Genomic DNA, 56780 nt, shown 5'->3' on the forward strand with positions numbered 1-56780 from the left:
TTCGGCGGCCGACATCGAGCCGGGCGGCAGCTTCTCGCGCGCGTGGCGGTTGGCCTCGCGCTGGAGCACCTCGTTGGCCGGGGTCGGGATCCCGTACTCGCGGCCGAGCAGCACGATCTCGCCGTTGAGGTAGTCGGCCTCGATCGAGCCGCTGGACCTGGCCAGGCTCTGCCAGGAGGATCCGCCGCCGCGTTCGATGCCCTCGATCGGCCGCACGTCCACCTTGTTGCCGCGGACCTCCGCCTGCTCGCTCGGCGTGGCGTAGGGGATGCCCGCCTCCTCCAGCACGGCCATGCCCTCGGCCCTGGCCTGCTCGGTCAGCGCCTCGCCGCCGGAACCGCTCCGGCAGACCGCGTCGACGGCGTTGTTCAGGTTGCCGAGCAGCTTGGCGTACTTCCAGCGCATGACGTCGGGCGCGTCGAGCCCGTACATGCCGCTCTTGTTGAGGTCGGTGACGAGCTGCCGGGAGATTTCATCCACACCCTGTGGATAACGTCCGACATGCAGCATGCCAGAGTACGGGTGGCCGAAGGCCGCGACCGTTCCGGGCTCCAGGTGCGAGGCGGGCAGCCACACGCACATGCCGTAAACCTTCTCGAACCTCCGCAGGACGGTCCGCTCGTTGTCGACGCCGTTCTGGGCGCACACCACCGGCAGGTGCCTGGGCCACGGGTCGAGCGCGCTGATCGTGTCCTGCGACTTGGTCGCCACGATCAGCACGTCGTCGTCGCGCGTCGGCACAGGGCCGTCGGCGGCGGGCACGTCCAGGGTCTCGGTGGAGTCGGGCGTGATCAGGCGCAGCCCGCCGCTCTTCAGCGCCTCATAGTGGGCGCCGCGCGCGATCAGCACGACATCGTGCCCGCCCTGGAACAACCGTGCCCCGATAGTGCCGCCAACTGCTCCTGCTCCGATGACTATGTAGCGCATCGTCCGAGAATGTCACCGTTCACTCGGCGAGCGCCACCTGGGCCTGCGGAGTCATCGCTCCCCTGGTGCGCTCCCGGAGGATCGTCTTGAGTACGCGCCAGCCGTCGCGTACGGCGTGCAGGTTGCTCTCGCCGTGGATGCGGGAGTGCTCGTGGCTGGGCACCTCGCTGATGCGGAGTCCGGCCTGGGCGGCTCGGACGTTCATCAGCGTCTCGATCTCGAAGCCGTCGCAGTCCAGTGCCATCGCGTCCAGGTGGCGGGCCCAGAACGCGTTGTAGCCGTAGCACAGGTCGGTGTAGTGGGTGCCGTACAGCAGGTTCGTCAGGCCCGTGAGGACCTTGTTGCCGAGCGAGCGCAGCGGGCTGATGTCGTCGGAGCCACCGCCTGGGGCGTACCTGGAGCCCTTGGCGAAATCGGCGCCTTGAACCAGGGTGCTGACGAAGGAGAAAATCTCTCCACCGTCGGTCGACCCATCGGCGTCGATCATGACGATGATGTCGCCACGTGCCGCCGCGAATCCCTCAATGAGGGCGTTGCCCTTGCCGCGTCCCGACTGCGCCACCACGCGCAGGTCGGGCCGGAGCCGCCGGGCCACGGCTACCGTGTTGTCGGTCGAGTTGCCGTCGACGAGGACCACCTCGTCGATCCAGGTGGGCAGCGTCGCGAAGACGTGAGGGAGATTGCCGGCCTCGTTCATCGCAGGAACGACTACAGTGACGCTCACGGCGAAGGGCTTGTTCATGCCCCGAAGGTGCGCTGGCCCGCATGCAAGCCGCTTGACAGCTTCTTGCATCGATCGCGGATATATGCATATGTCCGCTTATATAGTCCCGGGTTTTCGCGTAACTGAGGCACCCGGATATTTAGCGGAGCAAAGGAAGTCGTCCGGTGTGGCGCTCCACCACCGCGCGCGGGCCGAGCAGGCTGACCGCGTAGTAGGGCGGGTCCTCGGTGCGGGCGAGTTCGGCCAAGTAGTCGTCGTAGACGTTCGTTCGCTGGGCGATGGCCGCCATGTCGGTGACGACCAGGTCGGGCTCGGCGGCGGCCTCGGCCCGCACCCGGCTGACGATCGCGGCGGGCGCGGCCAGCACCGTGCAGCCGATCCACGGCAGCCCGGCATGCGCGTGGCCGCCGGCGTCGGTGCCGCCCGAGCCGAGGATCGCGGGCACCGTACGGCCCACGGAGGCGGCGAGGCAGGCGGCGGCGTTCGCCTGGAGGCCGCGGGGCAGGTCGCGGTCCACCACCATCACCCACTTCACCGGGAGCTCCCGGGTGGGCAGGTCGCTACGGTGGTCAAGGCTGTCGATCCAGTCTGCGAGCGCGGTCATCCTTCTCTCCTTCTCCGAACTTATGAGGGGAGATTGCACTTTTCTCTGCTGAATCAACAACTCGTGGTGGCGGATTCCGAAGAAAGTTCGGAGATTCGTGGCAGGATGCGGGTGTGGACGAACTTGATACGGCCATCGTCGTCGAGTTGCAGCGCGACGGCCGCCAGACCAACCGTGAGCTCGCCGAGCGGATCGGCATCGCGCCCTCGACCTGCCTCGAACGGGTGCGGTCCCTGCGCGGCAACGGGGTGATCGAAGGCTTCCACGCCGAGATCAACCTGGCCGCCATCGGGCGCCCAGTGCAGGCGCTCATCCACGTACGGCTGCACCCCAAGATCCGCGAGGCGGTCGAGGGGTTCCGCGACTATGTGGCCACGCTGCCGGAGACGCTGGCGATCTTCGTGGTGTCGGGCGGCGACGACTTCATCATCCAGGTGGCGGTGCGCGACACGGGCCACCTGCGTGACTTCGTGCTCGACCACGTCTCACGGCACCGCAACATCGCCGACGTGCGTACGTCGCTCGTCTACGACCACATCCGCAAGACCTCGGTCGAGGTCCTCCCACCCGAACGCCCCAGCCCACCCCGCACCGGCCGCAAGTAACCGCACGACAGGCGACCGTCAGACGGTCGACTCCCGGGCCTGGCCACTTCTCATGCGCCGACCAGCTTCCGGACCTGGTCGGCGCCGACGGCCAGGAGGAGGGTGGGGAGGCGCGGGCCGGTGTCGCGGTCGACCAGGAGCCGGTACAGCAGGGCGAAGAAGGCTCGCTGCGCCGTCTTCAGCTCGGGCGTGGCCTTGGCGTCGGGCGCCAGCCCGGCTCGTACCTTCGGCACGCCGTAGACCAGCGTGGTCAGCCCGTCGAGCGACCAGTGCTCGTCGAGTCCGTCGACCAGCAGCCGGAGCGAGTCGCGCTCGTCCTCGTCGAGCGCGGCGAGCAACTCGGCGTCGGGCGATTCGCGCACGCGGGTGCGCTGGTCGGCGGGCACCTGGGTGTCGACCCAGCGCTGCGCGCGGTCGAGCCGGGGCCGGGCCTCGTCGAGCGAGGCGAGCTCGCCGTCGAGGTCGCGCAGGATCCGCAGCGTCTGGTCGTCGTCGCCCGTGGTGATGTCGACGATGGAGGCCAGCGTCCGGTACGGCACAGGCCGCGGCGTGGCGGCCAGCGGGCCCTCGGCCGTGCGTACGGCCCGCTCGTAGGCGGCCAGCTCCGCGGGTTGGGCGGTTTCGGTGGCGACCTTGCGGCCCAGGCTGTCCCACTCGTCGTAGAGCCGCTGGATCTCCTGGTCGAAAGCGATCTTGAAGGACTGGGAGGGCTTGCGCCGCGCGTACAGCCAGCGCAGCACCGGCGCCTCCATGATCTCCAGCGCGTCGGCCGGAGTCGGCACGTCACCCTTGGAGCTGCTCATCTTGGCCATGCCGGTGATGCCGACGAAGGCGTACATCGGGCCGATCGGCCGCTCGCCGCCGAACACCTCGCCGACGATCTGCCCGCCGACCACCCAGGCCGAGCCGGGGGAGTGATGGTCGACGCCCGAGGGCTCGAACACCACGCCCTCGTACGCCCACCGCATCGGCCAGTCGACCTTCCACACCAGCTTGCCGCGGTCGTGCTCGGCCAGGCGCACGGTCTCCCCGAACCCGCACTCGCACACGTACGCCAGCTCGGTGCTGTCGTCGTCATAGGCGGTGACCGTCGTGAGATCCCGCTGGCACAGCTCGCAATAGGGTCTGTAAGGGTAGTAATCCACCGCCTCGGTGCGGGCCGACTCCTTGGTTCGGTAGCGGGCCAGGACCGCGTTGATCCGTTCCCGCTCGCGCATGGCGAGCAGGATCTGCTCGCGGTAGGTGCCGGCGGAGTATTGCTCGGTCTGGCTGATGCCGGTGTAGGTGATGCCGAGGTCGGCCAGCGCCTCGATCATCGGCGCCTTGAAGTGCTCGGCCCAGCTCGCGTACGGGCTGCCCGGCGGGGCGGGCACCGAGGTCAGGGGCTTGCCGATGTGGTCGGCCCAGGATGGGTCGATGCCCGCGGGCACCCTGCGGAAGCGGTCGTAGTCGTCCCACGACAGCAGGTGCACGCAGTCGAGGCCGCGGCGGCGGATCTCGTCGGCGACCAGGTGCGGAGTCGTGACCTCCCGCAGGTTGCCCAGGTGGATCGGCCCGGACGGGCTCAATCCCGAGGCGCAGACGATCGGTTTCCCCGGGGCACGACGCTCCGCCTCGGAGATCACCTCATCCGCGAACCTGGAGACCCAGTCGGTCTCCGTAGTGTCAGCCATCGCGCCATTCTTGCGGCTAGCCCGCGATCAAGCCAACGGAATGCGCGGCTAGGCCAGGGTCACGGGGCCGAGCGGGGTGTCGAGCACGGCCCGCAACAAGATCTCCGGGCCCTCTGTGACGTCCAGCTCGACGCCCAGCGCGGCCAGGTCGCGGCGGAGCGCGGCGGGCTCCGGGTGGACCGCGCCGAAGGCGGACAGCCCCAGCCGGGGCAGCCCTGCGGGACGGGTGGTGTCGCCCCAGTCGATGAGGAACGGCACCGGCCGGACCGGCTCGGAATCGTCTCGCCTGGTGAGCCGCCACTCCAGCAGGGTGCCGTCGGGGGTGCGCCGGGACAGCGGCTCGATGTCGCCGGGGTCGTAGCCCTGCTCGCGGGCCTCCCGTACGGACTTGTCGAGGTCCGCGGAGCGCACGGCCCAGGTGATGAGCCGCGGTTCGGTGACGGTCTCCAGGTCGAAGAAGGAGCGCCGGGGTCCGGGGTCCGCTTCCGGATCGGGGCCGACGATCTCCAGGTAGGAGGTCTCGCCGAAGCCGACCAGGTAGTTGGCGGTGCCGCCGGGGTGGCGGCCCCCGACCGCCGGGGTGACCCCGGTGCGCTCGGCGAAGTCGGCGACGCCGCCTAGAAGGTCGGGCACGGCGTAGACGAGGTGGTCGAGGCCAGGATCGGTCACTGGACTGCCTCCGGTCGGCGATGGGCTCTCGGATCGGTCACTAGTATGCCTTCCGGTCGTCGGTGGGCTCTCCTAGCGAGAGCATGAGCCGGTTCGCCCAGTTGAAGAAGGCCGCCGCGTGAATCGTGTCGCTGATCGCCAGATCATCCAGCCCGGCCGCGCGCAGCGCCTCGATGTGCTCGGCGCCGAACTCGGACGGCGTGGCCGCCAGCGCCACCGAGGCGTCGATGACGGCCCGCCACCGCCCGTCCTGCGGTGCCGCCACGCCCTCGTCGAGCAGCCGTCCCACGTCGTCGGGCCGTTTGGAGTAGTGGGCCGCGAACCGCGCGTGCACGGAGGCGCAGAAGACGCACCCGTTGCGGCGCGAGGTGGCGGTGGCGGCCAGCTCGCGCTCCGGGCGCGGCAGGCCGCCCTTGGTGTTGTAGAAGATGTCGTTGTCGGTCTTGGTCCGCGCGTGCAGGATCTCCGGGTCGCGGGCGAGCAGCCTGAAGTACGGCGAGGCGGCGCGGGACCCGTCGACCAGGGCCTCCCGGTGGGCTTCGGTCAGCTCGTGTTCGGCCAGCGGCGCCAGCCACGGTTTCCAGCCCAACTGGTCGGTGGTGAAGCCCAGCTGGTCGGTGGTGAAGCCGGTCATGCGGTGGTCTCCTTCTGGGCGGCGCCGAGCAGCCGCAGGCCCGCGACCACCCGGATCTGAAAGCTGAGGAAGGCCACGAGCTGCGAAAGCGTCACGATGGCCGTGTCGCTCCAGCCCGCGTCCGCGAGCGCCCGCAGGTCCTTGGGGTCGGCCTCGCGCGGGCGGAACACCAGCAGGTGCGCGTGCTCGAAGGCGGCGGCGAGCCGCGACCCGAGCGCTTCGGGCTGCCGGGTCCGGTAGCGCAGCCCCTCGTCGCTCTCGGCGGCGAGCGGTCCGTCGGCGGGGTAGGTGCCGTAGGGGCCGGTCGTACTCCCGGCCTCGATCTCCAGCCGGACCGCGCCGAGCAGCTCGGGAGCCAGCTCGGCGAGCCGGTCGGCGTAGAAGCGGGCGGTGCGGGGATCGCTGTGCAGGCCGGTCACGAAGGCCGCCACCGCGTCCCGCTCGACCAGCGAGACCGCGCCGGGCACGTCAGGGGTGAGCAGCGCGTCGAAGCCGCGCTGGGCGTGCTCGCGGGCGTCCGGCCGCCGGTCGCGCAGGCGATCGAGCGGGGAGTCCGGCTCGATCCCCACCAGGTGGTCGATCACGTCGATCATGTGGTGCTCAATTCCGTGGTGTTCGGGGCCCAACCGAACGCCGGGGCGACCTCGGTCGCCAGGAGCTCGATGGAGCGGAGGATCAGCGGATGCGGCGGGTCGACCGAGTGCACCTGCAGGACCAGGTCGGTGACCCGGTCGAGCGTGGGATCGGCCTTGAGGCTGTCAATGACGTCCTGCGGGGTGCCCACGTGCACGTCGAAGGCGGTGATGCGGTCGCGGGAGGTCTCGAAGGGCAGCCGGGCGCGGCTCAGCCCGCGTTCGGCGTAACGCAGCGCCTCGGCCCGGCTGTCGGCCACGAACGCGGTCCGCGAGGCCACGATCCGGGGCGCGGTGCCCGTGGGCAGGTTCTCGTAGTAGGCGTCCACGATGGGCCGCTGGATCTCCGCCAGCGTCGCCTCGGGATGCTCCTCGGGGCGTGGCTGGGTACGCGACAGCATCAGCCCGTTGCCCGCCCGGCCCGCCCTGGCGCCGCCGCTCACCGAGAAGGTCGCCTCCCAGACGGCGTCGAGCAGGCGCGGCGCCGCGGGATAGAGCCGGTTGCCGCCGCCGAGGTCGCGGCCCGACCAGGCGTCGACGAGCACCGCGAGATGCTCGGCGTAGACGGCCGCGCGCCGCGCGCTCTCCTTCCCGAACGCGGTGAACGACGACGGCGTGCCGCCGCTGCCGACGCCCACTTCGAGCCGGCCGCCGGTCAGCAGGTCGAGTACGGCGGTGTCCTCGGCCACGCGTACCGGATGTTCGAGCGGCAGCGTGATGATGCCGGTGCCGAGCCTGATCCGGCTGGTACGCGCCGCGACATGGGCGAGGAAGACCAGCGGCGCGGGCAGCCCGCCCTCAGCGCCGTCGAAGTGGTGCTGCGCCACCCACGCCGTGTCGAACCCGAAGGACTCCGCGTGCCCGATCTGCTCGGCGGCCAGCCGGTAGCGCTCGTCGGCGGGCACCTCGTCGAGCAGCCGGCTGAAGAATCCCAGCCTCATCGCACCGGCTCCGGGATCGCGGCCAGGAGTTCGCGGGTGTAGTCGTGCCGTGGGTCGGTGAAGACCCGTTGTGTGGTTCCGAATTCCACTATGCGTCCCTTGTTCATGACGGAAACGGTGTGTGAGATCTGGCGCACCACCGCGAGGTCGTGCGAGATGAACAGATAAGTCAGCCCCAGATCACGCTGGAGCTCTTCGAGCAGGTCCAGGATCTGAGCCTGTACGGTCACGTCGAGCGCGGAGACCGCCTCGTCGAGCACCACGACCCCCGGATCGACGGCCAGCGCGCGGGCGATGGCCACGCGCTGCCGCTGGCCGCCGGACAGCTCGCGTGGCCTGCGGTCGAGCAGGCTCTCGGGGAGCGCCACACGTTCCATCAGATCACGCACCCTGGCGCGGCGGGCGGCACGGTCTCCGAGCCGGAAGTTGCGCAGCGGCTCCTCCACGATCGCGCCGATGGACTGCCGGGGGTCGAGCGAGCCGTAGGGATTCTGGTAGACGAGCTGCACGTGGCGCCGGAAGTCACGCCCTGTCCCCTTTCCGGCGACCGCCCCCGCTCCGGCGATCGTGACGGTGCCGGAGGTGGGTTCGGCGAAGCGTACGACCATGCGGGCCGTGGTCGTCTTGCCCGATCCGGACTCGCCGACGAGGGCGTGCGTGGTGCCGGGGCGTACCTCGAAGGACACCCCGTCCACGGCGCGGAACGGGCGTCTCCCGACGCGGAACTCCTTGACCAGGTCGCGGACCACGATCGCGGGCTCCTCTTCCGTGGTCTCCTCTACCGCCCGGAACTCGCGTACCGACAGCGCCGGCGCGTCGCGCAGCAGCTGCCCGGTATAGGCGGCCCGCGGATCCGACAGGACCTGGCCCGACGGGCCCTGCTCCTCGATCCGGCCGTCCTTCATGACGATCAGGCGGTCCGAGCGGTTCGCGGCGATGCCCAGGTCGTGGGTGACCAGCAGCACCGCCGTACCGAACTCGGCGCGCAGGTCGTCGATGAGGTCCAGGATGCGCCGCTGCACAGTGACGTCCAGCGCGCTCGTCGGTTCGTCGGCGATGACGAGCCGTGGTTCCAGGGCGATGGCGATGGCGATGAGAACCCGCTGACGCATCCCGCCGGACAGCTCGTGCGGGTATTGGCGGGCGCGCGTCTCCGGGTCCGGCAGGCCGACGCGGGTGAGCAGATCCACGACGCGGCGGGAGATCGTACGACGGTCGCCGCGTTTGTGGATGCGCAGGACCTCGCCGATCTGGGCGCCGACGGTCTTGACCGGGTTCAGGGAGTTGGACGGGTCCTGCGGGATCAGGCCGATCTGGGCGCCCCTGATCGATTCCATCCGACGGGTGGACCAGGTGGCCAGGTCGGAGTCGCCGAGCAGGATCCGGCCGCCGTCGAGGGTGGCGTTCGGGGGCAGCAGGCCGATGATCGAGTGGGCGGTGGTCGTCTTGCCGGAGCCGGACTCGCCGACCACCGCGACCACCTCCCCGGGCTCGACCGTGAAGGAGATCCCCTGGACCGCCGGTCGGGCGTCGTAGGAGACCGCGAGGTCGCGTACGTCCAGGAGGCTCATTGCTTGGGCCCTTCGATCGACCGGCTCATGTCGTGTTCCTTCCGATCGAGCGGCTGATCCGGCTCGCGGCCAGCACCACGGCCACGACCACCACGCCGGGCAGCGTCGTCAGCCACCACGAGGTGGCCAGGTAGTTGCGGCCCTCCGAGATGAGCAGTCCCCACTCGGGCGTCGGCGGCTCGGCGCCGTAGCCGAGGAAGCCGAGCGTCGAGATGGCCAGGATCGCCACCCCGAACTGCAGGGCGGCCAGCGCGATGACCGGGCCGAGCGAGTTGGGCAGGACGTGCCGCCAGAGCACGGCAGGGAACCGGCCGCCGCTGCCGAACGCGGCCTCCACGTAGTCGGACCGGCGAACCCGTACGACCTCCGAGCGCGACAGGCGGGCGAACGCGGCGACCGACCCGATGCCCACCGCGATCGCCACGTTGACCGTGCCGGGACCGAGCAGAATGATCACTGTCAGCGCCAGGAGCAGGCCGGGCACGGACAGCAGGACATCGGCCACCCGCATGACGGCGTCGTCGAGCAGCCCGCCGGTCGACCCGGCCAGCAGACCGAGCAGCGTGCCCGCGAGCAGGCCCACGGCGACGGCGACGAACGCGCCCGACAGGGAGTGCACGGAGCCGTGCACTACGCGGGCGAACAGGTCGCGGCCTACGGCGTCGGTGCCGAACAGGTGCTCGGGGCTCGGCGGGCGCAGCTTCTCGGCCGGTACCCCGGCCAGCGGGTCGTACCCGGTGAACAGGGCGGGCACGACGGCCCAGAGCACGACAAGGGCGATCGTCAACCAGGACAGGGCCTTCACGCCGCCGCCTCCCAGAGCACGACAAGAGACAGGATCTTCACGCCGCCGCCTCCCAGAGCACGGCAAGGGACAGGATCTTCACGCCGCCGCCTTCAGCCGGGGGTCGAGGACCGGGAACAGCAGGTCCACGCCCAGGTTGACCAGGACGAACACGGCGCTCGCGAGCACCACGACGGCCAGCATCACCGGTGTGTCCTGCGCGTTGACCGCCTGCTCGGTCAGCCGCCCGATGCCGTTGCGCCCGAAGACCGTCTCGGTGACGACCGACCCCGCGATGAGCTCGCCGAACGTCATCCCGGCGACGGTCAGTGCGGGCAGCACCGCGTTTCGGGCCACGTGTCGCCACAGGATCCACCAGCGCGACGCGCCCTTGGCGGCCACGACGGGTACGAACGGCTGCGTGTAGACCTGGTCGATGCCGCGCGCCAGCACCTGCGCGATCGGCGCCGAGATCGGCACGGCCAGCGTCAGCACCGGCAGGATGAGCTGCTGCGTCTGGCTGCCGCCAATCACCGGCACCAGCCCGAGCCGGAAGGAGAACACCTGGATCAGCAGGATCCCCAGCCAGAAGGCGGGCACCGAGACGAACAGCGACGGCACCGCCAGCAGCGCCCCGCGCAGCCAGGACGTCCGGCTGTAACCGGCGGCGAAGGCGAGCACCACAGCGATCAGCATGGCCAGCGCGAACCCCGCCGTGGCCAGCTTGGCCGTCTCCGGCAGCGCCTCGGCCAGCCGCTCGACCACCGGCGTGCCGGTGTCGATCGAGTAGCCGAAGCCGCCGCGCAGGAAGCCGAGCAGCGTGTGGAGGTAGCCGATGATCGGCGGGTCGCCGCCGCCGTAGTAGGCGCGGATCTCGGCGATCTGCTGGGGCGACAGCCCGAGCTCCGGGTTCTGGAACTTGATCAGGATCGAGTCGCCGGGCAGGAGCTGGAGGAGCACGTAGCCCGCCGTGAAGGCGGCCCACAGCACCAGCGCCGCCTGCCCGACGCGCAGCAGGACGTATCGGGTCACCGCTTCGACAGCCAGACCGAGTAGAACGTGGGCCTGGCCACCGCCTCGAAGGCGACGCCCTGGACGTACGGGGCGGCGCCGTAGACCTGCGGCTCCTCGAACAGCGGGATCGCGTAGCCCTGGTCCACCACGTAGCGCTGGATCTCGCCGACCTTGGCGTCGCGGGCGGCCTTGTCCGCCAGGGCCGACTCCTCCTCCAGGAGCTTGTCGAGCTTGGTGTCCTTGGACAGGATGACGTCGCGGTTCTGGCTGTGGAAGTGGCTCTTGATCACGTCCTCGTCGGCGCGGCCGACCATCGAGTGGGCGATGGCGGTCTTCTCCGCGTTCTTGATGTCGACGGCCTGGGTGCCGGCGTCTGCGGGCCGGATCTCCAGCTTCACGCCGATCTTGGTCCACTGCTGGGCGATGAGTTCGAGGGTCTGCTTGGACAGCGGTTGCGGGCCCGAGACGAAGACGCCGAGCTGGAGCGGCTTGCCGTTCTTGGCGCGGATGCCGTCGGCGCCGCGCGCCCAGCCGGCCTTGTCGAGCAGGGCGTTGGCCTTGGCCGGGTCGTAGGCGAGCTCCTTGGACAGGTCGACGTACCCGTGGGCGAGGTGGCTGAGGACCGAGGTGGCGACCGGGTAGCTCGGGGTGAACAGGGTGTCGACCACCTCCTTGGCGTTGGTTCCGGCCTGGAGCGCCTTGCGTACGTCGAGGTCGCTGAGGATGCTGTTGCCGGGCCGCAGGTAGAGGCCGTTGTTCACGCCTCTGGTCGGCTCCGCATAAATCTTGAAATTCGCATCCTTGACGGTTTTTTCGTCATAAGCCTGGACGTAGCGGACGTAGTCGGCCTGGCCCGAAGTGAGCGCGCCCACCCGCACGTTGTCCTCGGGCGTCACGATGATCTTGATCGTGTCGAGGTACGCGCGGCCCTGGTGCTTCGACGACGCCGGCGCCCAGTTGTAGTCCTTGCGGGCGGTCAGGTCGATCTCCTTGTCCACGACCTGTTTCGCCACGGTGAACGGGCCGGACCCGATGACGTTCTTGAGCTGGCACTGCTGTTCGTACGGCAGCGAGATCGTCTTCTTCGACACCAGGCCCGCGCCGATGACCGAGGTCCCCTGCAGAAAACCGGGTGACGGCTTCTTGAAATGGAAGCGCACGGTTCTGTTGTCGATGACCTCACTACGTTCGTAGTTGTTGACGAACTCGGCCGGGGGCAGCTTGAGGTCGGTGTCGCCCAGGCCGTACACGTCGAAGTTGGCGGCCACGGCCGAGGCGTCGAGCGGGCTGCCGTCGCTGAACGTCACGCCGTCGCGCAGGTGGAAGGTGTACTCGGTGGCGTCCTTGTTCACCTCCCACTTGGTGGCGATCCACGGCTCGATGCGCAGTGTCTTCGGGTCCTGCCAGGTCAGCTTGTCGGTGAGCTGGTTCAGCACGCCGCCGTTCGGATAGAACCCGGCGGCGGGCAGGTAGAGGCAGGTGGGTGGCTGATGCTCCAGGTAGGTCAGCGTGCCCCCGTAGACGGGTGCCCCTCCGGCGGCCTGCGCCTGGACGGCGGGACCGCCGCTGCCGCAGGCGGCGAGGAGCCCCGAGACGGCCAGCCCCGAGGCGGTGAGCATGGTGAGCGCGGCGGAACGCATGGGACATCCTTCACGGTGGTCGCTGGAACTAAAACCACTATATCCTACCTAGATAGTAGGTATATAACCCACCTCTGCCCTCTCAGCGGCCTGGCTGAGCGCCGCGTGCTCAGTGGCCTGATCGAGCGCCGCGTGCTCGGCGGCCTAGCTGAGCGCCGCGTGCCGGGCGGGGGACGTCAGCGGGGGGACGCTATTCGCCCGTCACGCCGTCGATCTGCTCGCGCAGGAGGTCGGCGTGGCCGTTGTGGCGGGCGTACTCCTCGATCATGTGGACGAGGATCCACCGGTGGGAGCAGTCCTCTCCGTGGCGCTGCTGCTTGCCTATGGCGTCGAGCGGCACCCCGGCCGACACTTCGCGGGCGTGCTCGATCTCGCTCTGCCAGGTCTTGAACGCCTCGTCGGCCGAGGCGGTGTCGACGTCGTCGAAGTCGGCGTCCTGGCGGGCATCCTTGCCCCACAGCTTCGGGACGTCCTCGCCGTTCAGTACTCCCCGGTACCAGGCCCGCTCCACGTGGGCCATGTGGCGGACCAAGCCGAGCAGCGACAAGGTCGACGGCGCGGCGGAACGCTGCCGCAGCTGTTCCTCCGACAGACCCTCGCACTTGACGGCCAGGGTCTCGCGATGCCAGTCGAGCCAGTTGGTGAGCATGGCGCGCTCGTCGGCGATGAAGGGGGGCGGGATGCGATTGTCACTCATGCTGCGCAAACGTAGCTGACCGGCCGAGTTACCGTCGAAGTAGACCATCCAGGACGGCCTGTTTGGCGAACCAATAGCTGGAACCAGGAGTCGAACGGGTCAGGGGCGGAAACGGCGGGGGGTCGTGATCATGAGGCGTCTGGTGGCCGCACTGGCGGTGGTCACGTTGACATCGACATCGTGCGGGGGGATCGGACAGGCGTCCGAGGTGTGGCAGGCCTCCGTCAAAGGGTCGGAGGACCCGGTCGCGACGGTCGCGCCGACGTGGATGCGCGGGCTGCGGGTGGTTCGCGACAACGGCAACGAGGGATCCTGTGCCTGGTCGACCACGTACCCGCAGGTGCCGGGCGCGCAGCCGCTGACGGACGCGCTGCGCCGGCTGGTCGAGGCGCGGCGGGCCACGTTCCTGAAGTGGGCGCGGGAGAGCGGGTGCGGCGAGCAAGCCGGGAAGGCGCCCGAGCTGAACGTCGGGTTCGGCTTCGTGGCGGCCTCTGGCGACGTGATCGGGGTCCGGTTCACCGTCTACCAACTCGGGGGCGCGGGCGACGGCAAGTCGACGACGTCGCTCTGGTACGACGGGGTCAAGGGCCAGGTGGTGCCCGCCATGTCGCTCATCGACGCGGCGTCCATGAGCGGCTTCGAGGCGCTGACGGAGAAGGCACTGACCGAGAAGGCACTGACCGAGAAGGCGCTGACCGAGAAGGCGCTGACCGAGAAGGCGCGGCTCGCCGACCGGAGCGCCCAGACGCTCGACGACCTGGGCTTCACCAAGGACGGCGATCTGGTCGTGACCTTCGACGAAGGGGAGGTGGCGGCGGGGGCCGTCGGCCAGGTGCAGGCCGTGTTGCCGCGCGCCGAGATGGAGCCGCTGCTGTCGGACTTCGGCCGGCGGGCGCAGGCCCAGGTCATGCGTCCGGCCGGTCGCATGGCGCTGCCCGGATATACGGCGGACGGCTCGGTCGACTGCCGCCGGGTCAAGTGCGTTGCGCTCACCTTCGACGACGGCCCGAGTCCGTACACCCCCAGGTTGCTCCAATACCTGGCCAGGTACCGGGCGCGGGCCACGTTCTTCGTCGTCGGGCAGAACGTGGTCGCCCGCCCCGGCGTGGTGCGCGGCGCCCTGCGGGCCGGGCACGAGATCGGCAACCACAGTTGGTCGCACCGCGACCTGACCAGGCTGTCCGCCCGTGGGGTGCGAGCGGACCTGGCCAGGACCGACCAGGCGATCCGGAAGGCGACCGGGGTGACGCCCACGCTGGTCCGCCCGCCGTACGGTGCCTTCGACCGCGTCGTACGCAGGCAGTCGCCGCACCCGCTGGTGCTGTGGAGCGTGGACACCCTGGACTGGTTGTACCGCAACAGCGGCCACGTGACCCGTGCCGCGGTCGGCCCAGCGCGACCCGGATCAATCATTCTTTTTCATGACATCAGGCCGACCACCGTGGCGGCGATCCCCCAGGTGCTGAAGAGGCTGTCCAAGCGCGGCTTCCACTTTGTGACGGTCAGCGAGTTGTACGGCGGCCGTCCCCCCGCGGTCGCCGTCCAAGGGCCGAGCCCGAGACACCCATGACCTATCAGAGGTGGACGTACTCGTAGTCGAGCGGCCGGCCGTTGATGCCGTTGCGCGGCGGGGCCAGCCAGGCGGCGATCTTGCCGGGTTCGTAGACCGGCCGCATCAGACTGTGGACGTACGCCTTGTCGGCGGGAGTGGGCAGCCAGCGGTCCCGGTCGCGCTCCCAGGTCGCCCGGTCGACGAGGCGGCCGTCCGGGGTGAGGTGGTGACCGGCGAACGCGCCGACCTGGCGGTTGAAGCCGACATGCGGCAGGTACAGGGTGGCGACGCCGTCCAGGATGCGGTTCCACCGGGTCAGGCCGGTGGCGCAGTCGGCGATGTACTCCCCGCGCAGGTCGGCGTTGAGCGCGGTCAGCGCGGGCAGGTGCACGTCGGCCAGGCGGCCGTCCACGACCTGCTGGACGGTGGTGGCCGCCTCGGTGAGCAGGTGGTCGTCCTTGCGGCGTTCCTCCTGCCAGCGGCCCTTGAGTCCGGCCGTGTAGTAGTTGGCCACGTTCGTGGAGGTCTCGCCGCCGAACAGGTCCAGGCTGACGCTGTAGTGGAAGTTGATGTACTTCTGGATGACATCAAGCGGGATGCCGCCATATTTCTGGATGTCGTCGGTGTCGTGCTCGCGCATCAGCGTCGCGGTGCGCTCCACCACCCGGTCCACGCCGGTGGTGCCGACGAACATGTGGTGGGCCTCCTCCTTCAACATGAACTCACATGTACGGCTGAGCGGATCGAAGGCGCTCTCCTTCAGCGTGCCCAGCTGGTACTTGCCGTCGCGGTCGGTGAAATAGGTGAACATGAAGAACGACAGCCAGTCCGGCGTCTCCTCGTTGAAAGCGCCCAGGATGCGCGGCGAGTCCTCGCTGCCCGAGTTGCGCAGCAGCAGCGCGTCGGCCTCGTCACGACCGCTGCGGCCGAAGTAGGCGTGCAACAGGTAGACCATGGCCCACAGGTGCCGGCCCTCCTCGACGTTGACCTGGAACAGGTTGCGCAGGTCGTACAGGCTGGGCGCGGTCAGCCCGAGGCGGCGCTGCTGCTCCACGCTTGCCGGTTCGGTGTCGCCCTGCACCACGATGAGCCGCTGCAGCTCGGCGCGGAACTCGCCGGGCACCTGCTGCCAGACCGGCTGTCCGCGGTGCTGGCCGAAGGCGATGCGCCGGTCGGGGTCGCGCTCGGCCAGGAAGATGCCCCACCGGTATTCGGGCAGCGCCACGTGACCGAAGTGCGCCCAGCCCTCCCGGCCCACCGCCACCGCCGTGCGCAGGTAGACGTCCTGGGTCGGCAGCGCCGGTCCCATCTCGCCCCACCAGCGCAGGAAGCCGGGCTGCCACGACTCCAGCGCCCGTTGCAGCCGCCGGTCCTCGGCCAGGTTGACGTTGTTCGGGATGCGCTCGCCGTAGTCGATGGACATCTCACACTCGCTTCCGGTCGAAGGCGGGCCGCTGCCCGGTGCCGTAGCGGCGCAGCGCGCCCTCGGGCCCTGCGGCGTTGGGCCGGTTGAACACCCAGTTCTGCCAGGCGGTGAGCCGGGCGAAGATCTTTGTCTCCAGCGTCTCGGGGCCGGCGAAGCGGTGGTTGGCCTCCATCGCGGTCAACGCGTCCGGGCTCAGGGCCGCCCGCTCCTCCAACGCGATGCGTACCTCGTCCGCCCAGTCGATGTCGTCGAGTGCGAAGGTGACCAGGCCCTGCTCCTCCGCCTCGGCGGCGTCGATCTCGCGGCCGGTCTCCTGCCGCAGCTTGGCGAGGTGGCCGGGGTCGCCGAGGAAGCGGGCGGCCAGCCGGGACAGGCCGTTGCCCATGGGGAACGCGCCGAAGTTCGCCTCGGTGAGGGTGATCGCCGTGCCCTCTTCGTCGAACATGTACTGGCGGTCGCAGGCCAGCGCCACCTCAAGCAGCGGCCCGGCGAAGCAGCTGCCCGGCTCGATCAGCGCGATCAGGCTGCGGCTCGTCACGTCCAGGCGTTTGAGCGTGCGCTTGAAGTAGTGCCGGATCTCGTCGGCCGGCCAGCCGTCGCCCTGCCAGGCTTCGAGTACGCGGCGGGCGTCGCCCTCGGTCTTGATCACCCAGGTGCCGAGCTCCGGCTCGTTGGTGCGCAGCCGCAGGATCAGGTCGTCCAGCTCCCGGGTGAGCGCCAGTGGCCAGGACTCGATGTCCTGTCGAGGGCCGTACACCGTGATGGTGACCAGCCCGTTCGCCCGGTTGAGGGCCGCGGTGACGTTCGGGTAGCGGATCGCGTCGGCGCTCACCTCGCGCTCCAGCGGGGTCAGCGCGATCCCCTTGGCCTCGCGCGGGCGGGTGGAGCGGGCGGCGGCCTCGGCGGCGCGCAGCCGTACCGTCTCCTCGAACCTGCTGCGCGGCACCGCCTCGTCGACCAGGCCCCACTCCACCGCGCGCGAGCCGCGCACACCCTCGCTGCGCGTGGCGAACACGTCCGCCAGGTCCTTGCGTACGCCGCGCTTGTCGACCAGCCGGGTCAGGCCCCCGGTGCCGGGCAGTACGGCGAGCAGCGGCACCTCCGGCAGCGACACGGCCGTGGAGCCGTCGTCCAGCAGGATGATCCGGTCGCAGGCCAGCGCCAGCTCGAAGCCGCCGCCGGCCGCCGTGCCGTTGATCGCCGCGAGGTAGGTCTGGCCGGAGTTCGCGGTCGCGTCCTCGATGCCGTTGCGGGTCTCGTTGGTGAACTTGCAGAAGTTCACCTTCCAGGAGTGCGATGACCCGGCCAGCATCCTGATGTTGGCGCCCGCGCAGAACACCTTCTCCAGGCCGCCGGTGATGATCACGGCGCGGACCTCGGGGTGCTCGAAGCGCAGGCGCTGGACCGCGTCGTACAGCTCGATGTCCACGCCCAGGTCGTAGGAGTTGAGCTTGAGCTCGTAGCCGGGGACCAGGCCGCCGTGCTCATCCACCTGGAGGACGATGCGGGCGATCTCGCCGTCGTACTCGACGCGGAGGTGGCGGTAGCGGTCGGGGTGGGTGTCGAAGGACACCTCGGGCGCTGTCTCGGACACGTCCCTATTTCGACATCTTTATTTCGCTGCGTCAAGCATATGTAGTATTTAATAGGGTGGCTGGGAAAGCGCTTCCCCTGGCCGGAGGTCCGATGCCCGCGCACCGCATTCATGACACCGAGCCCGCGCTGACCTGGGAGGACGCGTTCCTTTCCGGCAACGGCGAGTACGGGATCATGGTCTACGGCGAGCCGCACGCCCAGCGCGTGGTGTTCGACCATCACCGCTTCGTCCTGCCCAACGGCACCCGCGACCTGCGCCCGCCCGCGATCGCCGACCGGCTGGGGGAGATCCGTGAGCTGATCCTGTCCGGGCGGGCCGCCGAGGCACAGCGGGTGGCGGCCGACGGGCGGGGCCTGGCCTGGACGCAGGCGTTCCATCCGGGGTACGAGCTGGTCGTCGAGGGCACGTCTGCCGGGCCCTATCGGCGCGTCACCGACTTCGCGACCGGGGAGATCGTGGTCACCTCGGGCTTCGCGACCGGGGAGGTTGTAGGCACGTCGGGCGGGCGCGCACACCACGCGTTCGTCTCCCGCGCCGACTCCGTCGTGGTCCAGCGGCTGACCGGTGAGCTGAGGCTGCGTCTGACGGGCGACCTGCCCGGCAAGCCCGACGACGTCGTCTACCGGACCACTGCTTACGAGAAGGGCGGGCACGTCTTCCTGAGTGCTCGCGGCGCCTATCCGGCCGGGCTGGGCGCCGCCGGGTTCGAGGGGCTGACGCTCGTCCTGGCCGCCGACGTCTCAGTGTCCGGCGACGCGGTGGTGACGCGGGGCGAGACGCTGCTGCTGACGAAGCTGGACCGGTACGAGGAGCCCGGCTGGGGCACCGACCGGCTGGAGGCCGCTCTCACCGCCTTGGCCGGGCACCGGTACGACGAGTTGCTGGCGCGGCATGTCGTCATCCATCGGCCCATCTATGAGCGGCTCACCCTCGATCTGGGTGTGGCCGGGGACCCTCAGGTGGGCGAGCTGATCGCGGAGCCTGGTCCCGCATTGGTCGAGCGGTTGTTCCACTCGGGCCGCTACCTGCTGCTCAGCTCCTCGGGCGTGCTGCCGCCCCGGCTCACCGGTCTCTGGCTCGGCGCGTGGGGAGCGGCCTGGTCGGGCGACTTCACCACCGACGCCAACCTCAACCTGCAGATGGCCGGGGTGAACATCGGCGCGATGCCCGAGCTCATGACCGGGTACGCCGCCCTGATCCGCGACCAGATCGACCACTGGCGGGTCAACGCCCGCGAGATCTACGGCGTGGACGGCATCCTCGCGCCGAGCCGTACCGACGGGGAGAGCGGCTACCTGTTCCACCTCGACGAGGACTGGCCGTGGACGATGTGGCTGGCCGGGGCCGACTGGCTGCTGTACCCGCTCCACGAGCACCACCAGGTCACCGGTGATCTGCCCGACGAGCTGCCCGGCTGGCTGGCGGAGGCGGCGGCGTTCTGGGAGGGGTTCCTGGCCGGGTCCGACTTCGTGATCGTGCCGTCGTTCTCGCCCGAGGTGGGTCCCGAGGGCTCCTCGTACGCGAGCGTCAACGCGACCATGGACATCGCGGCGGCCCGGCACGCCCTGGGCCTGGCCGGATCACCGCTGGCCGAGCGTCTGCCGCCGTACCGGATCGACGAGCGGGGCGCGCTCACGGAGTGGGCGTGGGACGCGGCCCCGCACGAGGATCACCGGCACGTCAGCCACCTGTATCCGGTGTGGCCGCTGCACGAGATCAACCCCGACGACGAGCCGGAGCTGGCCGCGGCCGCGCACCGCGCCCTGGAGCTGCGTGGCGACGAGAACCTGTCGGCCCACGGCAGCCTGCACCGGGCACTGGCGGCGGCCCGGCTGAAGGACGCGGGGCTGGCCCAGGCCAACCTGATGAAGATCCTGGGCACGGACATGCTGTTCCGATCGCTCATGACGTCCCACAATCCGGGCCGGGAGATCTACAACGCCGACGCCGCGCACACCCTGCACGGGCTGGTCATCGAGCTGCTGGTGGACTCCCGGCCGGGGGTTGTGGAGCTGCTGCCCGCCGTACCCGAGCTGCTGCCGAAGGGGACGATCCGTGGCGTCTCCTGCCGGGGGCGGGTCGTCGTTGAGGAGCTGACCTGGGGGGAGGGGAGCGTGCGGGCGGTGCTGCGCTCGCCGGTGGACCAGCGGATCACCCTGATCCACCGCGCCTCCGGGCACCGGGAGGAGGTCGAGCTGGTCGCGGGCGAACCGCACCTGGTGGCCATCGACGGCTGACGGCCGTGAAAGCAGATCGCCCCATCGGTTGAGTACAGGTGTGACTGCCAACATGACGGCTCGGCTCCGGCTCGTTGATCCTTCGGGGGCGATCAGCGACGCGGACCTGGTGGAGGCGTCGTACCGAAAACCCGAGCGGTTCGGGGAGCTCTACGACCGCTATATCGGGGAGATCCACGCGTACCTGGGCAGGCGGCTCGGTCAGGAGGCCGCCGACGACCTCGCCGCCGAGGTGTTTCTCACCGCGTTCAGGAAGCGCACGACGTTCGATCGCGAACGCGGGGAGGTGCGTCCCTGGTTGTACGGCATCGCTTCTAACCTGATCGCGATCCATCGCCGTACCGAGACCAGGAAACTGGCGGCGCTGCGCCGCAGCGCGGCCGCGCCCGCGGGCACGGACCACGGTCACGAGGAACGCGTGGTCAGCCGCGTCGACGCCGCGAACGAGCAGGCGCGGCTCACGGCGGAGCTGCAGGCGCTCTCGGACGGGGACCGGGACGTGCTGCTGCTGAGCGCCCTGGGCGAGCTGAGCCATGGGGAGGTCGCCGAGGCGCTGGGCATCCCGTACGGGACCGTCGGGTCCCGTCTGTCACGGGTGCGCAGGAAGCTTCGTGCCGCCCTGGGCGGCGTCAATCCCTTGCTTGGAGGCTCTGATGGATGATTACCGGGCGGTGCGCGAACTGCTGCCCGCGCCGCCGCTGTCGCCGGAGGTCCGGCGGGCCGGGCGCGAACGGCTGGCCGGCGCGTTCGCGCACGAGGGGGTACGGCGGCGCCGCAGGGCCGCCAGATGGAGCACGCTGGGGCTCGGCCTGGCCGGGGCGGCGGCCGTCGCCTTGCTGGCCACCACCTCCGTGTCGCCGGGCGGGACGCCCGCCACGCACAGTGCGGTCGCCCCGATGAGCGCCAACCAGATCCTGCTGGCCGCCGCGACTTCGGTGGCCGCGACGCCCGACGCGGGCTCCTGGTGGGGCAGCAAGTTGATCGACGGCCGCGAGTTCTACGACCCGGGCCACCACTACCTGCTGCGGCAGAGCAAGTCGATGGAATCCTGGATCCCGGCGGATCCGGAGGCCCTTACCTGGTACCGCGAGACCTACCTCGGCGCCGTGCCCGCGAACCCCGAGGGCGAGGCCGCCTGGCGGGCCGCCGGCGCGCCGACGACCTGGACCTACGGACAGGGCAAGACTCCCGGTCTGATCACCGACGACCGGGCCGAGGGCATCGTCCGGGCGGCGCGGGGCAAGCCGTGGACCTTTTCCAGCGAGGACTGGGACTTCCGCATCGTCCTGGCCGGTAAGCCGCTGACCAGGATGAACGAGGTGCCGACGACTCCAGAGGGGCTGCGCGCGCTCTTCTCCGACGTGGACGGCCGGGCGCTCGTCGACAACGCCGTGAGCCTGCTCGTGTACGCGCCGGTGACGAGCGAGACCCGGGCCGCCGCCTACCGGCTGCTCGCGTCGCTGCCCGGGGTCTCGGCCGTCGGGCAGGTGACGGACACGCTTGGGCGTACCGGGCAGGCCCTCGAATACCAGTCCGCGGAGCTTCCCTCTACCGCGTACGCGGGGGGCACCCGTACCCGGCTGGTGATCGATCCGGCCACCGGGAAGCCCCTCTCGATCGAGACGCGCGCCGCGGACGACGGCCGTCTCCTGGAGTTCACCGCGATCCAGGAGAGCGTCTGGACAGATGTCAACCCACTGAAGGAGCACAAGTGAGATCGCTGATCGCCGCCGTCGCCGGTTTGGCCTTCACCGGAGCCCTCGCCGTACCCGCGCAGGCGACTCCGCCCGAGGGCAAGTACTGGCGGGTCGAAACGATCCTGAGCAGGACCCATCCGCGTCCGGTCGGCAGCGGCTACTGGCTGGCGGAGCGGCAGGCGTCCACCACCTGGCAGTCGCCCGAGGGCAAGAGCTGGTTCGGCTTCCGGACGCTCGGCGCCCGGCCCAAGACCGAGAAGGACGAGGCGGCCTGGCGCGCCGACGGCTCCCCGGCCTCGTGGACCTACCGCACGGAAGGCATGAAGATCTCCCTGTCCACGGAGCCCGGTGAGGGCCACGTGGGGCCGACGAAAGGTGCCCCCAAGGGCTTCCGCCTGGGCGAGAAATGGGTGACCTACCAGCAGCTCCAGGATCTGCCGTCGGATCCGGTCGCCCTCAAGAAGTATGTCGTCGCCGGCGTGAAGACCTGGATCAAGGGGGCCGCGGACGAGGCGAAGACCACCTCCCCGAACTCCAAGATCGGCGATTGGGAATCCCAACTCGACCGTTACGTGGCCATCGACCTGAGCCGGATGCTCTGGGAGAACCCGATCCCGCAAAAGGTCAGGAGCGCCGCCTTGCAGGCGTTCAAGACCACCAAGGGCGTCACCGACCTCGGGCGGGCCCAGGATTCGCTGAACCGCTCCGGGCAGAAGTTCGCCCTGCCGACGCTCACCACCAAGGGCACCGTGCTCAAGCAGCAGCTCCTTGTGGACACCAAGACCATGACGCTGCTGGCCGAGTACACAGACACCACGGTCGATGGGAAGCCGTTCCCGGCCAAGACCAAGGTGGAGACGTACAAGGTGGGCTGGACGAACGAACAGCCCGCCGTTCCGGACGGCAAGTAGGGCCACGAGGACTCGCCCGCCAGGGCGAGTCCTCGCCAGGCGTCAGCGCACGACGGTGCAGCCGACCCACTTGATGACGTGCTTGTCCTTCTTCGTGAAGAACTCCGCGCCCTTCTTGCTCTTGAAGGCGCGCTTGTGCAGAACGCCCTTCTCATCGCGGAACCGGACGTTGACGCGGCCGCCTTCGCGGTGCTTGACCACGCACTTCATCTTCTCGTCCGGCCCGCAGGCGTCGTCCTCGGGGCCCAGCCGCTCCGAGAAGACGCGCACGTTCTTACCCTTGATGAGCTTGCCGTCCTCGTCCGCGAACCGGCCGTCCTTGAGGCTGATCCTCTTGCCCTGCTCGCCCTTGAACACGACATCGGGCTCGGAGCACTCCAGGATGGGCGCGACCTGGTCGCTGGTGATCAGCTGGGGCTGCGACGGGTCGTCCGAGGCGAATGCGGGGGCGGACACGGCAGCGGTGGTGCCGAAGGCCGCCACGGCGATGATGGCGGCACCGAGTGCGCGTCTCATGTGACTCTCTTCTCTGAGGGTTCTCTGAAGGGTTCTGAGCTGTGACGACCGGCCGGTCACGATGAAGACTGCCGGGCCGGGTGTTAATTCCGTGTATGACAAAAATTGACCGCCCGTATTGACGATCTCGCAGGCGGCGGCTAGCGTCGTCTCATAATTGACAGGAAACTTTCCTATAAATTTCCTGTCGGGCCTCCCACCCACCCCCAAAACCGCCGGAGGTCGGACCACCATGAGACACACGATCCTGAAGAAGGGCCTCGCGGTCCTGGCGGCGCTACTCCTGCCGCTGACCGCGACGGTCGCCGCACCTACCGGCGCGTACGGCGCCAGTTCGGTCGCCTTCGCCGCCGCCTGGGCCCCGTGGACCGCGTACACGGCAGGGACCCGCGTCACCTACAACGGCGTCGACTACGAGTGCGTCCAGAGCCATACCTCCCAGCCCGGCTGGGAGCCGCCGAACGTACCCGCCCTGTGGAAACCGGTCACCGGCGGCGGCACCGACACCACCGCGCCCTCCGTGCCCGGCAACCTGCGTTCGACGGGCACCACCGCCAGCAGCGTCTCCCTGGCCTGGGACGCCGCCACCGACAACGTCGGCGTCACCGGCTACGACGTCTATCGCGGCTCGACGCAGGTGACCACGGTCACCGGCACCTCCTACACCGACAGTGGGCTCGCGGCCGCCACCAGCTACACCTACACGGTCCGCGCCCGTGACGCCGCCGGGAACGTCTCGGCAGCCGGCAACTCCGTCACCGCCACCACCTCGGGCGGCACCGGCGCTCCCGGCCAGCCCGGCACGCCCAGTGTCGCCGGCACGACCGCCAGCTCGATCGCCCTGTCGTGGGGCGCCTCTTCCGGCACCGTCACCGGTTACCGCGTCTACGAGGGGAGCACGGTCAAGGCGACCGTGACCGGTACGTCGGCCACCATCGGATCGCTGGGCGCCTGTACGTCGCACACGTACACGGTCAAGGCGTACAACTCGGTGGGCGAGTCCGCGGCCAGCGCCCAGGTCACCGGCGCGACCACCGGGTGCACCGGCGGCGGCAACAAGGTGCTCGGCTACTTCGTCCAGTGGGGCGTCTACCAGCGCGGCTACCACGTCAAGAACATCGACACCAGCGGCTCGGCCGCCAAGCTGACCCACATCAACTACGCCTTCGGCAACGTGACGAACGGGCAGTGCGCCATCGGCGACAGCTACGCCGACTACGACCGCTTCTACCAGGCGGGCGAGAGCGTGGACGGCGTCGCCGACACTTGGGACGCGGGCGCGCTGCGCGGCAGCTTCAACCAGCTGCGCAAGCTCAAGAAGAAGTACCCGAACCTGAAGGTGCTGTTCTCCTTCGGTGGCTGGACCTGGTCCGGCGGCTTCGGCCAGGCCGCGCAGAACCCGACCGCCTTCGCCAACTCCTGCTACAACCTGGTCGAGGACCCGCGCTGGGCGGACGTGTTCGACGGCATCGACATCGACTGGGAGTACCCGAACGCCTGCGGCCTCAGCTGCGACAGCAGTGGCTCGGCGGCGTTCAAGAACGTCATGTCGGCCCTGCGCTCCCGCTTCGGGTCCGGCAACCTCGTCACCGCGGCCATCACCGCCGACGGCACCAGCGGTGGCAAGATCGACGCGGCCGACTACGGCGGCGCCGCTCAGTACGTCGACTGGTACAACGTCATGACGTACGACTTCTTCGGCGCCTTCGCGGCGCAGGGCCCCACGGCCCCGCACTCGCCGCTCACCTCGTACGCGGGCATCCCGACACCGGGCTTCTACTCCGACAACGCCATTCAGAAGCTCAAGAGCAAGGGTGTGCCGTCGAGCAAGCTGCTGCTCGGCATCGGGTTCTACGGCCGCGGCTGGAGCGGGGTCACGCAGTCCGCTCCTGGCGGCACGGCGACAGGGCCGGCGCCCGGCACGTACGAGCAGGGCATCGAGGACTACAAGGTGCTCAAGACCCGCTGCCCGGCCACCGGCACCGTCGCCGGCACCGCGTACGCCTACTGCGGGGGCCAGTGGTGGAGCTACGACACGCCAAGCACCATCGGCGGCAAGATGAGCTACTCGAAGAGCCAGGGCCTGGGCGGCGCGTTCTTCTGGGAGCTCAGCGGCGACACCACCGGCGGTGAGCTGATCACCGCCATGAAGAGCGGCCTGGGGTGACCATCCTCACCTCTTGAGGGCCTCGGCTGGGCCGGTTCCGCGTCGCGGGACCGGCCCTTTCGCCTTTCCTGCCCGGTTGGAGGGTTGATCCGGGAGCTGCGTGGAAATCTTGACAACATAACGCTTCGTGATCGCCCACTAACTGTTAGCTCATGATCCCCGGGGTGATGATGATGGACATGCTTCCGCCGTCAGCGTTCATTCGCAGGACACCGACCCCGCCACGACGGCGATGGGGATCGGCGTGCATGGCGCTCGCGCTCGCCGGGGCCATGGGCTTCGGTAGCGGGCTCGGATACTCGGTGGGCCGGACCGTACAGGAGCGCCAGTCGTCGCTGCGGCCACGGGTGGCGGCCATGTCGGTCACGACCGGTGAGACCGCGCCGTCAGCCCCTGAACGGGTCAGCGCGGCGCCGAAGCCCGCTGCCCCTCCAGCTGCCCGCCCAGTTGCCCGTCCGGCTGCTCATCGGGTCGCTCATCGGACTGTTCGGAGGGCTGCCCATCCTGCTGCCGAGCGGAAACATCGCGTCAAGACCGCGAAGACCCGCCATCGCCCCACGCATCGGGTGCATCGCGAGGCGCATCACTCGGCTTGCGTCCGGCTGCAGGGACTCAGGGAACGGCTGTGCAGGACCCTGTTCAAAGAACACTGACCACCGGGGGCCGCCGGGCGAAGAACACGAACTCCAGGCCGGGCCGGTCGGGCGCACCACGGACTTCCTCCACGGTGTACCCATGGGCGACCAGCGCCGCCTCGACCTCGTCACGCTCGCGGAAGCGCAGCGTCGAGTGCGAGGTCAGCACCTGCCCGTCCGAGCCGAAGACGTGCGTCCCGCGGAATGTCACCAGCGGCCCGCTGACGTCGAGCACATCGCACCAGCTCTCCACCGCGCCGACGCCCTGAATCTCGGTGACGTTGTACGTCGCCGCGCGATCCCACCCCTCCCAAGCGCGTTTCGCCGGATCGCGGGTCTCGAACACGAGATGTCCACCGGGCCGCAACGCGTCGTAGACTCCACGTAACGTCCCCTCCCAATCTCGCGGGTCCATGATCGCTTGGGCGACATTTCCCGTCATGGTGGCCAGATCGACCTGCATCGGGGGAAGCGTCGTCGCGTCACCATGGAGCCAGCGCACCCGCTCGCCGTTCGGCTTGGCCCGCGCGACGTCGAGCGACGCGCGGGCCGGGTCGACGCCTATGACGTCGACACCGCGACCGGCCAGGAGCAGCGCGAACGTCCCCGTCCCGCACCCCACGTCCAGCAGGGTACGGGCACCGAGCTCATCGGCGATGGCCACATACGCGTCCAGATCACCACGGTCGGGTTCGAGCGCGTCATAGATCGAGGCCAGCCGCGGATGTTCGAACATATCGTCAGCCATCGGGCCACGGTATGCCGCGGAGCGCGGTCGGCTCGACTCAGTTTCCGGCCAGCTTCTCATCGGAGTTCGCCTTCACGAGCTGACAGGGCGCGACCGGGCTGCCGGCCTTGGCCAGATAGGTGCCGAGCGCCCAGTTCATTCCGGCGTAATTACCCGGCCGGAACTCCAGGACGAGCGTCTCCTCCGGGCGCATGAAACGTGGGGAGATCACGAAGGTGTCCTTGTTGATCGGCGCGGCGACGTCTCGGGAGCGCCAGTTGTCCGGCTTGTCGAACTCCTTGCGCTGCTGCTCGGTCATGTTCTCGGTGCTCGGCGGGTCGTAGGCCAGGTCCGCGCCGACGAAACGCCCACGGGCGCACTGCTTGTCCGCTTCCGTGAACGTCACGTCAGCCACGATCCCCGCGCTCTTGAGCTTGGCCTCCAGCCCGTCAGGGTCCCGGAACTCCTTGACCGTTACCTGAACGGTGCCGTCGGCGTTCTTGACCACCGCGTACGCCGCACTCGGCGTCCCTGAGACCAACGGCACGGCCACCAGCGCGGCCACGGCGATGCCCGCGACGGCCAACCCCGCCAGCACGGGACGACGCAACGGTGAAACGGCGCTCCTGCCGGGCAGCCAGGAGGGCTGACGGCTTGCGGGCGGGGTCGCCACGATCTCCGCGAGGAGGTCCTGGACCCCCTGGCCCATGGAAGGCTCGGCGTACTCGGCGGCCGGATCGATGGCGGACACCATGCGGTCGATCTTGTTCATCGGGTCTCTCCCCTCAGCGCGGTCATCACGGTGACCTCATTCGTCGTGGTCGTGTCGAGCAGCCGAGCCAGTCGCTTACGGGCCCGATGCAGCCGGAGCCGGGCGGCGGTGCTGCTGCAGCCCAGTACCTTGGCGATCTGCGGGCCGGTCAGCTCCTCCCAGCAGGCCAGGGCGAGCACGTCCCGGTCAGCCGCGTTCAGGGCGGCGAAAGCGGTGCGTACGGCCTCGGTCCGTGGGTCGGCGGCCGTCTGCCCCTGTCCGACGGCCAGTTCGCCGCAGAGCCGCGAGGCCAGCGCGGTACGGCGCGACTCGCCGCGCCGTTGATTGGCCAGGACCCGCCGGGCCGCGCCGTACAGCCAGAGCACGGCGGCATCGCCCTCGGGTACGTCTTCCAGCCGCCGCCACGCGGCGAGGAACGTCTCCGCGATCACATCGGCGACGTCGTCCACCGAATCGGTACGACGTATCGCATAGCGGTGTACCGCCGGATAACAGGTGAGATAGAGCGCCTCGAAACGATCTCGCGTGTCGGGTGGCACGCGTTGATCCTGCACGGGTGTCTCCTAACCGAAGAATGCCGGAACACCTCACTAGGTGTCCGGCACCTCCGCAAGTGTTTCCACCTGTGCCCAGGGACCCCTTGCGTCTGAATAACAGATAACGGTTGAAGAACGCAGCATGGCGATGCGGTGTGCAGTAGAGCAGCATTGAGGTTGTGGCAGGGATCTCCGTCTGGCGACGGGCGAGTCTGCGTCACGGGCCCTATGTGGCCCGGGCGATGGCCGAGCTGCGCTCCTGGCCGGCTCTGGCGGTCAGTGATACCCGGCGCGGCGTGGCCTTCGCGGTGCGGGGCACCGAGATCCTGCGCCCGTCCGGCCGGGACGAAGTGCACCTGCGTCTGACGGCGGCGGCGATCGACCGGCTCGAACCGCACTTGCGGGTCTGCGACCAGGTGCACCCCTGCGCCGATCGCGCCTGGGTGGCCGTGGAGGTAGACGCCGAATCCGACCTCGAACTGCTGCTCGCCCTGACCAGCGTGGCGATCAAGGCACACGCCTCGTAAACCTGGAGCCGCCTGGCCATCGCTCACCGGAGGCCGACGCCACGCTGCCGCGAGGCTCCTATGGCTGGGCCTGCTCGGCCAGGATGCTGGTGATGGCCTGCTCCGCGGTGGTGTGGATGTTCAGGGCCGATGACAGGCCGGTGATTTCAAGGATGCGGGCGGGTGCGCCGCGTACGGCCGCCAGATGGAGCGCGGCACCCTGTTCACTCAGGGCCGCGTTGAGGCGTATCAGCAGGTGCAGGCCCATGCTGTCGAGGAAGGTCAGCCCGTCCAGATCGAGCAGCAGCGGCTCGCCGGGCCGGAGCTGCCCGCTGAGGTAGGTCTCCAATTGGGCGGCGTTGGTGGTGTCCACCTCGCCGGTCACGGTGATCAGCACGCCGGTGATCAGGCGCTGGCTGTCCAGGATCAAAGGGGGCATGGCGGTTTTACGGCCTGCTCAGCAGGCCGCCGACGGCGGCGCGACAGTCATGACGTCCTCTCAGGGCTGGCCGAGTACGGGCGCGATTCCTTCCTCGCATCCGCACTGTAATCCCGAAGACCAATACCGGAAAGACTTTTCCCCATAGGATCTTCTGGGAAGAGAGGGTACAGTCCGCCCCGCAGCCGCTGTTAACCGCCGGGGGCGGAGAAGGTGAAGACCGTGAGCGCATCCGACGACCGTTCGTCCACTTGGACGTTCCTGACCCACCACGCCCGCGTCCTGCTGGAGATCGCCCGCAACCCACAGGCGCGGATGCGCGACATCGCCGCCGGCATCGGCATCACCGAACGCGCCGTGCAAGGCATCGTGACCGACCTGCACCAGGCCGGCTACCTCTCCCGCGACCGAGTCGGCCGCCGCAACCACTACAGCCTCAACCTCGACGAGCACTTCCGCTACCCGACCGAGGCCGGTCTGCCGATCCGGCTGCTGATCGACACGTTCACCCAGCACGACCTGCCCGGGCGCCCCACCACCCCACACGAAACTCAACCTTGAAGAGTGGCGCACGGGCTTCTGGCGGCTGGCGTTCGCCGGCGTCGGCGGGGTAGTCGGCCGAGCGGCTGACGTCGTGGTCGACACCCTGCTGCGCGGCGTCGGCACCCCACAGGCACGCTGACCCCGCGCCGCAGTCGCTTGCCGGGCGCGCGAGAAGAAGGCGCAGACAGCCGACGCGGGCTGATCCCGATGGCTGCTACGGTGATAGATGATCGTGTTCAGACCTTAGGAGACCAGACATGGCAGGTGACGACGACATCTCCGGGTGATACCGGAGGTTGACCGGCCCCGGCAGGCGCGCATGACCGCCGCCGACGTGGCCCCCGTCGTCATACCCCCAATCCTGTCCCCTTGCCGGGCCCCATTCGCGCGCCCGGGTCTCGTATCGAGGTCTGTCGCATGTCCGATGCGTTCATCATCTGTTCCGGCCTGTCCTTCTCCTGGCCTGACGACACCCCCGTCTTCAACGACCTGTCCTTCACCGTGGGCGGCGGCCGTACCGGCCTCGTCGCCCCGAACGGCGCGGGCAAGAGCACGCTGCTCAAGCTGATGGCCGGCGAGCTGCAACCCTCCTCCGGCGGCGTCGCCGTCGACGGGGTGCTCGGCTACCTGCCGCAGAACCTGCCCCTCGTCGGTGAGCCGACCGTGGCGGAGGTGCTCGGCATCGCCCCGGTGATCGCCGCGCTGGACGCCATCGAGTCGGGCGACCCGAGCGAGGAGCACTTCACCACGATCGGCAACGACTGGGACATCGAGGAGCGCACCCGTGCCCAGCTCGACCGGCTCGGCCTCGCGGACATCGGCTTCGACCGGCGCCTGGGCACGCTCAGCGGTGGCCAGGTCGTCTCGCTCGGCCTGACCGCGCAACTGCTCAAAAGCCCCGAGGTGCTCCTGCTCGACGAGCCGACGAACAACCTCGACCTCGGCGCGCGCCGCAGGCTCTACGACGTACTCGGCGAGTGGACCGGCTGCCTGCTCGTGGTCAGCCACGACCGGGCCCTGCTCGACCGTATGGACCGCATCGCCGAGCTCGACCGGGGTGAGGTCCGCTTCTACGGCGGCGACTTCACCGCGTACGAGGAGGCCGTACACGCCGAGCGGGAAGCCGCCGAACGGAACGTGCGCAGCGCTGAGCAGGACCTCAAGCGCGAGAAGCGGGAGATGCAGCAGGCTCGCGAGCGGGCCGAGCGCCGGGCGGGCAACGCCGCCCGCAACCTCAAGAACGCCGGGCTGCCGCGCATCTTCGCCGGGAACATGAAACGCGGCGCCCAGGAGTCAGCCGGCCGGGCGGGCCAGATGCACGCCTCCCGGGTCAGCGACGCCCAGGCCCGGCTCGACGAGGCCGGGTGGGCGCTGCGCGACGACCAGAGGATCGCGCTGGAGCTGCCGGGGACGAACGTACCCGCCGGACGCACGGTCTTCCTCGGCGAAGACCTGCGGACTCGCGGCCTGTTCGCCGAGCCGGGCGTCGACCTGACCGTACGCGGCCCCGAGCGCATCGCGCTGAGCGGCCCCAACGGAGCGGGCAAGTCCACCCTGCTGCGCCTGATCAGCGGCGAGCTGGAGCCGGACGGCGGCACGACCAGGCGGGCGGATGGGCGGGTCGCCTACTTGTCGCAGCGACTCGACCTGCTCGACGTCGAGCGCACCGTGGCGGAGAACCTGGCCGCCTTCGCCCCCGGCATGGCGGCGGCGGAGCGGATGAACCTGCTGGCCCGCTTCCTGTTCCGCGGCGCGCGTGCGCACCTGCCGGTGGCGGCGCTGTCCGGCGGCGAACGGCTGCGGGCCACCCTGGCCTGCGTGTTGTACGCCGAGCCCGCGCCTCAGCTCCTGCTGCTCGACGAGCCGACGAACAACCTCGACCTGGTCAGCGTGGCGCAGCTGGAGGGCGCGCTCATCGCGTACCAGGGGGCGTTCGTGGTGGTCAGCCACGACGAACGTTTCCTCGCCGAGATCGGCGTACAACGGTGGCTGGAGCTGGCGGACGGTCGCCTCCTGGAGGCCGGGGGTCCGGCCGGTGAGTGACGCGCTGCTCGCCCGCGATCTCGTACGGACGCTGGGCACGCGGCGCGTGCTCGCCGGCGTCTCGCTCACCGCCGCGCCTGGCGTCAGGATCGGCCTGATCGGCGAGAACGGCGCGGGCAAGACCACGTTCCTGCGGTTGCTGGCCGGGGTCGACCGGCCCGACTCCGGCACCGTCGTACGCCCCGCCGACCTCGGCTTCCTGCACCAGGAGCTGCCCTTCGACGGCCGGGCCACCATCGCCGACGCGCTCGACGACGCCCTGCGCGAGGCGCGCGCGGACCTGGGCGAGCTGGATCGGCTCGCCCGCGCGCTCGCCGCCGCTCCGGACGACGCCGCCCTGCTCGGCGAGTACGGGGAACGGCTGGAGCAGACTCAGGAGCGCGAGTCCTGGGACGCCGACCGGCGCGCCGAAATCGTCCTCGACCGCCTCGGCCTCGGCGGTGTGCCGCACTCCCGTACGCTCACGTCCCTGTCAGGAGGGCAGCGCGCGCGGCTGTCCCTGGCGGCACTGCTCATCAGACGGCCCGCGGCGCTGCTGCTCGACGAGCCCACCAACCACCTTTCGCCCCGCCTCTCCGACGAGCTGGAAGAGGCCCTGGGCGCCGACGGACCCGGCGCGATCGTGATCGCCAGCCACGATCGCTGGTTGCGCGCCCGCTGGCAGGGGCATCACATTCGGCTGCCATGAACGGGCAGCCTCGGGTGACGAGCCACAGACCACCGAAGGACCTAACCTCGTGATCACCACCATCGCCCTGCTCAAGGCCCGTGACGGGCTCAGCCGAGACGAGTTCATCGACTACTACGAGAACCATCACGTCCCCCTCATCCTCAGCCTCGCCCCGCCACCCGACTACTACGTCCGCAACTACCTGCCGGAGACCGACCAACGCGGCTTCCCCGCTGACTTCGATGTGATGACACACATGAAGTTCGCCGACGAGTCCGCCCGTCGCACCTGGCTCGCCCTCGTACTCGCTGCGGACTCGGGCGTCGCCGAGGACGAGGCTCGTTTCCTCGACCGCTCCCGGACCCGATCATGGGCCGTCGAGGAACGGTCCTGATGGGCTCCTATCGACCTCCAGACCTCTGAAGGACGAAACGGTCCTCAGGAAGCCCGGACGAACGCGGGGAGCGCCTGCTTGAGCTGGGACGAGAACGGCAGGGGTTCTGTGTAGTGGGCTGCGGTCCGGCTTGGGTCCTCCTTGAGTACGTGGTCGATCCCGGTCAGGCGGACGAAGTCGGTGGCGGCGGGGGCCTTCGCCAGCCCGGCGGCCAGGTGCTCGACGTCGTCGCAGCTCACCTGGATGTCCGCGTCGCTGCAACTCAGCAGAACCGGGGTGTGCGCCTTGAGCCGGGCCGCCACTTTGGCCGGGTCCTCGCGGTCGGCCTCCGACAGGAATTTCGCGTTCGCCGGGGAGATCACGTTCGACAATCCACCGGGCAGGTTCGCCGCGACCGTTCCGTTGGCGCGCAGCGACGCGACAGCCCTGGCCAGGGCGTCCTCGACCTCGGCCGCCTGAGCGCCGGTGATCGTTCCTGCCTGCTGTTGGGCCTTGATCTGGGTGGTGATCTGACCGCTGAGGATGTCGAGGTATCGGCGGCTCAGCGGTTCGAGCAGGCCGAGGCTGTGGATGCGCGTCTTCGATCTTGATTTCGTGGCGAGCAGGAGAGCGAACAGGGCGCCCTCGCTGTGCCCGATGACCGTGAGCCGCCGCTTGTCGGTCCCGGGCCGCCGGGCCAGGAAGTCCAGCGCCGCCCTGGCCTCGTGTTCGAATGGGGCGATGCCGATGTCGGCGACCTTGGACGCGTACGGCCCGAGACCGGTCTTGCCGCTCCCGAGCTTGTCGTAGCGCAGGCTCGCCACGCCGCCGGCAGACAGCACCTCGGCTAGCGTCTTGTATGTGTCGATCCCGCTGATCCCGGCGCTGTTGCCGTCGCGGTCGGTGGGACCGCTGCCCGCGATGATCAGGGCGGCCGGGACCTTCGCGCCCGGCCGGGCCGGATGGCGCCAGGTGCCGTAAACGGTCATCCCGTCCACCCAGAAGCTCACTTCCTCCTCGACCCAGGCGGGGGTCGTACGAGAAACGGCGGCCATGGGGGAGGCGGTTACGCGGGTTGCCGACCCGCTCCCGCACCCGTTCACCAGAAGGGCGAGCGCGCACAGACCGGCGCCCAGACGCGGCGCGCGAACGAACTCACGTAAGAACATCGCAGGGTCCTTCATCTCTTTGATCCGAGTGGTTTACGCAGTGTCGGGACGCCGGAGGAAAAGCCCGGCGACCTTGCCGTCCCCGTCGTAGGCGACGCGGGCGGTCAGGCCACCCGCCTCGAAGGAAAGCGGGATGTCCACGATGGTGTGGTCGCCCGCCTGGTGGGGCACCGGCTCGCCCATGCCTTCGTACTCGCCGACCATGCCGACCGCCTGTGCCCAGGTCGCGGCCAGTTTGGTCGCGCTCAGGCCGGCGGCGACCGTTTCGTCGAAGTCGCGGCGTACTTCCTCCCAGCGGCCGTCGGTCAGGTCCGCGACCAGGGCGGCAGCGCGGTCGGCGGCGCCGGGCAGAATCTTGTCGATCATGGGTGTTCCTGTCCTTGGGTCGAGTGGCCGGCCGAACCGCTGGAACGCCGCCTGCCTGCTGGAGCCGAGCACGTCGCCGATCTCCTGCCAGGTGTGTCCCATCGCGCGTGCTCTGTCGACCGCTGCCCGCATGGCGTGGTCGACGGCCCGCGCGAGATCCCGGGTGGCGACCACCGCGTCCAGCGGGGACGCATCCGGAGCGCTCAGTCGCTCCACCAGCCTCCGGGCTGTGTCCGCCAGGTCGGTCGGTGCCGCCACTTCCGTCACGTCGTCAATATTTGCTTTACGAGAGGAGAATGTCAAGCTCTCATTTACATCCTTGGCACGGTCGCGGATGCGTCGCGCGGCGCTACGGCAGGTGGAGTCGCAGTATTCTTGCTTGCGTCCACGTCCTGACCGGGAAGGTAGAGGTCTGCCGCAATGCTGGCAGGCCTCGGTGGCATGTGGTTCCAGCACGCTGGCACCCCTTAATATCGTGCTGTTTTCGATAGCACGTAATAATACTCCCGGACGGCACGAAAAACATCAGGCGACGATCTCCTGCGAGTGCTCGGGTGATGAGGGAATCGATGTGCTCGGTGGTCGTGGTCACGCCGCGAGGCTGTTCAGGAGCGAAGCCGGCCGGCTTCCGAGGCACTGCCCGTCAGGCGGCTGGGCGGGTCAGCGTGCAGTCCGGGAGGGACAGGTCCAGCACTGAGCCGGGCGCCAGGCAGGCGGGTACGGCCGCGACCTGCTGGCCGTAATGGGCACCCTTGCGCACCGTCACGTGCCCGGCCGCGTCGACTTCACACGGGTTGTTCTCCGTGCAGCTCTTCCCGTCGTCGTTGCTCGTGCTGTGCAGCCCGACCACGGTCTGCCCGTCCGGGGCGATCAGCGGTGATCCCGAGGCGCCGTGCCCCGGTTCGCAGGCGCTGGTGTACGTGAGTGCGTTCTCCTGCTCGTACCCGCCCTCACGCAGCCCGGGCACCACGGCCTTCACCGCGCAGCTCCAGCGGCGGCCCCAGTTGCCGGACAACAGGTCCACCCGGTCGCCGGTCGCGGCCGGGGTCGTGGCGAGGTCGAAGACCTTGGCGTCGGCGGCGGCCAGCTCCGCGTAGGTCCGGTCCAGGCGGTACAGGGCGACGTCGGTGCCGGTCATGGTGGCGTACACCAGCCGGGTCGTCCTGGCCTCGACCTTGGGGTAGCCCTCGCGGTCGGTGATCGTGACCGGCTGGGCGGCCGGCTGATCGACCAGCGCCGACCCCGGCGCGGGGCGGGTGCCCTGGACGCAGTGGCCGTTGGTGAGGAGCAGGGCCGGATCCTCCGCCCGGTCGCTCCCGGTGCGGACCACGGCGCCGGAACAGTCACCGAACTGCGCGGCACCCTCTAGCGACGGCATGTGCGGTTCCGGCGGAACCGCGCTGCCCGTGACGATGCCCCGGATCCACTTCCGATACACCGACACATCGCTGTACACAGTCGGTGTGTCATTGCTGTTGCTCCCGCTGACCGCCCCGGCCAGCAGCCAGCTGCCACCGCGGCGGACCAGTGCCGGGCCACCGGAATCCATGTTGGTGGCCGAGATGCTTCCGTCCAGGCTGCCCACGCACAACTCACGCTTCGCGGTGATACCGCTCACTTCACATGCCGAGTCCGGCTGCACCACGGTGTCGGCCTCGCGCAGACGGTCCGGATAGCACTTCGGCGCGCGCTCGTCACAGGTCACGCCCCAGCCGATGATGCGGGTCGCGGTTCGGTCGGCCGGCGTGACCGGCGCGATCCGCGCCGGCTTCGCCCGAACCGGGGTACGCAGGTGCAGCAGCGCGAGATCCTTGCCGTAGACCTCGGTGGAGTACCGATAGAACTTGTCGACCTCGGCCAGTTCACCGCTGGAGGTCACACTCAGGGAGCCGATGCGCACCCGCCAGCCCCGAGGGGTGCCGACCGGAGCCTGATTGGGCGTACGGGCGCAGTGGCTCGCGGTGACCACCCACTGCGGCGCGATCAGCGTGACTCCGCAGACGTGGCCGTCCGCGCGCGGGGACTCGGCACGCTGTAACGAGCCCATGAACGAGTACGGCCGTACCGACTCGACGCCGCCGCGCAGAGCGAACGACGGAGTCGCGGACGCCCCCAGCACGGCCAGCGCCACGGGAATGACGAGAAGAAAACGACTTCGCATTTGCCACACCCTGCGCGGTACAGGTGTCCATGCAGCGGCGGTCACGTATCGGCGGGCGCTTAGACGCGTATTGGGGGTGTATCAGATACCAGCTCCGAGAGCTGACACACAGCCGATACGTAGCCAAGCGGTCGCCGATACGCGACCGCGACAGCGCGGACATCCGCACCGCGCAGGGTGGCCAACCATGCCCAATACACTTCACCTCCCTCGTACTCGCGTCGCATTCGCGGCTTTCGCCTGCCTCGCGGGCCTGCTGGCCGGTTGCGGCAACGCCAACGGGTCGAGCGGGCCGCCGAACAACTCGTCGGCTTCCGCCGGTACGGCCGACCAGAAGTACACCGAATGGGAGGTCAAGTTCCGATCGTGCCTGAGCGACAAGGGCTTCGTGCTTCCGAAGGAGGCCGGAAAGATCGACTTCGGCGACCGGCAGGACGCGTACGAGGTAGCGAGGGACGCCTGCATCAAGAAGATCGGCAAGCCGCCCACGGCCTCTGACGACCAGCCCAAGATGTCCGACAAAGAAGCGAAGGAGAAGGAGCTCAAGACCCTCCAGTGCCTCCGCGATCACGGGTACAAGGTCAAAGACCCCGCTCCCGGACAGGCCGCACAGGTCGAGGTGCCTGATGGCGTCTCGCAGGACGGTTTGACGGAGTGCTACCGCAAATGACGTCCGGAAAGCCAGAGCGCGCCCCGGGCCGCAGGTGGGGGCTGGCGATCGCATCCGCCGACAGCCGCCCTGACCGGTTGATCGGACCGGCGGCAGAAAGACCGTCGTGAACCTCCCCATCGGTGACTCCCCGAGAGGCGGCTCCAGGGACGTGGTGTCTGTCCGCCGGACCGCCCCGCATCATGGCCGCCGGGTGGTGGCCCCAGGACGGCTGTTAACGCTCACACGTCTTCTTCTCGGTCGCGGGTCCCTTTCTGTCAGATGGCCGTGGTGACAGATCGGAGCCAATACGAGACGAAGAGGCGACGTCAAGGACGGCACCTCGCGCCCACGGAGGGGCGGCGGACAGGCGTGCGGCTCATCAGGCGTTATCAGGGGTCGCCGCCCGTGACGGCGAGAGCGTCACTCTGAAACTTTCGCCAAAACCTTGACACATTTCGGGATGGTTTCCAGACTGTGGCCCAAGGCGGCCTCCTCCTGCTCGTGGTGGTGCGCGGTGGGGACCGCCGTTCGCGATGCCCTGGTGGTGTGCGTTCCCTGATCACGGGACGCGGCGTCGATCGTGCGGGATGACCCCCGCGTGTCCGCTTTCTCGTGATTCAGTCTGGAGCAGCCAGTCATGGGGATCAAAGCCATACTTCCGTCGCGGCCTCTCAGGAGCCCGCGGGTTCTGATCGCCGCCGCCGTCGGCGTACTCGGCGTGGTCACCGCGGTGATCGTACCGACCACGCCGGCCGGGGCGGCGGCGAGTACGCTCGGCGCGGCCGCCGCGCAGAGCGGGCGGTACTTCGGCACCGCCATCAGCGCGGGCAAGCTCGGCGACTCGCAGTACACCACGATCGCCGGCCGCGAGTTCAACATGGTGACGGCCGAGAACGAGATGAAGATCGACGCCACCGAGCCGAATCGGGGGCAGTTCAACTTCGCCAACGGCGACCGCGTCTACAACTGGGCCGTGCAGAACGGCAAGCGGGTGCGCGGGCACACGCTGGCCTGGCACGGCCAGCAGCCCGGCTGGATGCAGTCGCTGTCGGGCAGCAGCCTGCGCCAGGCCATGATCGACCACATCAACGGCGTCATGGCCCACTACAAGGGCAAGATCTACGCCTGGGACGTGGTCAACGAAGCCTACGCCGACAGCGGAGGCGGGCGGCGCGACTCCAACCTGCAGCGCACCGGCAACGACTGGATCGAGGTGGCCTTCCGCACCGCGCGCGCCGCCGACCCTGCCGCCAAGCTCTGCTACAACGACTACAACATCGACAACTGGTCCTGGGCCAAGACGCAGGCCGTCTACAACATGGTCCGCGACTTCAAGCAGCGCGGCGTGCCGATCGACTGCGTCGGCCTGCAGTCGCACTTCAACAGCGGCAGCCCGTACAACAGCAACTACCGCACCACCATCTCCAGCTTCGCCGCCCTCGGGGTGGACGTGCAGATCACCGAGCTGGACATCCAGGGCGCCTCCCCGCAGACCTACGCCGCCGTGGTGAACGACTGCCTGGCGGTGGCCCGTTGCGCCGGCATCACGGTGTGGGGGGTACGCGACCAGGACTCCTGGCGGTCGGGTGACACCCCGCTGCTGTTCAGCGGCGGCAACAAGAAGCCCGCCTACGACGCCGTCCTCAACGCCCTGAACGCCGCCTCGCCGGGCCCCGACCCCACTCCGACACCGACCCCGACCCCGACGCCCACTCCGACACCGACACCGGTCCCGGATGGGTGCGCGGCGACGATCACGACGACCAACAGCTGGCAGGGCGGCTTCCAGTCGACGGTGACCGTCCAGGCGGGCGGCACGGCGATCAGCGCATGGACCGTGCAGTGGACCTGGCCCGGCGGGCAGAGCATCAGCAGCCTGTGGAACGGCCAGCAGAGCGTGTCCGGCTCCAGCGTCACCGTACGCAACGCCGCCTATAACGGCTCCATCGCCGCCGGCGGCTCCACGACCTTCGGGTTCACCGCGAACGGCACCGCGGCCACCCCGACCGCCACCTGCACCAGCCCCTGACGGAGGCCGGACATGATGAGGAGAATCCAGATGCGTCTGCCCTGGCCAGCGCGCCCCTCCGCCGTCACGGCCGCGGCGCCGCCCCGGCGGGTCTCCCGCCGGGGCCTGGTGATCGGCGCCATCGCGGTCCTGCTGGCCGGAGCCGGCCTGCTGATCACACAGCCCGCCCAGGCCGCCGTGGCCTGCCGGGTCGACTACACGATCAGTTCGAGCTGGCAGGGTGGCTTCGGTGCCAGCGTCACCATCAACAACCTCGGTGACGCGGTCGACGGCTGGCGGCTGACCTGGTCCTTCGGCGCCGGCCAGCAGATCACCCAGATCTGGAACGCCACCCAGACCCAGTCCGGCTCATCGGTGACCGCCGCCAACGTCTCCTACAACGCCTCCATCCCCTCCGGCGGCAGCACCAACTTCGGGTTCAACGGCTCGTGGAACGGCAGCAACCCGGTGCCCACGTCGTTCGCCCTGAACGGCGTGACCTGCGGCAACCCCGGCACCCCCACGCCCACCCCCACACCGACTCCGACGCCCACGCCGACGCCGACCGGCACGTGCGCTCTTCCATCGACGTACCGCTGGACATCGACGGGCCAACTGGCGAACCCGAAGTCGGGATGGGTCTCGCTCAAGGACTTCACCAACGTCGTCTACAACGGCAGGCATCTCGTCTATGCGACGACGCACGACACGGGGACGAAGTGGGGTTCGATGAACTTCGGCCTCTTCACCAACTGGTCCGACATGGCCTCGGTCGGCCAGAACACGATGTCCATTTCCACTGTCGCGCCGACGCTCTTCTACTTCGCCCCGAAGAACATCTGGGTGCTCGCCTACCAGTGGGGTGGGACCGCCTTCTCCTACCGGACCTCCAGCGACCCCACCAATCCGAATGGCTGGTCAGCGCAGCAGGTGCTCTTCTCCGGCAGCATCTCCGGCTCCAGCACAGGACCCATCGACCAGACACTCATCGGTGACAGCACGAACATGTATCTGTTCTTCGCCGGGGACAACGGCAAGATCTACCGGGCCAGTATGCCCATCGGAAATTTCCCGGGCAGTTTCGGCGCGACCTCGACGACGATCATGAGCGACACGACGAACAATCTGTTCGAAGGAGTTCAGGTCTACCAGCTCCAGGGCCAGAACCGATACCTCATGCTCGTCGAGGCGATCGGCTCGCAGGGTCGCTACTTCCGCTCGTTCACCGCCACCAGCCTGGGCGGTACGTGGACACCGCAAGCCGCGAGCGAGGGCAATCCCTTCGCCGGTAAGGCCAACAGCGGCGCCACCTGGACCAACGACATCAGCCACGGCGATCTGGTTCGCAGCAACCCCGATCAGACCATGACCGTTGATCCCTGCAATCTGCAGCTGCTCTACCAGGGACGTGCCCCCAGCTCAGGCGGCGACTACGGTCTCCTGCCCTACCGGCCGGGTGTGCTGACACTGCAGCGCTAATAGCGGGGGTGATGCTCCCATGAGAGCGGCTGCGACACGGGGGTCCGTGTCGCAGCCGCTCTTTCGCGCGTAGCGTGTCAGGAAGGTCGGCGAAGTGCCGTCACCGGGTCTTTCGCTCAAGCATTCCCGGGACGGATCGCCACATCATCAATCTGGAACGCGGGCCCGGCGGTGCTCGCGTTCCAGACAAAGGTCCAGTCGACGCGGGTCGTGCCCGCGGGCGCGGTGAACGTGCCGGCTGCTTCGGTCCAGGCGGTCTTCTGAGCCAGGGAGATGGCGTCGGTACGCAGCACCGTGCCGGACTCGTCGCGCCACCGCACATTCCACGTGACGGCGGGCATGGTCGCCACAGCCTCCCGATACCACAGCGACACGTGGTAGCTCGTACCGGCGACCACACCGCTGTAGCCAGGGTAGTTGTCAAGCGCTACCGCGCTGCCGCCCGACTGAGTGCTGGTCATCTGCAGCGAGCCCGTGCCACCATGCGCGCCGCCGGTCTGGTGCGCCACGCTGGCCCCGTACCACGGGGCGTAAGGCGAGATCGTCGAGCCGGACTCGAAGTCCTGCTCGGTGATCGCAGGCGGTGCGGGCGTACCGCCGTCGAACGTGCTGCCGGCGTCCTGGCCGTACTGGGGGCCGACCCACAGCCCGGGCACGATGCGATTGCCCATGTCGGTGACCCTGAACTGCCACGGTCCTGTGTAGGTGTTGTCGTGCCAGGAGTTGTGCGAGTCGTGGACGATCGACTGCTGGATCACGGCGCCCTTGTACGGGGACCAGTCCGGGTACGTGCCCCAGTTGGACAGCAGGGCCATGTGCCCGCAGTACTGCGTTGGGCAGCCGCCGTTGACGGCACTGGGGTCGAAGGCGAACGTGTTGTGGTGGACGTCGACGTTCTTCGTCCACCAGCGGCAGTCGGTGTAGAGCGGCTCGCTGGCGATGGCGGGAGCCGAGCACTGTGAGGTGTTGGTCGGCCCGACGATCAGCGTGCAGTCGCGGGTCGTCGAGGCGGGGCTGTTGCAGAACCGGTCGGCGTTCGCCCACGCGGTGATCCCGCCCCAGTTGTTCTCGAGCCGGTTGCCGGTGATCTCGATCTTGCTGGTCCGCGCCTTCAAGCGGGGCTCACCATCCGCCTCGGACAGGTAGATCGCCGCTTCGGGGAACGGGTCGCTCTTCGCTGCCCGTTCGGCACCGGAGGCCCAGGCGTTGCCGCGAATGGTGTTGTTCCGGATCACGGCGTTGTAGCTGATCTCGTAGAAGATCGCGAGCGACTCGTTGCGCTCGATGAGGTTGTCCTCGATGAGGAAGTCGTTGTTGTTGGTGTCCGCCCAGACCCCCGGCCCGTGGTTGCCGTGGACCCAGTTGCCGGTCACGTCGGCGCCGTTCACCGCCCAGAACTTCATGCCACCGGTACATCCGCACCCGGGCTCCTGGTGCTCCCAGTCCTCGGTGTTGTTGCCGGTGAACTCGTTGTCCGCCACAACCAGGCCGGTGATGGTGTTGCCGTCTTTGTAAGCGTTCAGGCCGTACTGTCCGTTGTCCTTGAGGCAGTTGCCACGGATCTGGTTCGTGGCCCCGGCCATCAGCCCCGCGCCGGAGTTGTCGCGGATCGTGTTGTGCTCCACGACCCAGCCGTCACCGGAGTCGTGATTGACCACACCCTGATCGCGCGGCGCGACGAACCCGGTGATGGTCAGGTACCGGATCGTGACGCCGGTCGCCTGCTGAGTGAACGCGTACCGGTTCAGCCGCTGCCCGTCCAGTATCGCGCCGGGCGCGCCGATGAACGTCGCGCCGTTGCCGGGCATGATCTGGGAGTACTGGTCGGTGCCCAGCGTGTGCGTGCCGGTCTGGAAGTAGTACGTGGTGTTCGCCTTGCGTAAGTCCACGCCGCTGTTGTCGCCCGCAGGGACCACGACCGCGCCGGCGGGCGGTGTGGTCGGGCCGTTCAGCGACGAGCTGCCGCAGACCGCTGCCGTTGCCGTCGTCGAATTGATTGCCTTGTCGACCGCGTCGCCACTCGCCGGCGTCGCGCCGCCCATGACAACCGTGGCGAGGGCCATCAGCGCCAGTGGCCAGGTTCTTCGCATTCCTGTTCTCCTCTGGATTTTCGGCCAGCCTTAACTGCATTTGGCTGCTGGCCGTCGCCACTGTAGCCAGCTCGCGCCTACCCCTAAGATCGAACTCCGAAAATGGCCTGCGGGCCGATGTCGGCGTCCTGCTGATCAGGGACGGCGATGGACATCACTGTCCCTGAGATGCCCCCTCCCGTGGCACACACATCCGCATGTCAGGCGTGGATGAGGGGCAGCAGGGACAGCGGAGACTGAGGTCTTCGGCTTTCGGCCGTATCCGCAACTTCCGGGACGCGACCTTCCACCGGCCGAACGCCCCAACTGGCCCCACGCCAGCGACAACGGGGCCTTGTTCCTCAACGCCAAGGGCGGACCACCCACCCGTATCTCGGCTGGACCCGGGGCCGGCCTGCGCCCCCGTCCCCATGCCGGTCCCCTCAACGAATCCTCAACAAGTTCTCAACATCGTCCGGCGCACCATGTGGATCGCCAGCTGGTCAACAGGACAAAGGGGGGCAACATGCGATTCGGGACCAAGACGGTTGGAATGCTGGTTACGACCGGCGCGATCATGGCGGCGACACTCGTGAACGGGCCGGCCGCGTCGGCCACCCCGTCTCCATGTGCCGTGTACGACGACTCCATCTCCAACCTGGACGGCGGCTACGGCGTGATGAAGGGCTCCTACAACCTCAAGAAGGGGCCCTACATGGACCGGTGTGGGAACGTGACCATGCTCGGCAGGGGGCAGGTGATCTACTTCCACTGCTGGGTACGGAACCGACACGGCAACCTCTGGGCCTATGGCCGGGTGAAAGGGACGAGCAAGTACGGGTGGATGTCGATCGACAACTTCCGTACCATCCGTCACTCGAACTACGCGACGTGCAGGCCGAACGCCGATCGCGATCACACATAGAAGAACTCCTCGTGAGAATCAAGAACCAGTGTGGCGTGATCGCTTGAGCGATCGTCGGATTTGCTGTTTCCAGCAGGCGGTTCGGCCATTACGGAAAGCGGCACAGGTGCGCTTTCCCGACCGACGCTGCAACCTCGGCCTTATTTCAGAGCCGCTCGCTTTCATCGGCGACTTGATGAGATGGCGGCACGTCAAAGCCCTTTGTGAGAAACGGGCCGAAATTGGACAGGGGGCAGACGAATGGCTGATAAGCCGAGAGCAGCGGCGACACTGCCGGGTTCATCGAGTGGCGTTGAAAATCGAGTGGCGTTGAAAGAGGGTGCCTCCGGCAGGAGACTCCGGATCAAGGGTGCCCATCTATTGGCGCCCGATACGTTCTGTTTTCATGGAAGGATTCGCGTGAATCGGCCCAGGCGCGTAATCGTGGCAGTGGTGGCCGCAGGTCTTCTCACCTCCTGCGGAGGAGGTGCGGGAAGCGATGACTCGGGAAAGTCGCACGGGCCCCGGGCCGGCACGTCGACGCCGTCCTCGTCCGCCTCCCCTGAGCGTGTCGCGCCGAAGACACAGCTGTCGGTGCCCAGCCTCTATGACACCTCCCGCGGCTGGGAGTCGGACCTGCCGGGGGACCAGCTCACCCTGCCGCACTCCGGGGCGGTCGCCGTCTTCCGGCAGGGCGGCAAGAACGACGGCACCTTCACCGTGCTCGATGTGACCAGCGGCCAAAGCCTGTGGAAGAGCGTGGTGAAGGGCCCCGGCCTGATGTCAGCGTTCTCGGTCACCGTGCAGGGAATGGACTACCTGGTCGCTTCCGCGTCCGGCTTTCAGGGCGCGGACGTGGTCAGCAAGGGCCGGCAGGTCACGACCATCGACATCTTCCCGGCCCGTGCCGCTGGAGACGGCGTCAAGCCGGCTCACCATCTCGAACTGGACGGCGAGGGTGCGGTCACCAACGGCGGTGGCGGACTGCTGGTGCAGCTGGACAACGACGTGGTGGTGACCGTGGATCCGGCCACCGGCGCGACGAAGACGTACGACCTGAGGAAGATGAAACCCCCAGCCAGCGAGTGCAAGCTGTGTTTCGCCTCGACCAAGGCCGTAGCCGTCACCCCTCACGGGCCGTTGCTGGCTACCAACACCCAGCCCCGCCGCCACTACTGGGTGCCGGGAGCCTGGTCAGGCGGAACTCTCACCACCAACAGCGACCACAAGCTCTTCATCGCCCCGGTCAAGGACTCCCTCGTCGCGCAGTGGCGCGATGAAGGCGTGCCCAACGACACGTGGGCCGTCCTGGACCCCGCCACGGGAAAGGCTCGCGCCAAGGTCGACTGCGCGCCGGATCAGGGCGTGACGGCCGACGACTCCAAGGGGGCCTCCCTGTCTGCCGACGGCCGCTATCTCGTCCGCGGCCACACGGCCTTCGACTTGGACAAAGGCACCGGCCACTGCTTCGAGGAGACCGACCGCGACAAGCCGGTCCATCTGGCCGGTGTGACCGATGACGGCGTCGCCTTCGGCATCGGCGCCTCGACTGCCGACCAGGCCGACCCGCGGGTCACCATCGACCTCGCCACAGGCCAGGTCCAGCTCGGCAACTACGTCGTGGCTCCCTTCGGCGACTACTCCGGATACGGTCTGTTCTGGGAAGACTCCACAAACACCATGGTCGCCTATCCACACGCCAAGTGACCTCGCGTAGGAGGCCGGTCGCGCTCGCCGCGCACGCGAAGGAGCAGCCCGTGAACGAACTGGTTGACGTCGTCGCCACGTGGTTCGACGGCCGTTCGACCACGAGCATGGTGGTGTGGGGGCGGCCCATGCTGGTGTGGGGGCGTGTCGGGAAGGTCATGTTGTACTTCGCCGCGCTGTCTATCGTGTTGGACCTTCTCGACCCCGAAAAGCTGCGGATGCGGGGCGGCGAATTGACCCGCGTCCACGCGGGGGGCGATGACAATCCGTGCGACGGCGAGCATGAAGATCTGTGCTCCGGACAGCATGATCACATTTCTCTGCGGATCGCCGCGTTCCTGGCGGAACATGTGCCTGACGATCGGCAACGGTTCTTGAAGGGAGGCTGGAGCTGGCTGCTCGCCAAGGCTGCGTGGTGGGCTGTGCGGGGCGCTTTCGAGATGCTTCTCGGCGCGCTTCTGCATCGCACTCGGCCGCTGCATCTGTTCCGCTGGGCGGCGTTCGCTCTGGTGCTTGTCGGCGGACCGCTCGACATGCTCGCCGCATGACTCGTCGCGCCCTGGCCGATCACGCGTACGCTCTCGGCGTGCTTGGGCTCCACGCCGATGTTCAGCACCCGGTTGATGTCCTTGATCTTCAGCCCATCCGGAGTTTCCCGAAATGGCACGCTCAATAGCTCCTCTCACCCCATCCGACCCGCGGCGTTTGGGGCGTTACTGGCTGGCCGGCCGGCTGGGCGCGGGTGGCCAAGGCATCGTCTATGAGGGCTACGGGGAGGCGGGAGAGCGGGTCGCGATCAAGGTCCCCAGGTACGACAGCGCCGAATCGCGCGCCAGACTCGCGAAGGAGGCGGCGGCGGCCCAGCAGGTGGCCTCGTTCTGCACCGCCAAGGTGATCGAGGCACAGGTCAATTCGGCGCCGCTCTACATCGTCAGCGAGTTCGTGCCAGGGCCGAGCCTGCGGCGGGTGGTGGCGGAGTCGGGGCCATACGAGAAGGACGCGCTGCGCCGGCTGGCGATCGGGGTGGCGACCGCGCTGACCGCCATCCACCAGGGCGGGATTGTGCATCGCGATCTCAAGCCGGACAACATCATCATGGGGCCGGACGGACCGCGCCTGATCGATTTCGGTGTGGCCCGTGAGGTGGGGCCGACGACGAGCGGGCCGATCATGGGCACGCCCGGATACATGCCGCCTGAGGTGTTCTCGGGGCGGGGCGCGAGCGAGGCGGCCGACCTGTGGGCGTGGGCGATGGTGGTGCTGTTCGCGGCCCGGGGCAAGGACGTGATTGAGGAGGGGGATCCGGCCGCCGTCATTGGGCGGGTGATGGAGTTCGAGCCGGACGTGTACGGCCTGCCTGAACCCCTGGATGCGCTGGTGGCCGCAGCGCTTGCCCGGGATCCCACGGAGCGGCCGGCCGCCGGGGAGGTGCTGCTGCGGCTGCTGGGCCATGGCGGCCAGGCGCCGCTCCGCCGCGGCGATGACCTGCTCGAACGCGGCCTTACACAGGCGGGTGCCCTGACCGGACGGTCCGAGCCCGATCTGGGCGCGATCGCGGAGGAGCTCTACGGTGAGCTGACCGAGGCCGAGCGTGCGACCGCGCCCGAGGTGTTCCTGCGGATGATCGACGGCGACGAACTCCGGCCCGTCGGCAGGGACGAGCTGCCGGACTCGCCGGCGGTGGACGCGATGCTCACCGTGTTCGGCGCCGCGGGCCTGGTCACCCAGGCTGGTGCCGCGTACGAACTGGCCACGCCCGGGCTCCTGCACGCCTGGCCTCGGCTGCGCGATTGGGTGACGGGCAACCGCGAAGGGCTGCCCGTCCACCGGCGACTCGCCGAGGCGGCCGCGCTGTGGAACGAGCACGGCAGAAGACCGGCCGACCTGCTGCACGGCTCGGTACTCGATCGGACGCTGCAGTGGGCCGCCACCGCGCACAAGGACCTCACGCTGCGACGGCGCGAACGCGAGTTCCTCGACGAGGCGGTGAGCCTGGCCCGTACGAGGGCGAGGAGACGCCGTCTGGTCGCGGCGACCCTGGCCGTACTGCTCGTGGTCGCGCTCGGCGGGCTCGGCACCGCGGAGTACCTGCGCAGGGAGTCGAGCCGCCAGCGCGACGACGCGCTGGCGCGGGAGCTCGCGCTGCGAGCCGCCGACCTGCGGCAGAGCGATCCTCAGGTCGCGAAGCTGCTGAGCGTGGCCGGCTGGCGGTTGAGCCCGGAGTTGCCCGAGACCCGCGGCGCGCTCTACGACTCGCTCTCTCAGACCGCGGTCTCCGTCTTCCTTGACCCTGACTACACGGCCGCGACCGCGCAGAACCTCAGCCAGGACGGCCGCGTGCTCGTGTCCGTGGACGGCGGGACGGCCAGGATCTGGGATGTCACCGGCTAACGGCGGATCGGCGTGCTGTCCGGGGTGAGCGCGGACGTGTTCCAGGCCGCGCTCGCCCCCGACGGGCACACCCTTGCCCTCCTCGACCAGGAGGGGGTACGGCTGTGGGACACGCGCACCGGAAGACCGCTCGGCGCCCCCATCGCCCGTCAAGGCAGGCGATCGGGCGGCGGCACACTGAGCTTCGACGGCTCCGGGCGCTACCTCGCCATCCCCTGGGGAGCGAAAGCCCTGCCCGAATGGTGGGATGTCGCCAAGCGTAAGGAGCTCACCGCACCCTCGGGAGCCGTGCTCAACGCGATCAGCCGGGATGGCCGCTTTGGCTACGTGGTGAAGGGCCATGACGCGGAGTTGTGGGACCTGCGCCGGGGCAAGAGGACGCCGATCCCGCCCGAGCGGGACAAGGGCGTTATCAACCAGACTACCTTCAGCGACGACGGCAAGATGATGATGACCACGGAGCTGGTGAATTCGAGACAGGCGAGCAGGATCCGGATGTTCGAGGTGCCGCCCGGTGAGGAGGTGATGGGCCAGGAGGGCGGGGCGGGCCCGGGGGGCGGGGTGGGCCCGGAGGCCGGTTTCGTCTTCGGCGACGCTTTCATCGCCAACTGGGGCGACCGGGAGCGACTGACCTTGCAGCGGCGCTCCACCCCTAACACGGTGGACAGCGAGGCCATGCCCGCCTTCTTTGACACGGTGTACAGCCAGGCCATGCCCGCCTTCGTCGGCGGGCTCCGCTTCGACCTCGCCGGCCGGGCCGTCCGCTATCTGGATGAGCACGGCGCCGTCCACAGCGAGGACGTCTCGATGGTGTTCGACCCGCCGATCGGCGGCGGCAGCGAGAGCGGGAACGTACGGCTGGCTCCCTCCACGCGCGTGCTGGCCGCGATCTGGGGGGACCGGATAGAGGCCACGGACACGGCGACGGGCCGCGCTTTGCTGAAACTGGTCAGCCGGTCGGGCGGTGGCGGCGCGACCGCCTTCAGCCCCGACGGCCGCCGGCTCGCCCTGGCCGCCGACGACACGGTCCATATCGTCGATCTGACCGGGTCTAAGGCGTCGGCCCGGCTCAAGCTGGGGGGCGGCGTCGAGCAGGGCGCCCAAGCGCTGGCGTTCAGTCCGGACGGACGCACGCTGGCCGTGTCGCGCTCTGGGGAGCGCGGTCGCGTCGAACTGTGGGACCTCGAACGCGGATCTCGACGAGCGGAGACCGGGACGGGCGCGAAAGACCTCGCCTTCCGCCCCGACGGACGGCTGCTCGTGACCGGAAACCCGCTCCAGCTCATCGATCCGGAGAAGGGCGCCACCCTGCCTCCCGAACAGGGCACCGGGCAGCTCGCCGGCGCCTTCGCCTTCAGCCCGGACGGCCGGCAGGTGGCCTTCTCCGGGCCTGGCCGGCTCACTCTGTGGGACGGCGACGTCAGGACCAGAATCGCCGAGTTCCCCGCGGTGCCGGGCAGCGAGGTCACCATGCTGGCCTGGTCGCCTGATGGGCGCACGATCGCGACGTACGAGAAGGGCTTGCGCGTACGTCTCTGGGACGTGCCGAGCCGGCGACCGCTGGGCGTCGTCTTCGACGGCAAGCAGGCGGCGGACGGCGCCGACGGCGGGTGGGTGGCATTCACCGCGGACGGCACGAAACTCCACACCGCCGCCCCCGACGGCACGATCCGTGTGTTCGACGTGGACGAGCGGCACGTGGCCGCGACCCTGTGCGTGCGCGCCGGTCGTACGCTCACCGCCAGTGAATGGTCCCGCCACTTGCCTGGCATCGAACCATTCACGATGTGCCCCTAGCTAGTAGGGCCTTGGTGAGCCCCTCCGCTCTGTTTCCACGACCTTGGATCGTGACGGACGCGCCAGCGCAAAACTAGCCGAAGGCCCTTCGGGGTACTGTGGCGCTCACCGTGGTGCCATTTCCTTGTACGCCATTGACGGTGAGGCGGCCGCCTATTCCTGCCAGCTCGACCCGTCTGCCACCCAGGCTGGCCCCATACGCCTTGGCCGACGTGCCGAGGCCGTCATCGCTGACGGTCAAGCGCAGCCCGCCGGGAGCCACGGTGAGGGCAATGGAGACGGTACGGGCCTGTGCCTGCTGTTCCACTTCCTGCAGAACGTCACGGATCGTGCCATGGACGATCTCGGTGATGAGAGCGGGAAGCGGTTGTTTCGGCAGAGCCCATATCTCCACGGTGATCCCGCTCTGCAGCGACCATTCCGCCAGGTGATCTTCCAGAGCATGCGAGGTGGCCCTGCGACTGCCTGATTCAGAGTTATTGATCATCTGCTTCTTCCACTTCTGGGCAATAAGTCGAGTACGCCTGATCAGGCCCGTCCGGCGGGCAGTCGCGGGCCGCTCTACGCGATTCGGCCTAGCGGACCATCTTGAGCCCGGTGTGCCAGACGTACCCGTGTCCCCCGCCGCCCAGGTTCCAGACTTCGGTCCACTTCCAGGTGGGCTTGTTGTCCCAGCAGTAGCCGTGGAACTTGGTGCCCTTCTTGGCCACCCGGTAGCCGGAGCTGAGGCTCTTGCGCTTGTGCACCTTGACCGCCCACTTCGCCTGGACGACGCAGGGCCACAGAGCGGCCGAGGCCTTGGTGGTGCCTTCGGTGGCGCTGGTGGCGTGCGCTGAGGAGGCCAGCACGCCGGAGGTGAGCGCGGCCGCCACGGCCAGTGTGGCGATCTTTCCTATGGATCTCATGTCCGGAAATGTAGGTTTACAGGTGTTGAGGATATGTTGAGAATCTGTCGAGCTTCCTGGACTGGGCCGCACGCCAGAGGGAGACGCCGTCTACACATCCCACTCGCCGTTCGCTAAGTCACCACGTCCCATGTACTCATCGTGACAAGATCGCCACAACTAGTCAGAGGATCCAGGAAACAGCCCTTAGTTCAGGTAGCACACGAGCATGCGCTTGAGCTCGTCCACGAGCTCGGCGCTCCGCTCGGGCGACTCGGTGGTGATCATAGGCATCACCGCCTTCACCATCGACAACACCATCGTGCCCATGAGCAGGGTCCGGTGCTCGGACAGCCCCGGCCGCAGGCGGCGCAGCATGCCCGCGATCTGCCCGGCGATGTCCTCGTGCAGCCGCTGCGAGGCCGCGGCGAACCTGTCGCCCGTGGCCGAGCCGTAGAGCAGCGACCAGTACGCCGGTGAGCGGCTCTTGAACCGCACGCTCTCGTCCACGAGCTGCCCCACCAGCACCTCCAGTGGGACGTCCGGGGTGACCTCGGCCAGCCTGGCGGCCCAGAACTCCTGGCGGTCGTCGGTGTAGCGGGACACCATCCCGTCCAGGATCTCCTCCTTGTTGCGGAAGAACTGATACAGCGAGCCCGGCGACATCCCCGCCCGCGCGGCGACCTGGTTCGTCGTCATGTCCGGGTACCCGACCTCGGCGATCACCAGTTCGGCGGCGTCGAGGATCTCCGCCATGCGCTTCAGACCCCTCGCCTGTCGGCGGACCGTGCGTTCAGCCATGCGGCACCTCGTTGACAAATGCGAGCATTTACTTGTATTTCTGGTTCGGACAGAAAACACGAGTAGTTTACCGAGTTTTGATCGGAGACCCCATGCGAACCGCCCTGGGACTCACGCGATGACGGTCAGCACGCGGCTCCGCCCCGTCCACGCGGCCACCGCGGAGCCGCCGCTGCGCAGGCTCGGCTACTTTCTGGTCCGCCGCCGCCGGCTCGTCCTGACGCTGGCCCTGCTCGGCCTGATCGTGGCCGGGGTGCTCGCCGCGGGCGCGGTGCCCCGGCTGTCGCTGGCCAGGTTCGAAGCCCCGGGCTCGGAGTCCGACCGGGCGCAGGCCGAGCTGGTCGAGCGGTTCGACACCGGCAACCCCGACATGATCTTCCTGGTGACCGCCAAGAGCGGGACGGTGGACGATCCGGCGGTCGAGGCCGCGGGCAGGGAGCTGACCGCCCGGATCGAGGACGGGGCCGACATCGCCGAGGCGGACTCGTACTGGACCCGCGGCAGACCCGCCACGATGCGCAGCGAGGATGGCAGGCACGCGCTCATCGTGGTCCGCATCCCGGGGGACGCCGACCACGTGAGGGCACAGGTGCTGCCCAAGCTCGTCCCCGAGATCACCCGGGGCACGGACCTGCTGCAGGTGCGGGCCGGGGGCGGGGAGGAGGTCTTCCGTGAGACCGTGCCGCTGGCCAGGCAGGACTTCGTCCGGGCCGAGCTGGTCATCTTCCCGCTGGCGTTCGTGCTGCTCTGGCTCTACCAGCGGCGCGCGATGGCTGCCTTGGTGCCGATCCTGGCCGGCCTGTTCGCGATGATGATCGGCCTCGCGCTGCTCCGTGGCGTCCTTACGTTTACCGAAATTTCGACGTTCGCCCTGAATCTTACGCTGGCCATGGGGCTCGGCCTCGGCATCGACTACTGCCTCTTCGTGATCCAGCGCTTCCGCGAGGAGACGCGGGGCGGCAAGGACCGGGCGGCGGCCGTCGCGGGGGCGGTCGAGCACGCCGGCCGGACCGTGCTGTTCAGCGGCCTGACCGTGGCCACGTCGCTGGCCGTGCTGTTCGCGTTGCCGTTCGACTTCCTGCGCTCCTTCGCGTACTCGGGCATCGCCGTCGTCATCGGCGGCCTGGTCGCGGCCGTGCTGGTGCTGCCCGCCGTACTCGCCTCCATCGGCGGCACGATGCTGCCCAGACGGGAGCGGCCGGAGCGGGCGACGGGGTTCTGGCACGGGCTGGCCACCCGCGTGATGCGCCGGCCGCTGGTGTTCGGCGGCCTGGCGACCGTGCTGCTGCTGGTGCTGGCCTCGCCCTTCCTGGGCCTGCGCTTCGGCGTGGCCGACGACCGCATCCTGCCCCTGGAGGCGTCCTCCCGGCAGACGCAGGAGGTCGTGCGTCAGTCGTTCCCCGCCGAGGAGACCGACGCCATCCAGCTGATCTCGCGCGAGGCGGTGACGGCGGACGTCACGGCGTACGCGACGAGCCTGTCCCGGCTGCCCGGCGTGGCCCAGGTGGACTCTGCCGCCGGGTCGTTCGCCGGCGGGCAGCAGGTGGATGACGGGGACCCGTCCAGGTTCCAGGGCGAGGGCACGTGGCTGTCGGTGGTCCCGTCGGCCGCGGCCCTGGCCGACGACCCCGTGCGGCTCGTCCAGGCCGTACGCGCGGTGCCGCCGCCCTTCGAGGTGCTGGTCGGCGGCTATCCCGCCGAGCTGTCCGACTACCGGGCCTCGGTGGTGGACCGGCTGCCGTTGGTGCTCGCGCTCATGCTGGGCGTGACATTCGTGGTCCTGTTCCTCATGACGCGCAGCCTGATCATCCCGATCAAGGCGACCCTGCTGAACGTCCTCAGCCTCGGCGTCATGTTCGGCGCCATCGTCTGGATCTTCCAGGACGGCAACCTGTCGGGTCTCCTCGGCTTCACCCCGACGGGCACGCTCGACCCCAGCATCCCCATCCTCATGCTCTGTGTGGCCTACGGCCTGTCGATGGACTACGAGGTGTTTCTGCTGTCGCGGATCAAGGAGGAGTACGACAGGACCGGCGACACCGAGCTGGCGGTGGCCGCCGGCCTGCAGCGGGGCGCTCCGCTGATCACCGCGGCCGGCGGCATCCTGGCGCTCACCTTCGCCGCGTACGCCACCGCGCAGGTGTCGTTCGTGCAGATGCTGGGCGTCGGCATGGCGGTGGCCGTACTGGTGGACGCGACCGTGATCAGGGCGGTACTGGTGCCGAGCCTCATGCGCCTGGCCGGACCGCTCAACTGGTGGCCTAGAGGTCGCGCGTCCACCCCTGCTCGGTGACGGCGATCCCGTTCTCCAGTTGGAACCCGGAGGCGTTGCCGTGTGCAAGCGAGGGCCATCGGTCCGCGGCCCACTCCGGCCAGCCCAGCCACCCCGGTGGCGGGCCGGGGATGTCGCCGCCGCCGAGTTCGGCGGCATCTGGTGCCTGGAACTGCTTCCGCCTTTTGTCGATGTCCGCCTCGCTCATCGGAAATGTCGTGTGCGGTGCGGTTGCCTGGCGGTGTGCGACCCGGGCGCGTTGGACGTCCTTGTCGATAGGCAGGTAGATGACTTGGCAGGCTGCCTCGGCCGATGTTGCCAGCCAGCGCAGTGCCGACCGTTCGTCGCGGCTCCAGAGCCCGAAGTCGAGCACGACGTTGGTGCCCAGTCGCAGCGCTTGCAGGGCTAGTGCGATGAGCCGCCCTTCCAGCATGTCGCGCTTGCCGTCGGGCTGCGACCCGTCGAACAGGGAGATCATCCACTCGTCTGGGGTCAGCCGCAGCGCGCGGTGCGCCGCGGCGAGTTCTTCGGCCCGGGTGGTCTTTCCGGCGCCGGGGAGCCCGACCATCAGGAGAAGCTTGGCGGGTTCGGGCCGCACGTCATGGTTCGGCTTCGCTTTCGCGGTGGCTGCGGCCGGCTTGTCGGCGACGGCGAAGGATGCCTCGGACGTGCGAGGGAAGGGATCTTGGTGCGTTGGATGGAACTGCTGCGACATGGATTTGCTCCCCGGATCACGCAGGACGATCCGGCAGCACAGCGAGACACGCGATTGGGCCGCCGGCGGGACACTGATCCGGCGGTACGCCCTGGCACCGACCCCAGCGGGGCAGGCAATGAGGCCGCGGTTTACGGCAACCGCGATACCGCCGCTAACCGGCGGCGCGGATGTTCATAGCGGCGAAGCAACCCATGCCGCCACCATAACCGACAGCACCAGCATGGTCGCGATCAGGCCCAGCGGATCGGCGTCACCATCAGGCCCCATGAGAACGACAACTCGCGACAGTTGAACAGGCGAGCTCACCGGTATCCCATCCGTGCTGGAGGTGCGGTCGGAGCAGCGCTTGAGCCGTGCTTGTCATTTGAACGAGGGTGCAGGCCATGGTCGGCGGCTGATCGATCAAGGTGTTCGGGAAAACTCATTCGAACCCGTCAGTGACCTCTGGAGGCGTTCAGACTTACGGTCAAATGATCAAGGGCCTGGCTCTCGATTTTGAGAACCAGGCCCCTACCTCGGGAACCCTGTCGGGGTGGCGGGATTTGAACCCACGGCCTCTTCGTCCCGAACGAAGCGCGCTGCCAAGCTGCGCTACACCCCGGTGCACGCCCTCTTGCGCGTGCTTGAGAAGTCTAGCTGACTTCGCGGGTGCTTGTGACCGCGTTTATCGGCGCGGGACCAGGGTGAGCAACGAGGCCTCCGGGAAGCAGGCGAAGCGGACCGGGGCGTACGGCGAGGTGCCGAGGCCGGCCGAGACGTGCAGCCAGGCGCTGTCGTGGCGGTTGAGGCCCTTGACGCGGGGCCGGTCGATGCCGCAGTTGGTGACCAGGGCGCCGTAGAACGGGATGCACAGCTGGCCGCCGTGCGTGTGGCCGGCCAGGAGGAGTTGGTAGCCGTCGGCGGCGAAGCGGGTCATGTTGCGGGGCTCGGGGGAGTGCATGACGCCGAGGCGGAGGTCGGCGTCGGCCGGGGCGGGGCCGGCGACGAGGTCATAGCGGTCGCGGTCGATATGGGAGTCGTGGATGCCCGCCACCGCCACGTCGAGGTCGCCGATCTTGAGGCGGGCGGTGGTGTTGTTCATGTCGAGCCAGCCCTCGGCCGCCATGCCGGCGCCGAGCTCCTCCCAGGGGAGGGTCGGGACGTGCTGGCGGCGCTCGTTCTTGGAGGTGCGCCAGAGGTAGCGGGCCGGGTTCTTGGGCTTGGGGGCGTAGAGGTCGTTGGAGCCGTACACGAACATGCCGGGACGGGCCAGCAGGGGCTCCAGGGCGTGCAGGAGCGCGGGTACGGCCTCAGGGTGGGCGATCGAGTCGCCCGTGTTGACGACCAGGTCGGGCTCCAGGGAGCCGAGTGAGCGGACCCAGTTGATCAGCATCCTGCGGCCCGGCGTCAGGTGCAGGTCGGACAGGTGGAGGATGCGTACGGGTCGCTGCCCGCGCTCCAGCACGGGCACGTCGAAGCGGCGCAGCCGGAACCAGTTGCGCTCGACGACGGAGGCGTAACCCAGACCGGCCAGGCCGAGGCCGAGGATGGACAGTGGAATGGCGGCAGCTTTCCTCACCCATTCATGATGCCCGACATCCGGCCCCAGGCGTCCCGAGTACGTGAGATGGGGCTCCGTGAGCACGTAGCCGTCCGTGCAGGCGGCAAGATGGACCGCATGAGCGCATTGAAGGACAAGCTGAAGGCCGATCTGACGGCCTCGCTGAAGAGCCGGGACGAGGTACGTCTCCGGACGATTCGTATGGCACTGGCGGCGGTCAACGTCGAGGAGGTCGCCGGCAAGGCGGCCAGGGAGCTCTCCGACGACGAGATCGTCAAGGTGCTGACCAAGGAGGCCAAGAAGCGCCGGGAGGCGGCTGAGGCGTTCGGGAACGCCGGGCGGGCGGAGCAGGCGCAGGCGGAGCTGGACGAGCAGGCGGTGCTGGAGGAATACCTGCCGGCGCAGCTCTCCGACGAGGAGCTCGGCCGCCTCGTCGACGAGGCCGTCGCCGAGACCGGTGCCGCCGGCCCGCAGGCGATGGGCCAGGTCATGAAGGTCGTCAACCCGAAGGTCGCCGGTCGTGCGGAGGGGGGACGGGTCGCCGCCGCCGTTCGCGCGCGACTGTCCGCCTAGCCAAGTCTCGGGTGCCCGCCACGAACGCGGGCACCCAGGGCACTCAGGCCACTCAGGTCAGTTGCGCCCGCGCCCGCGTCCCCGGTCGTTGTTATCGTCGCGGTTGAACTGGTCGAACTGGTCGAAGAAGTTGTCCGGCGGGCCGCCCTGCTCGTCGTCCTTCTTCTCCTTCTTTGGCTTGGGGGCGCAGTTGTCGGCGCAGCCGCCGAACCGCTCGTGGTTGACCGGCGTGAACTCGGTGGGTTCGACGCCCTTGAGCGCCCCCATCATCGCCTGCTTCCAGATGCGGCCCGAGATCGACGCCCCGTACACGTAGCTGTAGTAGCGGCCGCCGATGGTGACGCCGATCAGGTTATGGGTGAAGGCGCCACGCGGGTCGCCGAGGCTGACGGCGGAGGCCAGGTTCGGGGTGTAACCGGCGAACCAGGCGGCCGTGTAGCCGTCGGTGGTGCCCGTCTTGCCCGCCGCGTCCCGGCCGATGCCGCCGACCTCACGCATCGTGCCCTTAGTGAACACGCCCGAGAGGATGCCGCTGACGGCGTCGGCGACCTCCTCCTCCATGACCTTGGAGCACTTGGGCTTGTACTGGGTGGCCTTGCCGTTGCGGTCCTTGATCTCGGTGATCGCCAGCGGCTTGCAGTACTGGCCGCGTGAGGCGAAGACGGCGTAGGTGCTGGAGACGGTGACCGGGTCCACCTCGTTGATGCCGAGCGTGAACGTCTCGAACTCCCGCAGCTTCGCGCCGTCGGCCCGCTTGAGCCCGATCCGCTTGGCCAGCTTGACGACCTTGCAGAGCGTGACGCGCTCCTCCAGTCGCATGAAGAAGG

52 protein-coding genes and 1 tRNA gene (2 of these 53 running past the window's edge) are annotated in these 56780 nt (G+C 69.0%); 22 read left to right on the forward strand and 31 right to left on the reverse strand.

All coding sequences use genetic code 11. From position 1 onward, the window contains the following. The 3 genes from AB0L53_RS10160 to AB0L53_RS10170 all read right to left on the reverse strand — a co-directional run. A protein-coding gene (locus AB0L53_RS10160; protein ID WP_363992623.1) for a 2-dehydropantoate 2-reductase N-terminal domain-containing protein crosses the window boundary here: on the reverse strand, positions 1-927 show its 5' portion. The gene continues 45 nt to the left of window position 1, outside the view; only the first 927 of its 972 coding nucleotides appear in the window; the start codon lies at positions 925-927; the stop codon falls past the left edge of the window. Positions 928-946: 19 nt separating this feature from the next. Further along, complete coding sequence (locus tag AB0L53_RS10165) at positions 947-1669, reverse strand: glycosyltransferase family 2 protein (RefSeq protein WP_363992625.1); 723 nt, start codon at positions 1667-1669, stop codon at positions 947-949. Between the two features lie 121 nt (positions 1670-1790). Beyond that, positions 1791-2255, reverse strand: coding sequence for a DUF2000 domain-containing protein (locus tag AB0L53_RS10170; protein ID WP_363992627.1), 465 nt, complete (start codon positions 2253-2255; stop codon positions 1791-1793). Positions 2256-2368: 113 nt separating this feature from the next. Here AB0L53_RS10170 and AB0L53_RS10175 point away from each other — a divergent pair, with 113 nt between their 5' ends. Continuing rightward, on the forward strand, positions 2369-2860 hold the full coding sequence (locus AB0L53_RS10175) for an Lrp/AsnC family transcriptional regulator (protein WP_363992629.1): 492 nt from the start codon (positions 2369-2371) through the stop codon (positions 2858-2860). A gap of 50 nt (positions 2861-2910) precedes the next feature. On the opposite strand, the gene lysS is transcribed toward AB0L53_RS10175, so the two are convergent. The 10 genes from lysS to AB0L53_RS10225 all read right to left on the reverse strand — a co-directional run bounded on the left by lysS (position 2911) and on the right by AB0L53_RS10225 (position 13115). Beyond that, positions 2911-4533 (reverse strand): lysine--tRNA ligase, encoded by a 1623-nt coding sequence (gene lysS / locus AB0L53_RS10180; protein ID WP_363992631.1) that lies wholly within the window; start codon positions 4531-4533, stop codon positions 2911-2913. A gap of 48 nt (positions 4534-4581) precedes the next feature. After that, positions 4582-5202, reverse strand: a complete 621-nt coding sequence (locus AB0L53_RS10185; protein ID WP_363992633.1) for a VOC family protein — start codon at positions 5200-5202, stop codon at positions 4582-4584. Between the two features lie 40 nt (positions 5203-5242). Beyond that, positions 5243-5836 carry an alkylhydroperoxidase domain protein gene (locus AB0L53_RS10190; protein WP_363992634.1) on the reverse strand — a complete coding sequence of 198 codons (594 nt, stop codon included), beginning with the start codon at positions 5834-5836 and terminating at the stop codon, positions 5243-5245. Continuing rightward, positions 5833-6429: a CMD domain protein gene (locus AB0L53_RS10195; protein ID WP_358437739.1), complete on the reverse strand. Its 597-nt coding sequence runs from the start codon at positions 6427-6429 to the stop codon at positions 5833-5835. Before AB0L53_RS10195 ends, AB0L53_RS10190 begins: the two co-directional genes overlap by 4 nt. Then, a complete protein-coding gene (locus tag AB0L53_RS10200) occupies positions 6426-7409 on the reverse strand; it encodes a putative FMN-dependent luciferase-like monooxygenase (RefSeq protein WP_363992635.1) in 984 nt (327 codons plus the stop codon). Before AB0L53_RS10200 ends, AB0L53_RS10195 begins: the two co-directional genes overlap by 4 nt. Next, positions 7406-8980, reverse strand: a complete 1575-nt coding sequence (locus AB0L53_RS10205; protein WP_363992636.1) for an ABC transporter ATP-binding protein — start codon at positions 8978-8980, stop codon at positions 7406-7408. Before AB0L53_RS10205 ends, AB0L53_RS10200 begins: the two co-directional genes overlap by 4 nt. A gap of 25 nt (positions 8981-9005) precedes the next feature. Continuing rightward, a complete protein-coding gene (locus AB0L53_RS10210; protein ID WP_363992637.1) occupies positions 9006-9785 on the reverse strand; it encodes an ABC transporter permease in 780 nt (259 codons plus the stop codon). 78 nt (positions 9786-9863) lie between these two features. Then, a complete protein-coding gene (locus AB0L53_RS10215) occupies positions 9864-10796 on the reverse strand; it encodes an ABC transporter permease (RefSeq protein WP_363992638.1) in 933 nt (310 codons plus the stop codon). Continuing rightward, on the reverse strand, positions 10793-12418 hold the full coding sequence (locus AB0L53_RS10220; protein WP_363992639.1) for a TIGR04028 family ABC transporter substrate-binding protein: 1626 nt from the start codon (positions 12416-12418) through the stop codon (positions 10793-10795). Before AB0L53_RS10220 ends, AB0L53_RS10215 begins: the two co-directional genes overlap by 4 nt. A 190-nt stretch (positions 12419-12608) precedes the next feature. Beyond that, positions 12609-13115 (reverse strand): DinB family protein, encoded by a 507-nt coding sequence (locus AB0L53_RS10225; RefSeq protein WP_363992640.1) that lies wholly within the window; start codon positions 13113-13115, stop codon positions 12609-12611. A 130-nt stretch (positions 13116-13245) separates the two neighbouring features. Here AB0L53_RS10225 and AB0L53_RS10230 point away from each other — a divergent pair, with 130 nt between their 5' ends. After that, complete coding sequence (locus AB0L53_RS10230) at positions 13246-14685, forward strand: polysaccharide deacetylase family protein (RefSeq protein WP_363992641.1); 1440 nt, start codon at positions 13246-13248, stop codon at positions 14683-14685. 4 nt (positions 14686-14689) lie between these two features. Here the strand turns inward: AB0L53_RS10230 and boxB are convergent, their stop codons facing one another. Both boxB and boxC read right to left on the reverse strand, forming a co-directional pair. Next, entirely contained in the window at positions 14690-16090 is a 1401-nt protein-coding gene (boxB, locus tag AB0L53_RS10235; protein ID WP_363992642.1) for a benzoyl-CoA 2,3-epoxidase subunit BoxB, read from the reverse strand. A gap of 1 nt (position 16091) precedes the next feature. Beyond that, positions 16092-17687: a 2,3-epoxybenzoyl-CoA dihydrolase gene (boxC, locus tag AB0L53_RS10240; RefSeq protein ID WP_363992643.1), complete on the reverse strand. Its 1596-nt coding sequence runs from the start codon at positions 17685-17687 to the stop codon at positions 16092-16094. A 92-nt stretch (positions 17688-17779) separates the two neighbouring features. Here boxC and AB0L53_RS10245 point away from each other — a divergent pair, with 92 nt between their 5' ends. Genes AB0L53_RS10245 through AB0L53_RS10260 form a run of 4 tightly spaced genes read left to right on the forward strand, consistent with a single transcriptional unit; the run spans position 17780 to position 22535 of the window. Then, positions 17780-19927: a glycoside hydrolase N-terminal domain-containing protein gene (locus AB0L53_RS10245; RefSeq protein ID WP_363992644.1), complete on the forward strand. Its 2148-nt coding sequence runs from the start codon at positions 17780-17782 to the stop codon at positions 19925-19927. A gap of 52 nt (positions 19928-19979) precedes the next feature. Beyond that, complete coding sequence (locus tag AB0L53_RS10250; protein ID WP_357957438.1) at positions 19980-20588, forward strand: RNA polymerase sigma factor; 609 nt, start codon at positions 19980-19982, stop codon at positions 20586-20588. Continuing rightward, the gene (locus AB0L53_RS10255; RefSeq protein WP_363992645.1) at positions 20581-21642 is read left to right on the forward strand and encodes a CU044_5270 family protein; all 1062 of its coding nucleotides are present in this window, start codon (positions 20581-20583) and stop codon (positions 21640-21642) included. The genes AB0L53_RS10250 and AB0L53_RS10255 overlap by 8 nt, the downstream gene beginning before the upstream one ends. Next, positions 21639-22535 carry a hypothetical protein gene (locus AB0L53_RS10260; RefSeq protein WP_363992646.1) on the forward strand — a complete coding sequence of 299 codons (897 nt, stop codon included), beginning with the start codon at positions 21639-21641 and terminating at the stop codon, positions 22533-22535. Before AB0L53_RS10255 ends, AB0L53_RS10260 begins: the two co-directional genes overlap by 4 nt. Before the next feature lie 42 nt (positions 22536-22577). Here the strand turns inward: AB0L53_RS10260 and AB0L53_RS10265 are convergent, their stop codons facing one another. Continuing rightward, a complete protein-coding gene (locus AB0L53_RS10265; RefSeq protein ID WP_363992647.1) occupies positions 22578-23051 on the reverse strand; it encodes a hypothetical protein in 474 nt (157 codons plus the stop codon). Between the two features lie 232 nt (positions 23052-23283). Here AB0L53_RS10265 and AB0L53_RS10270 point away from each other — a divergent pair, with 232 nt between their 5' ends. Further along, positions 23284-25218, forward strand: a complete 1935-nt coding sequence (locus AB0L53_RS10270) for a glycosyl hydrolase family 18 protein (protein ID WP_363992648.1) — start codon at positions 23284-23286, stop codon at positions 25216-25218. A gap of 639 nt (positions 25219-25857) precedes the next feature. Here AB0L53_RS10270 and AB0L53_RS10275 read toward each other — a convergent pair. From AB0L53_RS10275 to AB0L53_RS10285, 3 genes are read right to left on the reverse strand one after another with little or no spacing between them, the layout of a single operon-like run. After that, positions 25858-26601: a class I SAM-dependent methyltransferase gene (locus AB0L53_RS10275; protein WP_363992649.1), complete on the reverse strand. Its 744-nt coding sequence runs from the start codon at positions 26599-26601 to the stop codon at positions 25858-25860. Between the two features lie 37 nt (positions 26602-26638). Beyond that, complete coding sequence (locus tag AB0L53_RS10280; protein WP_363992650.1) at positions 26639-27352, reverse strand: hypothetical protein; 714 nt, start codon at positions 27350-27352, stop codon at positions 26639-26641. Further along, on the reverse strand, positions 27349-27906 hold the full coding sequence (locus AB0L53_RS10285) for an RNA polymerase sigma factor (protein WP_363992651.1): 558 nt from the start codon (positions 27904-27906) through the stop codon (positions 27349-27351). Before AB0L53_RS10285 ends, AB0L53_RS10280 begins: the two co-directional genes overlap by 4 nt. Before the next feature lie 161 nt (positions 27907-28067). On the opposite strand from AB0L53_RS10285, the gene AB0L53_RS10290 reads away from it, so the two are divergent. Beyond that, the gene (locus tag AB0L53_RS10290; RefSeq protein WP_363992652.1) at positions 28068-28415 is read left to right on the forward strand and encodes a luciferase family protein; all 348 of its coding nucleotides are present in this window, start codon (positions 28068-28070) and stop codon (positions 28413-28415) included. 58 nt (positions 28416-28473) lie between these two features. On the opposite strand, the gene AB0L53_RS10295 is transcribed toward AB0L53_RS10290, so the two are convergent. Further along, positions 28474-28833, reverse strand: a complete 360-nt coding sequence (locus tag AB0L53_RS10295; protein ID WP_363992653.1) for an STAS domain-containing protein — start codon at positions 28831-28833, stop codon at positions 28474-28476. Between the two features lie 222 nt (positions 28834-29055). Here AB0L53_RS10295 and AB0L53_RS10300 point away from each other — a divergent pair, with 222 nt between their 5' ends. From AB0L53_RS10300 to AB0L53_RS10315, 4 genes are all read left to right on the forward strand, one after another. Beyond that, complete coding sequence (locus AB0L53_RS10300) at positions 29056-29394, forward strand: helix-turn-helix domain-containing protein (protein ID WP_363992654.1); 339 nt, start codon at positions 29056-29058, stop codon at positions 29392-29394. A 399-nt stretch (positions 29395-29793) separates the two neighbouring features. Next, positions 29794-31419: an ABC-F family ATP-binding cassette domain-containing protein gene (locus AB0L53_RS10305; protein ID WP_363992655.1), complete on the forward strand. Its 1626-nt coding sequence runs from the start codon at positions 29794-29796 to the stop codon at positions 31417-31419. Further along, positions 31412-32107, forward strand: a complete 696-nt coding sequence (locus AB0L53_RS10310) for an ATP-binding cassette domain-containing protein (RefSeq protein WP_363992656.1) — start codon at positions 31412-31414, stop codon at positions 32105-32107. The genes AB0L53_RS10305 and AB0L53_RS10310 overlap by 8 nt, the downstream gene beginning before the upstream one ends. Positions 32108-32156: 49 nt before the next feature. After that, entirely contained in the window at positions 32157-32483 is a 327-nt protein-coding gene (locus AB0L53_RS10315; protein WP_363992657.1) for an EthD domain-containing protein, read from the forward strand. A 44-nt stretch (positions 32484-32527) separates the two neighbouring features. On the opposite strand, the gene AB0L53_RS10320 is transcribed toward AB0L53_RS10315, so the two are convergent. From AB0L53_RS10320 to AB0L53_RS10330, 3 genes are all read right to left on the reverse strand, one after another. Next, positions 32528-33631: an alpha/beta hydrolase gene (locus AB0L53_RS10320; RefSeq protein ID WP_363992658.1), complete on the reverse strand. Its 1104-nt coding sequence runs from the start codon at positions 33629-33631 to the stop codon at positions 32528-32530. A 33-nt stretch (positions 33632-33664) separates the two neighbouring features. Beyond that, positions 33665-34264 (reverse strand): DUF3887 domain-containing protein, encoded by a 600-nt coding sequence (locus AB0L53_RS10325; protein WP_363992659.1) that lies wholly within the window; start codon positions 34262-34264, stop codon positions 33665-33667. A 376-nt stretch (positions 34265-34640) separates the two neighbouring features. After that, positions 34641-36158, reverse strand: a complete 1518-nt coding sequence (locus AB0L53_RS10330; protein ID WP_363992660.1) for a trypsin-like serine protease — start codon at positions 36156-36158, stop codon at positions 34641-34643. Between the two features lie 187 nt (positions 36159-36345). Here AB0L53_RS10330 and AB0L53_RS10335 point away from each other — a divergent pair, with 187 nt between their 5' ends. From AB0L53_RS10335 to AB0L53_RS10345, 3 genes are all read left to right on the forward strand, one after another. Then, entirely contained in the window at positions 36346-36828 is a 483-nt protein-coding gene (locus AB0L53_RS10335; protein ID WP_363992661.1) for a hypothetical protein, read from the forward strand. Between the two features lie 619 nt (positions 36829-37447). Further along, complete coding sequence (locus tag AB0L53_RS10340) at positions 37448-38839, forward strand: endo-1,4-beta-xylanase (protein WP_363992662.1); 1392 nt, start codon at positions 37448-37450, stop codon at positions 38837-38839. Positions 38840-38869: 30 nt separating this feature from the next. Further along, positions 38870-40297 carry a non-reducing end alpha-L-arabinofuranosidase family hydrolase gene (locus tag AB0L53_RS10345; RefSeq protein ID WP_363992663.1) on the forward strand — a complete coding sequence of 476 codons (1428 nt, stop codon included), beginning with the start codon at positions 38870-38872 and terminating at the stop codon, positions 40295-40297. A 116-nt stretch (positions 40298-40413) separates the two neighbouring features. Here AB0L53_RS10345 and AB0L53_RS10350 read toward each other — a convergent pair whose 3' ends face one another. Next, on the reverse strand, positions 40414-42387 hold the full coding sequence (locus AB0L53_RS10350) for a right-handed parallel beta-helix repeat-containing protein (RefSeq protein ID WP_363992664.1): 1974 nt from the start codon (positions 42385-42387) through the stop codon (positions 40414-40416). 505 nt (positions 42388-42892) lie between these two features. On the opposite strand from AB0L53_RS10350, the gene AB0L53_RS10355 reads away from it, so the two are divergent. The 5 genes from AB0L53_RS10355 (at position 42893) to AB0L53_RS10375 (ending at position 49165) form a co-directional block, all read left to right on the forward strand. Beyond that, positions 42893-43291, forward strand: a complete 399-nt coding sequence (locus AB0L53_RS10355; protein WP_363992665.1) for a hypothetical protein — start codon at positions 42893-42895, stop codon at positions 43289-43291. A 573-nt stretch (positions 43292-43864) separates the two neighbouring features. Beyond that, positions 43865-44977, forward strand: a complete 1113-nt coding sequence (locus AB0L53_RS10360; RefSeq protein ID WP_363992666.1) for a hypothetical protein — start codon at positions 43865-43867, stop codon at positions 44975-44977. A 50-nt stretch (positions 44978-45027) separates the two neighbouring features. Then, positions 45028-45525, forward strand: coding sequence for a hypothetical protein (locus AB0L53_RS10365; RefSeq protein WP_363992667.1), 498 nt, complete (start codon positions 45028-45030; stop codon positions 45523-45525). A 157-nt stretch (positions 45526-45682) separates the two neighbouring features. After that, positions 45683-47368: a serine/threonine-protein kinase gene (locus AB0L53_RS10370; RefSeq protein ID WP_363992668.1), complete on the forward strand. Its 1686-nt coding sequence runs from the start codon at positions 45683-45685 to the stop codon at positions 47366-47368. A 24-nt stretch (positions 47369-47392) separates the two neighbouring features. Next, positions 47393-49165, forward strand: a complete 1773-nt coding sequence (locus AB0L53_RS10375) for a WD40 repeat domain-containing protein (RefSeq protein ID WP_363992669.1) — start codon at positions 47393-47395, stop codon at positions 49163-49165. A 73-nt stretch (positions 49166-49238) separates the two neighbouring features. Here the strand turns inward: AB0L53_RS10375 and AB0L53_RS10380 are convergent, their stop codons facing one another. The 3 genes from AB0L53_RS10380 to AB0L53_RS10390 all read right to left on the reverse strand — a co-directional run bounded on the left by AB0L53_RS10380 (position 49239) and on the right by AB0L53_RS10390 (position 50850). Further along, a complete protein-coding gene (locus AB0L53_RS10380) occupies positions 49239-49652 on the reverse strand; it encodes a hypothetical protein (RefSeq protein WP_363992670.1) in 414 nt (137 codons plus the stop codon). Between the two features lie 88 nt (positions 49653-49740). After that, positions 49741-50070 carry a hypothetical protein gene (locus AB0L53_RS10385; protein WP_363992671.1) on the reverse strand — a complete coding sequence of 110 codons (330 nt, stop codon included), beginning with the start codon at positions 50068-50070 and terminating at the stop codon, positions 49741-49743. A 186-nt stretch (positions 50071-50256) separates the two neighbouring features. Continuing rightward, a complete protein-coding gene (locus AB0L53_RS10390) occupies positions 50257-50850 on the reverse strand; it encodes a TetR/AcrR family transcriptional regulator (RefSeq protein WP_363992672.1) in 594 nt (197 codons plus the stop codon). 118 nt (positions 50851-50968) lie between these two features. On the opposite strand from AB0L53_RS10390, the gene AB0L53_RS10395 reads away from it, so the two are divergent. Continuing rightward, positions 50969-53143 carry an MMPL family transporter gene (locus tag AB0L53_RS10395; protein WP_363992673.1) on the forward strand — a complete coding sequence of 725 codons (2175 nt, stop codon included), beginning with the start codon at positions 50969-50971 and terminating at the stop codon, positions 53141-53143. On the opposite strand, the gene AB0L53_RS10400 is transcribed toward AB0L53_RS10395, so the two are convergent. From AB0L53_RS10400 to AB0L53_RS10410, 3 genes are all read right to left on the reverse strand, one after another. Next, entirely contained in the window at positions 53112-53837 is a 726-nt protein-coding gene (locus AB0L53_RS10400) for an ATP-binding protein (protein WP_363992674.1), read from the reverse strand. The two genes, AB0L53_RS10395 and AB0L53_RS10400, sit on opposite strands and share 32 nt — an antisense overlap. A gap of 530 nt (positions 53838-54367) precedes the next feature. Next, positions 54368-54441, reverse strand: a tRNA-Pro gene (locus AB0L53_RS10405). A 63-nt stretch (positions 54442-54504) separates the two neighbouring features. Next, on the reverse strand, positions 54505-55398 hold the full coding sequence (locus AB0L53_RS10410; protein WP_363992675.1) for a metallophosphoesterase: 894 nt from the start codon (positions 55396-55398) through the stop codon (positions 54505-54507). A gap of 99 nt (positions 55399-55497) precedes the next feature. Between AB0L53_RS10410 and AB0L53_RS10415 the strand changes: the two genes are divergently transcribed. Beyond that, positions 55498-55953 carry a GatB/YqeY domain-containing protein gene (locus AB0L53_RS10415; RefSeq protein ID WP_225302470.1) on the forward strand — a complete coding sequence of 152 codons (456 nt, stop codon included), beginning with the start codon at positions 55498-55500 and terminating at the stop codon, positions 55951-55953. Between the two features lie 57 nt (positions 55954-56010). On the opposite strand, the gene AB0L53_RS10420 is transcribed toward AB0L53_RS10415, so the two are convergent. Then, positions 56011-56780, reverse strand: partial view of a transglycosylase domain-containing protein gene (locus AB0L53_RS10420; protein ID WP_363992676.1) — the final stretch only. The gene runs 1411 nt beyond the window's last position; only the last 770 of its 2181 coding nucleotides appear in the window; the start codon falls outside the window, past its right edge; its stop codon occupies positions 56011-56013.

Source organism: Nonomuraea sp. NPDC052129 (assembly GCF_040680095.1).
GTDB lineage: Bacteria > Actinomycetota > Actinomycetes > Streptosporangiales > Streptosporangiaceae > Nonomuraea.

Excerpts from the sequence above, each read along its gene's own strand:
- AB0L53_RS10165 (WP_363992625.1), bottom strand. The coding sequence starts at position 1,669 with ATGAACAAGCCCTTCGCCGTGAGCGTCACTGTAGTCGTTCCTGCGATG.
- AB0L53_RS10170 (WP_363992627.1), bottom strand. The coding sequence starts at position 2,255 with ATGACCGCGCTCGCAGACTGGATCGACAGCCTTGACCACCGTAGCGAC.
- lysS (WP_363992631.1), bottom strand. The coding sequence starts at position 4,533 with ATGGCTGACACTACGGAGACCGACTGGGTCTCCAGGTTCGCGGATGAG.
- AB0L53_RS10190 (WP_363992634.1), bottom strand. The coding sequence starts at position 5,836 with ATGACCGGCTTCACCACCGACCAGCTGGGCTTCACCACCGACCAGTTG.
- AB0L53_RS10195 (WP_358437739.1), bottom strand. The coding sequence starts at position 6,429 with ATGATCGACGTGATCGACCACCTGGTGGGGATCGAGCCGGACTCCCCG.
- AB0L53_RS10200 (WP_363992635.1), bottom strand. The coding sequence starts at position 7,409 with ATGAGGCTGGGATTCTTCAGCCGGCTGCTCGACGAGGTGCCCGCCGAC.
- AB0L53_RS10205 (WP_363992636.1), bottom strand. The coding sequence starts at position 8,980 with ATGAGCCTCCTGGACGTACGCGACCTCGCGGTCTCCTACGACGCCCGA.
- AB0L53_RS10220 (WP_363992639.1), bottom strand. The coding sequence starts at position 12,418 with ATGCGTTCCGCCGCGCTCACCATGCTCACCGCCTCGGGGCTGGCCGTC.
- AB0L53_RS10225 (WP_363992640.1), bottom strand. The coding sequence starts at position 13,115 with ATGAGTGACAATCGCATCCCGCCCCCCTTCATCGCCGACGAGCGCGCC.
- AB0L53_RS10230 (WP_363992641.1), top strand. The coding sequence starts at position 13,246 with ATGAGGCGTCTGGTGGCCGCACTGGCGGTGGTCACGTTGACATCGACA.
- boxB (WP_363992642.1), bottom strand. The coding sequence starts at position 16,090 with ATGTCCATCGACTACGGCGAGCGCATCCCGAACAACGTCAACCTGGCC.
- AB0L53_RS10245 (WP_363992644.1), top strand. The coding sequence starts at position 17,780 with ATGCCCGCGCACCGCATTCATGACACCGAGCCCGCGCTGACCTGGGAG.
- AB0L53_RS10250 (WP_357957438.1), top strand. The coding sequence starts at position 19,980 with ATGACGGCTCGGCTCCGGCTCGTTGATCCTTCGGGGGCGATCAGCGAC.
- AB0L53_RS10255 (WP_363992645.1), top strand. The coding sequence starts at position 20,581 with ATGGATGATTACCGGGCGGTGCGCGAACTGCTGCCCGCGCCGCCGCTG.
- AB0L53_RS10265 (WP_363992647.1), bottom strand. The coding sequence starts at position 23,051 with ATGAGACGCGCACTCGGTGCCGCCATCATCGCCGTGGCGGCCTTCGGC.
- AB0L53_RS10270 (WP_363992648.1), top strand. The coding sequence starts at position 23,284 with ATGAGACACACGATCCTGAAGAAGGGCCTCGCGGTCCTGGCGGCGCTA.
- AB0L53_RS10275 (WP_363992649.1), bottom strand. The coding sequence starts at position 26,601 with ATGGCTGACGATATGTTCGAACATCCGCGGCTGGCCTCGATCTATGAC.
- AB0L53_RS10280 (WP_363992650.1), bottom strand. The coding sequence starts at position 27,352 with ATGAACAAGATCGACCGCATGGTGTCCGCCATCGATCCGGCCGCCGAG.
- AB0L53_RS10295 (WP_363992653.1), bottom strand. The coding sequence starts at position 28,833 with ATGCCCCCTTTGATCCTGGACAGCCAGCGCCTGATCACCGGCGTGCTG.
- AB0L53_RS10305 (WP_363992655.1), top strand. The coding sequence starts at position 29,794 with ATGTCCGATGCGTTCATCATCTGTTCCGGCCTGTCCTTCTCCTGGCCT.
- AB0L53_RS10320 (WP_363992658.1), bottom strand. The coding sequence starts at position 33,631 with ATGTTCTTACGTGAGTTCGTTCGCGCGCCGCGTCTGGGCGCCGGTCTG.
- AB0L53_RS10330 (WP_363992660.1), bottom strand. The coding sequence starts at position 36,158 with ATGCGAAGTCGTTTTCTTCTCGTCATTCCCGTGGCGCTGGCCGTGCTG.
- AB0L53_RS10335 (WP_363992661.1), top strand. The coding sequence starts at position 36,346 with ATGCCCAATACACTTCACCTCCCTCGTACTCGCGTCGCATTCGCGGCT.
- AB0L53_RS10340 (WP_363992662.1), top strand. The coding sequence starts at position 37,448 with ATGGGGATCAAAGCCATACTTCCGTCGCGGCCTCTCAGGAGCCCGCGG.
- AB0L53_RS10345 (WP_363992663.1), top strand. The coding sequence starts at position 38,870 with ATGCGTCTGCCCTGGCCAGCGCGCCCCTCCGCCGTCACGGCCGCGGCG.
- AB0L53_RS10350 (WP_363992664.1), bottom strand. The coding sequence starts at position 42,387 with ATGCGAAGAACCTGGCCACTGGCGCTGATGGCCCTCGCCACGGTTGTC.
- AB0L53_RS10355 (WP_363992665.1), top strand. The coding sequence starts at position 42,893 with ATGCGATTCGGGACCAAGACGGTTGGAATGCTGGTTACGACCGGCGCG.
- AB0L53_RS10380 (WP_363992670.1), bottom strand. The coding sequence starts at position 49,652 with ATGATCAATAACTCTGAATCAGGCAGTCGCAGGGCCACCTCGCATGCT.
- AB0L53_RS10385 (WP_363992671.1), bottom strand. The coding sequence starts at position 50,070 with ATGAGATCCATAGGAAAGATCGCCACACTGGCCGTGGCGGCCGCGCTC.
- AB0L53_RS10390 (WP_363992672.1), bottom strand. The coding sequence starts at position 50,850 with ATGGCTGAACGCACGGTCCGCCGACAGGCGAGGGGTCTGAAGCGCATG.
- AB0L53_RS10395 (WP_363992673.1), top strand. The coding sequence starts at position 50,969 with ATGACGGTCAGCACGCGGCTCCGCCCCGTCCACGCGGCCACCGCGGAG.
- AB0L53_RS10400 (WP_363992674.1), bottom strand. The coding sequence starts at position 53,837 with ATGTCGCAGCAGTTCCATCCAACGCACCAAGATCCCTTCCCTCGCACG.
- AB0L53_RS10415 (WP_225302470.1), top strand. The coding sequence starts at position 55,498 with ATGAGCGCATTGAAGGACAAGCTGAAGGCCGATCTGACGGCCTCGCTG.